Below are 56,927 nucleotides of genomic sequence, written 5' to 3' on the forward strand. Positions count from 1 at the left end.
GCGGAGGAGGGACAGGGTGTCAGAGTCCTCGAGCCAACCCCGGGCAACGGCCTGCACCGCTACCCGCCGAACGTCCTCGTTCTCGTCGTTGACGGCACGGTCGCGGAGGAGGGACAGGGTGTCAGAGTCCTCGAGCCAACCCCGGGCAACGGCCTGCACCGCTACCCGCCGAACGTCCTCGTTCTCGTCGTTGACGGCACGGTCGCGGAGGAGGGACAGGGTGTCAGAGTCCTCGAGCCAACCCCGGGCAACGGCCTGCACCGCTACCCGCCGAACGTCCTCGTTCTCGTCGTTGACGGCACGGTCGCGGAGGAGGGACAGGGTGTCGGAGTCCTCGAGCCAACCCCGGGCAACGGCCTGCACCGCTGCGTACCGGACGTCCTCGTTCTCGTCGTTGACGGCACGGTCGCGGAGGAGGGACAGGGTGTCGGGATTCTCGGGCCAGCCGTGAGCGATAGCCTGCACCGCTGCCTGCCGGACGGCCCCGTCCTCGTCATTGGCGACACGGTCGCGGAGCCACGCGAGGGTGTCAGAGTCCTCGGGCCAACCCCGGGCAACGGCCTCCACCGCTGCCTGCCGAACTGCCCAGTTCTCATCGTTGGCGACACGGTCGCGGAGAGCTGTCCGGTCTCCGGAGTGAGTGAGAACGAACAGCGTTGCAGCATTCTGTGCCGTTTGGGTTGTAAATATGCCGCTCAATGTGCGCTTTGATGCCTGGTACCAAACTTGGTACTGGGGGGTGTCCAGCCATTCTGGGCGTTGAAACGATGCTGGTAGGGCCCGGTCCAGTGCGGTGCTGAGGGCCGAGTCGAAGGAATCCTCACGATTGGCGGCTACGCGAAGGAGGTGAGTGAGAGCCGGGGTGATGGTAGCGGCGTGGGGGGCAAGGGCGGTATGGCGGCGGATCTCGCCTAGAGCACGGAGCGCGAGGAGGCGAGGGAGGGGCAGCCTGGATCTGGCAGCCCAGTGCGGGTCAGTGGTGATGAGACGGCGGATGGCCTCGATGGCGAACTGTTCGGGGATCACGCCGATGAGTAGCAGTAGAACTTCGCTCCAGGCGGGGTCCGGGGCGTGGGTATCGAAGAGGGCGAGCAGGTCGTCTTCACTGAGAGTGCGGTCGGTGAAACGCTGTCGGATGTCATCGGCGGCCAGGTATTCCAGGAAGGCGCGGTGAACGAAGCCGTAGAGGCCAGCGCCGAAGCTGGAGAGAATGAAATTGCGGTGCTGGAACTGGCGGAGCATTGCACGAGCGGCGGGAACGGCTCGGTCCCGGGCGAGGCCGAACCTTTCACTCAGGTAGGCCTCGAACTCCTCGGTGAGTTCTCGGCCCGGGATGTGGTTACCGGCCAAACCTGCGGGAGCATCCTGCATGCGGCGAGCGACGCAGTGCAGCATGAGGAGTTTGTCCTCAGCATCAAGGTACGGAGTACCAGTATCGCTCTGCATTAGGTGCTTGTTGACGTCCCAGTGCTCGATCAGGACAGTGACGGCGTGTCGGTAGACCTCCCGGCGTTCGCGTGGAAGCTCACGGCGGCGAGCGATGATCGCCAGGATCGTCAGCAGCATGGGGTTGCCCGCAAGTTCTGCCACTGCAGCAGAGGAATTGACGGCCTTCAGCAGGCGGCCTAGCAGACGTGCGGCGTGAGCCGCGTCGTCGGGGCAACTGTGCCCGTACCAGGTCTTAGTGAACTCCTCGATCTGGGGCCGGTCTAGATCTTGGATCATGTAGGTGGTGAATCCTGCAGCGTCCAGGACAGCGCGGCTGTAGCCCTTCACGCGGGAAGTGACGATGACTCGAACGCGCGGGTAGCGGGCGGCGAAACCCTCGATCTGCCTGGAGACCTCTTCCCTCAGCCGCGGGTCGAAGATCTCGTCTAGTCCATCGAAGACCACCAGAGCGTGTCCGTCGGTGTGCAGGAACTCCTCCAGCAGGCCCTTGGGCAAGCCGAGATGCTGCTCCTGGCCCATGGTGTCGATCAGGTCCAGGAACGTCTTACCGCGCCAGTGCGGGTCGGCGTAGGTGCGCAACTCCACCAGAAGCGGGAGGCGACCCCGCCAATCGGCCGGCACGGCCTCCACGGCCCAGGAATGGTCGTCCGGAGCGGTCTGGGTGGCTGCCAACGCCAGCATCACATACCGGCTTAGGGTCGACTTCCCTGAGCCCGGATCTCCCAGCACGACAGCTTGACGTGACTGGGCGAGTGCATCCAAGACGGGGCGCGGCGAACGTTCCCGATAGGCACGCCGGGCCCGCTCCAGCCGGGCGCGATCAAGGTCTCCGGGCAACTCGACGGGTTCACCTTCCGCCGAGAGTCTCAACAGCACCTCCCGCGGCAGGTCCAAGAGCTCCATTGGCGGCGGGTCTTCCCGCACCGATTGCGGGATGAACACCTTGCCCAGCAACATCACCGGGTGCTCGCCCTGCTCGGTCAAAGGCGTCAAGATCTCCAGGTCCACCCGCCGGTGACGGACGAGGAGGCGTTCCAGGTACTCCCTGCGTACCTTCATGAAATCGGCCGAGACATCGCCGTCCGGGACAGAAGGAGACACCCGGCGGAGGATCTCGTCCAATCGCTGGGAGATGCCCTCGGTATCCAGGGCCCGGACCAGCTCTGCAACACCGGAACCTGCCGCAGCTCGCCGCAGTGATCGGATCAACGCTCCGTACAGATCGTCTTCCAACCGTTGCGGAGCGACGGTCACCGTGTCGTAGAACGGGCGGGCGTCGCGGTCATTGGACACCATCTGGGTGAGGGGGCTCAGTTGAGCCGCTACGGCAGCACGCAACCCCTCGGCGAACGAGACATGTGAACTGACGAGCCTGGCCGGAGGTTGGTCAAAGCACAGACCAAGCGCCGTCCGCACCTGCTCTCTGTCCCGGTCGGGCAGCCCGTTCAAGACTTCACCAACGGCCTGTGTGACAGCGTCGTGCAGCGCGCGTGCATCCGGGCCACGTCGAACGAGGCCCATAAGCCCGTTTCCAAGGACCCCTGTCATCCAGCCGATCACCGCTTCTACAAGCACCCTGCCCCCACTCTCGTCCGAAACCGCACCAATCCTGTCAAGCACCTCACCGATCTGACTGCCGATTCGAGGCAATGCATGACTTCGGTGACCGCCACATCCGGTCACCTGACACCACACCGACCGTGTCCCGTTGAGGTGTCCACGACGGACCTAGCGGCGCGAGACGGATCCACTGCTGGAGGTTGTGGAGGCGGGTGGTTCCATGGCGTGGAGGGCGAGAATGCCTTAGAACGGGCCAGTGATGTGTCAGATGCTTCGCGTGAGTTGTGACAACTCGGAACGTAGCTGTGCCGCTGTGGGCCTGTCCGATGGGTCCTTCGTGAGCAAGCTCATCAGCAACGGGCCCAGCGGCGACCTTGCGCGCTGCGGACTGAGAGGTGGGTCGGTCAGGACGGCGGCCATTGCCGCTGTCGGGCTCGGCCTGCCGAAAGCGGACAGCCCTTCAACAGCGTAGAAGAGCGTGACACCGAGTCCCCACAAATCGGTGGCAGGCGAGCTATCAAGCCCTCGGATCTGCTCCGGAGCCATGTAGGCCGGGGTACCGATGATTGCGCCCGCTTCGGTAAGTGTCGGATCACCTTCGAACCGCGCAATGCCGAAGTCGGCAAGCTTTATCGATCTATCCTTTTGGACAAGGACATTCGCGGGCTTAACATCGCGATGAATGATTCCGAGTCCATGCGCTTCCGCCAGCACGTCGAGCATGTCAAGGCCTATTGCGGCAACCCGCGCGGGCGGCAGCGGCCCCTCGCACTCCACCGTCTTGTTGAGCGTCACCGCCTTGACCAGTTCCATCACGATGAGAACCGAACCCTGGTCGAGAAGAACGTCGTGGACGGTCACGGCGTTCCTGTGGGCAAGCTGCGCAGCGGCCCGGGCCTCACGCAGCATGCGAGCTCGCATGGTTTCTTGCACGTCGGGAGAGCCCCCAGAGAGCGGAAGGAGCTGTTTGATCGCCACCTGCCGCCCAAGCACGCTGTCCCGGGCCCTCCAGACCACACCCATGCCGCCGCGGCCGAGTTCTTCCAGCAGCGTGAACCGGCCCGTCGACAAGGTGGCGGCACCGAACTCCCGCCTGGTCACGGTCAGTAGCGCTGGCGAGTGAGGCTGCGAAGCAGCCGTGGTGAAGGCTTCTGTCGCCCGCTGTGCTGAGGCGTCCTGCGCTACCTGCCGAAGTCGTCGCCAGCGGCGATGGATCACCAGGAAAATACCGAACAGGGCAAACAGGACGACGAGAACAAAGCCAGCGTAGACGAAAGGGGCAAACCAAGGCGTACCTTCCATTCGAATCCCTTTCTGCCGGGTACAGGCTGGTTGGCTTGTTCAAAGGTCATTGCAGACTCTCATCTATCAATCCCTGGGGCATCAACCTTGCCCACAAGCGAGGAAGCGTCAAGCAGAACAAGCGGCTACCTGCCCCGGCGCGGCGGGACCGGACGGAACAGGCCGCACGCCCGGCGCGCCGGGGCGGGCGGGCTCTGGCGGCGGCGCGAAGCGGCGCCCTGAAACAGTACAGAAAGGTCTCATCTCCGCGTTGGCCGTTGGTTCACTGGCTGGTGTTGCCCGCCATACGATTCACGGCTGGGAGCTCTTGATTGCTGATCTTCCGCTGATCCTGGCTAAGTGGCGTGGCAGCGGGCGGGTGTGTGAGCGCCGCGGGGGCGTATGGCGGGCGGGGTGGCCGTACCAGTGGACATGTAGGACAGGGCGGGTAGTGTTTTCGGGGTGAGCAGCGATGACCGCCCGGAGGAGCTGAGGACGAAGGTCTTCGGCGAACGCACCGTGTACGACAACCCGTGGGTCCGACTGACCATGGTCGACATCGAGCCGCCGGACGGCCAGCGGTTCGAGCATCACGTGGTGCGGCTCCAGCGGGTCGCGATCGCGCTTGTCCTGAACGACGCGGACGAGGTGCTCATGATGTGGCGCCACCGCTTCGTTGACGATTCCTGGGGTTGGGAACTCCCCGGCGGCATCGTCGACAAGGACGAAGAGGGTGCGGCGGCGGCTGCGCGTGAGGTGCTCGAAGAGACCGGCTGGCGTCCTGGGCCGATGGAGCACGCGGTGAGTTTCCAGCCGATGGTCGGCATGGTGGACACGCCGCATGAGGTCTACATGGGTCGCGGGGCTGAACTGGTGGGCGAGCCGACGGACCTGGAAGAGGCCGCGCGCATCGATTGGCTGCCGATGAACACCGTCCTAGAGCTCATCAGCAAGGGCGAGGTACTCGGGTCCGGGTCGTTGGTGGGGCTGCTGTACCTGCTGGCCAAGCGTGGCGAGGCGACCGCTTCCTAGGCCGCCAGCCCGAGGCTCATGATGCGTTTGCGCTGCCGTACCGAGCCGACTTGGTTGGCCAGGAGGCGCGCGTTCCGGAGGTGCTTGCGGGCCTCGTCGAGCTCTCCTCGCGTGGCGAACGCCTGGGCGAGGTCGCACCGTAGGCCGGCCGTGGCCCGGATGAATGTCTTGTCCATCTGGGTGAGTGCGACGGACAGGTAGTCGATCGCCTCGCCGTCGCCGACCCTGGCGAGGCAGTGGCCGCGCCAGCGAGCGTGGTGAGCACGGTTCAACGTGATGAAGGGCAACTCCGGATCGGTGGCATCTGCGGGTAGGAGCTTCGCTGAGCGATCCAGTGCCTGACGGCACCTGTCGTCCGCGGAAGCGGCCTGTACCTCTGCTTCGACGGCATGGAGCCAGCACAGCAACAGCACCGGCGCGCTCTCGCCGGCGAGCTTCTGCGCCTCTTGAACGAGGCCCAAAGCGTCTGTGATCCGGCCGAGGTCGTGCAAGACGTACGCCTGCTCCCCCATGGCATGCGCGAGTAGGACGGGTGCGTCTGCCTCGCGTGCGGCGGTCTTGGCGGTCTCGTAGTGGCCCCACGCCTGTTGGACTGCGCCGACGTCGAGCGCCTGCCACCCGGCGAGAGCACCGGCATCGGACAGGACCGCTGCGAGCGCCTGGCGCACCGACGGATTCAGGCTGTAATGGGCGAGTTCGGTGAGCGTGGTGATCACGGAGCGGGTTTGTTCGAGCAGCGATGAGGCGCCGAGGCGTCGGTCGAGTAGCCGGATCTGGTGGACCTGCTGTTGCATCTGCTGAACCACACGCATGTCGACGCGCTGCGCGGTCGCGAGTTGCTGCCGAAGGTCGTCCGCGGGTCCCGGGGTGTCAGAGGCGCTCACAACGGTCTGAAAGCCGAGCTCGTCGTCTGTCCGGCCGTAGGCGAGACGGTAGAGCTTGCGCCAGTCCGCGTCTGGCTCCACATGGCCGTTCTCATGACGGGAGATCGTGGTCTTCAGGCTCTTGTCGCTGCCGAGCATCACCCCGGTTTGAGAAGCGCGCCGTCTCAAGGTCGCGATGAGCTGGGAGACCTTCCAGCCGAGTTCCGCCCGCGTCCGCCGTAGCGGGGTCGTGTCCGCCCCGTCGTCGCCATCCGAAGTCACGCACCCAGCATGTCCCACAGGTACCGACTCCCCACCGCGTTAACAGGCTGGTGTTAACCGGTGTGGGCTTCCCCGGGGTGCAGAGAACCGATGTCATCGCTCCACGTCAGCAGCACAGTTCGGAGCCTGAGCGGAACGGAGAACCCCGGTGAGCGTCCACGAGTCGGATATCAGCCCCAAAGGAGTCGTCCCTCTTCTCGAAGCGCTCACGGCGGCACTCGTCAAACGCGGTCTCGTGGCCGAGTCGTTCGGAGCACGGATGGTGTTGGCGAAGAACACGGCCGCCGATCCGAGCAAGCACGACCCGCTAGCGGTTGCTCTCAGTCCGGGTCTTCGCCAGATGATGATCTGCCAACCCGATGGCGCCGGACGGCTCGCGTGGTTCTGGGTGTGGTCCGGGCCGACGCGGAAGGCTCCATCGGAGTTCGAGTACCTCTGCCCGGCCGAAGAGATCGACCGGGCGGCCGATCGGATCAGCCGCGTTCTCAGCCTCGACGGCATCGACCCGGAGCCGGCCCGGTGACCGCACCGACGCGGTTCGCCGACCCCACACCACCGCCCGGACGCGGAGTCACGCCTGAAGTGTTCAGGCGGCGCTTCCCCGGCATCGTGGTGTGGTTCGGGCTGTACACCCGCCAGTGGTGGGCCGTGGTGCGCGTCGGCCAACAGTGGCGCCTTGTCGAGGGCCCAGGACTGGACGAGCTCACCGGCGCGATCATGCGCATCACGCGGTGAGCATTCCAGGCAGAGAGCGGAACGCGGCGCACGCTGGCGAGGGGGCAGCGTGCGCCGCGCCCCGTGCTGCTGCCGATCGGAGCGAGCAGCGTGTTGCCAGTTCCCGCACGAATGCATCCGCTCGTCGGTGCCGTCCCGCTCCGGACGGCACCCTCTACGCTGTCATCGCACGCCGGCGGAAGGAACCACGTGGTCAGGCCCAAGAGCAGCGAAGCCGTATATCTCAAGATCGCTGCTGCCCTGCGTGACCGCATCCGCGGGGGCGACCTCAAGCCCGGCGACAAGCTTCCCTCGGAAGCGGCTGTCTCGGCAGAGTTCGGCGTCGCCCGCGGCACCGCCCGCGAGGCGCTCAAGAAGCTCGAAAACGACGGCCTGGTGGACAGCCTTCCCGCCGTGGGACGTGTCGTCCGCAGCGAAGATCAAGCGGACAAGACTCCGCGCTACCGGCGCATCGCTGCCGAGCTCGTCGCGGCCATCGAAGCCGGTGACTATCCCCCGGGTTCGCGGCTTCCCGGCGAAACCCAGCTCGCCGAACAGTTCCAGGCGTCTCGGAACACCATCCGTTCCGCACTCAGCGAGCTCGACGGCCGTCGCCTCGTCAAGGTGGTCCACGGCAAGGGCCGGATCGTCCTGGAACGCGCTGCCGACCGCTGAATCACTCCTGAGCGTGGCGCATGCGGTCGACGAGCAGGTCTATTCGGCGCTTCTGGCGGAGTGATCCGGTTCGGGATGCGAGGACCCGGGCGGCCCGTAGATGTTCATCGGCCGGCCCCCGCTCACCGCGGACGAGCAAAGCAGTGGCGAGGTCGATTCGCACGCCCGCCTCTGCTCGCGCGAAGGTGCCGTCCACCCCGACGAGCCCTGCGCTCAGGTCCTCGATCACGTCGGCGTCACCGAGGCGGGCGAAACAGTTCCCGCGCCAGCGGGCGAGGTGCGATTCGTTGAGCACCAGGTAGGGGAGGTGCTCATCCGGTTCGGTGGGGAGAAGGCCGGCCGCTTCGTCGAGGGTTCTGCGCACGGCGCCCGCGTCGGCGTCATGGAGGGCGGCGGCGGTTTCCGCATGAGCGGCGGCCAGCCAGGTGCTCATGAGGCTCGGCACCTTGCCTGCGGCTTGGCGACGCGCGTGCCCGACGAGTTCCGCCGCCTGCTCGGCGTTTCCGAGGTCCAGGAGAACGTACGCCTGTTCGGCGGTCGCGAACGCCAGCAGCGAGGGGTCTTCGGCCTCTCGCGCCGCCGACTTGGCGCGTTCGAAGTGTCGCCACGATTCGCCGAGCGTGCCGACGTCGAGCGCCTGCCACCCTGCCAGCGCGGAAGTGTCCGCGAGCACCTTGGCGAGCATTCCGCGCACACCGGGCACGACGGCATGCCGGTTCAGCTCTTCGACGTGGGCGATGTGGGCGCGCATCTGGCCGTGGATGAGCTGGGCACCCTGGCGCGCGTCGAGAGCCCGGATGCCGTCCGTCTGCGCCTGGAGGAGCTTGGCGACCTCAGCGTCAACGCTTGAAGCCCGCGCCAGTTCCAGCGTGAACTCGTCCGGCGACTCGTGATCGGGCGCCGCCGGCGGGGAGAGCGACACGAACCCGAGTTCAACCGGGGAGCAGCCGTAGACCTCGCAGAAGAGCTGCTGGTAGAGCTCGCTGACGGCGCCGTGGCCGTTCTCCCAGCGGGCGATCTGCCGAGCGAGGCTCTGGGCCTGTGGAAGCGCCTCGCCGCGTCTCTTCGCGGCGCTCCTCAGCCTGACGTCGAGCTGGGTCTTGCTCCAACCGCGCTGCTCCCGCTGGGCACGCAACGGGGTCACCGGCACTCCTCGCAGAACAGGTCGCACATGTTTACCGGCCTGCCATTCTGCCGGTTTCGCTCGGCGTGACAAGGGGGTGACTGTCATCCACCGTCAGCCGTTGTCATCTGTTGGGCCGCTGCCGTGGCGACGAGTCTTGAACTCGACGGGCCGACAACGCCGAGGCCCTCACCCAGCCGAAGGGACTTGACAGGTGATCCCCCAGCAGCGTTATCTATACATGTCCTACTTGTTCAGCAAACTCCTGACGGAGGTGCGCTGATGTACCCCCAGCCGAAGAAGTGGCCGCGCTACCTGGTCGGCGCGATCGTCGTCCTCTTCGTCTTCAAGAACCCCACGGCGGCGGCGCACCTGGTCAGCAACCTCGGTGCCCTCATCTCGCAGGGCGCCGACGCGCTGTCCGAGTTCGCCTCCGCCCTTCACCTCGACTGATCCGATGCACAGCCACCAAGCACGGCATCGAGTCCGCCGGCCCCAACCGATCACTTCAACGAATGACCCGGAGGTTCGCGTGAACGTCCAGCCGAGCAGCCTTCCGCTGCCCGACCTGCGAGACGAGTGCCTGGAAGACGCCGAGTGCCTGTTCGACCCCGAGTTGCACAACGGACCCGACCCCGCGGCAGGAGACGAACACCCCGACGTCCGTACCGCCCGCGAGGACATCGCCAAGGACATCTGTGCCACGTGTCCGGCACAGGTCGCCTGCCTGGAGTACGCGATCCGGGTCCGGCCCGTTCGAGGCATCTGGGCCGGACTCACCGCCGACGAAATCGCCCAGGTCGCCATGTCGCGGACGGAGCGGGAGTCCACGGAGCGGGAGTCCACGAACACGAACGAGTTCTACGCGGGAGCGGCGTGAACATGGGAAGTACCGCTAGTGATCTGTCCGCGCTGCTGCTGACCGGCGCCCAAGGCAACTACTCGGACGAGGCCGCGGTCGGCCTGCTGGTCGGGCACGGCATGTGGTTGACGCGCTCGGCTTTCGTGCGCGCTTGCGTCACCGTCGAGGACGGCGTTGGCGCCGACAGCGGCCCCATGGCGTTCGTCGACTGGCACGTTGCAATCCGTGCGCTCGACGGCGGTGAGTTGCCCTGCTCCACGTCCGAGGCATCGATCCTCCGCATCGCCGCCGGCATCGGCGGGGTTCCCGTCGATCTCCGCGTGATGCTCGGCGGCCTGGACGCCGAGAACGTCCTGCTCGTCGCCAAGGCCGTCATGCACGCCAACGGAACCCCCATCGCGACGCTTCCCTCTCTGCCCCCGTCTGCCTCCGACGTCGAGAGGCCGGAGATCACATCGGCCTCCTTCCAGACGAGCGCGCTCCCCGAAGGAGGCCACCGTGGCTGACATCCAATCCCTGCCAGGCACGGCCCACCTGACGGCCGTCCAGAACTCCGGGGAGCCGACCGCCGCCGCACGGACTCGACCGCTGAGCGAACACGAGCAGACCGCTATCGCGACGGTCGGCGCCCTGGTGGCCGCGCTCGGGTTGCTCGGATTCGTCAACAGCTTCGCCCGTGTCGCCGACGCTGCCCGCAGTTCGTTCGGATGGTTCGCGTTCACCGTCCCGATCGGGATCGACGTGGGCATTGCAGTGTTCTCCGCGCTGGACATCGTGCTTGCGCGCTTGGACATGCGAATCCGCTGGCTGCGGTTGGTCCCGTGGTCGCTGACCGGCGCCACCGTCTACCTGAACATCGCCGGGGAGCACTCGGCGTTCGGGATCGTCGCCCACGCGATGCTTCCGACGCTGTGGATCGGCGCGGTCGAAGTGGCCGCACACGTCGTCCGCACCCGCGCCGGTCTCGCCGCCGGTACCCGGTTGGACTCCATCCGGCTGTCGCGGTGGCTGCTCTCCCCTGCATCCACCGTCCGCCTCTGGCGCCGGATGGTGTTGTGGGAGACCCGCTCGTACCCGTCCGCCCTCATGCGCGAGCGCGACCGGGTCCTCTCACTTACCGACCTCAAGGACACCTACGGCGCTGTTGCCTGGCGTTGGAGGGCGCCTCGCCGGACCAAAGCCCTCTACAAGCTCGGAGAGCTCGTCCCCGTCGCCGATCTGCCCGCCGCGCCCGGTGTGCTCACGGCAGCGGACGACTCTGCGGACCGTCCGGCGGACCGTCCGGCGGACGAGCCCGCCTCGTCCCACACGGATGAGCGGACGGCGCACCGGACGGCCACCATCGGCGGGCTTGGACGGTCTTCCCAACCCGGATCCGCGCGACGCCGTAGGCGGTCCGGGACCAAGCGCCGGACCGTCCCGGACGTGGACGACCTGATGCCCATCGGACGAGGCATCGCCGCCGAAGCGGACGAGCGTGGCGTACCGCTGACTCGCGACAGCCTCGCCACTGCGCTCCGTGAAGCGGGCCGGCCCGCCGGCAACGAGCGTGTCGGCGCTCTCCTGATCCGCCTGAAGACCATGACCGCCTCGCCGGACGACACGAGCAGCGAGGGAGGGCAGTCGTGACCGGCACCATCACCGACACCTCCGCCATGGGGGCTCTGATCCCACTCCGTCCCGCCAGCAAGGAGCCCAACGACAACACCGTGACAAGCCCTACCGTCACCACCACGGAGCGGACGAAGCCGTCCGCCGGTCCGGGCACCCACTACGAAGTCGTCCTGGACGACGAGCCGTCCGCCGCGGTGACTCCTGTGCTGACCGACACTCCGGACCGTTCGGGACAGTGGCAGCCGATCGTCCCGGCCGCCCTGCGCACCTGGACGAGCGTCAAGGCGTCCGCCCGGCAGGCCATCGGCCGTTGGACGCACCAGCTCGGCTATCACGCCGTGCGCTCTCCCCGGTACGCGCTGCTCGGCGGCTTCTGGGCCGGCATCGGGGTGTTCCGGTTGATCGGTCGCCAGCTGCGTTGGTGGTGGGTCGCCGAGCAGAACTCTCTGAGGCAGCACGCCGCGGACCGCAACGACGCCGAGCTATGGATGAAGCTGCATCGGGAGGCGAAGAACACCCGCACATGGCGAGGGGTGATCCTGCTCGGCGAGGCCGCCGGTACCGCCGTGGGTGTTTCGGTGGTCGCCACCGGTTCGTGGGGCGCACGCGCCATCGCGGTGGCCGTGGCCGTTCCCCTGCTCGCGCGCATCGGGCGTCCGGCAGACCGGCGGATCATCTCTCCCGCTGTCGTGGCGCCCCGCTTCCGCAAGCTGAACCCTGACATCGTGCTGCGCGCCTACTACGCGGCCAAGCTCGGCGACCCGGACAAGCCCGGACAGCAGATCCAGTTCGGCTCGACCATGTCCCGGGACGGCCAGGGATCGCGCGTGCTGGTCGACCTCCCGCACGGCAAGGGCCTCGACGACGCCGTCAAGTCCAAGTCCGCGATCGCCTCCGGGCTGGACGTGGCCCTTGCCCAGGTGTTCATCACCCGTGACCCGACCTCCCACCGGCGTCACGCGCTATGGGTCGCCGACCGCGATCCCCTCGCCATCCCGGCCGGCCGCACGCCGCTGCTGGCGTGCAAGCCCACCGACATCTGGGAGGCCGCCCCGTTCGGAATGGACGAGCGCGGCAACCGCGTGGCCGTGGACATGATGTGGAACTCGATCCTCATCGGTGCCCAACCCCGGCAGGGCAAGACGTTCTCCGCCCGCGTGCTTGCCCTCTACGCCGCCTTGGACCCGTACGTGAAGCTGTCGGTGTTCGACGGGAAGGGTGCGCCGGACTGGCGCAAGTTCAAGCTCGTCGCCGACCGCTGCGCGTTCGGCATGGCGATGACTCGCGATGGCGACCCCGTCGAGCTGTTCATCGACTCCCTGCGCGGGATCGAGGCTGACGTCCAGGACCGATACCAGCGGCTCTCCGAGCTGCCCGTGGACGTGTGCCCCGAAGGAAAGCTGACCCGCGAGATCGCGCGGGACCCGAAGTACCGGATGCCGGTCCGGCTCGTGGTCATCGACGAGTTCCAGGAGTACTTCGACCTTCCCGACACGGACGCCTCGAAGGAGATCGCCAAGCTCCTGGTGTTCCTGGTCAAGGTCGCCCCCGCCGCCGGTGTCATCGTGCTCGGCGCCACGCAGAAGCCCAGCGGCATCGGTTCGGGGCAGGTCGCCCAGCAGTTCAACGCGTTCCGCGACAACCACCAGATCCGGTTCTCGCTCCGGACCGGATCGTGGCAGGTCTCGGACCTCGTGCTCGGCTCGGGCGCGTACTCGGAGGGGTACGACTCGTCCACCCTGCTGCCGACCTACAAGGGAGTCGGCATCCTGCGCGGCGCCGCCGACGCAACGCCGACCGTGCGGACCTATCTCGCCGATGCTGAGGACTCAGAGAAGATCCTCACCGCGGCCCGCGCCCATCGGCAGCGCGCGGGAACCCTGTCCGGGATGGCCGCCGGTGAGGATGTCACCCGCGAGGCACGCGACGCGCTCGCCGATGTGCGTCGCATCTACGGACCCGGTGAACGCGGCCTTCCCTGGCAGCAGATCGCCGCTCGCCTCGCCGAGACGTTCCCCGAGCACTACGCCGACGTGACCGCGGACGCGATCTCCGCCCAGGTCCGCGCGTTCGGAGTCCCGAGCGTGAACGTCAAGCGCGACGGCCGCACCCTCAAGGGCGCCCACGCCGACGCGGTGGACACCGCGATCAACCGCCGCAGCGACGCCGTCGCCGGGTAGCGGCACATCCGCCACCGGTAGCGCCCGCGCTACCCGGGCCGCCACCCCCTCACCTGCGCGAACAAGCACAGGCAGCGGGTAGCGCCCGCCACCTCACACGCCCGAAAACAGCCCTGGGAGGCACGTCATGACCATCCTCGCCGCCGCCGCGACTTCCAACGACCCGTCCGGAAGCCTGCTCCTGCTCGCCCTGGTGGCCAGCGTCGGCTACATCGCCGCCTGCGCCGTCTGGCCGTTTCGCGCCTGCCGTCCCTGCCGTGGCCTCGGTCGGTTCCACTCGCCCACCGGCCGCGCCTGGCACCCCTGCCGACGGTGCAACGGAACCGGCGCCAAGCTCCGCTTCGGACGCCGCATCTACGCCGCTCTCCGGAACACGCGCGACCGCAGCGGGCCGCGTGGCTAGGTCCTTCAACGCAAAAGCGGCCCGGCGCACAGCCACCAAGCACGACGCCGGACCGCCGCCCCAACCGATCACTTAACCGAAGGAGGCCACACCATCATGACCCAGCCGAAGCGCAGCGGCCAGCGGAAGTCCCGACGACGGCCCGTATGGCTGCTCCCCGAAGACGGCATCGTCGACCTCATCGCCATCGACCTGGCCGTTCGAGGCGTGCGCCGCGTCGCCCTCACGCCCTCTGAACGACGGATCGCCGCCGCCTCGATCCTCGCCGTCGGCGGAACGTCCAACACCATCGCCAAACGGCTGCACATGGCTCACACCACGGCCCGCGCCCTCGCCCGGCAGGTCTCGGCCGCCGCCTCCTGACCCACATCCTCAGCACCCGCATCCGCGGGAAGCGCTAAAGATCATGCGGCCTCGGCGCCACAGCCACCAAGCACGAGCGCCGAGGCCGCGCCCCAACCGATCACGAACCGACGGAGGCACCCCCATCATGACGTCCTTGCCGCTCCCGGTCGGGGGAGACCGGGAAAGCCCGGTCGATCTCGCCGAATTCGTCCGACCGCTTCCACACAACATCGAAGCCGAGCAACACGTCTTGGGCGCGATCATGCTGTATGCGCCCACGTTGTCCGCCGTCCGCACGTTGCTGGATAGCGCCGACTATTACCGGCCTGCACATCGCCTCATTTGGGACAGCATCGTGGGCCTGGTGGACCGCGGCGCACCGTGTGAACCTGTCGCCGTTGCCGCCACCATCGACCCGCGGGAACTAGCCAGAATCGGCGGTGCCCCGTACCTCCACACCCTCATCAGTCAGGCGCCCAGTGTCGCTAGCGCCACCTACTACGCACAACTCGTTCACCGCCTCGCATACGCACGTCACGTCGTCCTCACAGGCACTCGCTTGATGCAGCTCGGCTACAGCGCGACCGGTGACGCTGACTCCGACGTGAGGGGAACTGTCGCCTCGGAGATGGCCGCTCTCGCGCTCTCGGACGCGCAGGGATGGCCCGAACCGGCTCCGCTGTCTGCCGCACCCGAGTTGCCCACGTTCCCGGCATGGGCGTTCCCCGATTGGCTCGGCGAATACGTCGCCGGTCTCGCCGAGATCACGCAGACTCCGACCGACCTCGCCGGATCCCTTGCTCTGGCCGTTCTCGGCGTGGCCGGAGGCGGGAAGGTGTGGGTTCGGGGACCGGGCTGGACAGAGCCGACCAACCTCTTCACTCTGGTCGTTCTGCCGCCCGGCAACCGCAAGTCCGAGGTCTACAAGCACATGACGGCCCCGATCCGGACCGCCGAGGCCCTTCTTATCGACCAGGCAAAGCCGCTGATCGCAGAAGCTGTCATCGCCCATCGCATCGCCGAGGCCCACGCGGACAAGACCGAGAAGGCCGCCGCGAACGCGGCGGACGCCACACAGCAGGCCGTGGCCACCGATGAAGCGGCCATCGCCCGACTTGCCCTCGAAGAGGCCACGATCCCGCCGGAACCGTGCCTGTTCTCAGATGACGCCACGGTGGAACGGCTGACGTCACACGTTGCCGAGCAAGGAGGACGATTCGCGATCCTCTCGCCCGAAGGCGAGATCTTCTCTATCGCCGCCGGCCGCTACTCCGGCGCCCCGAACCTCGCAGTCCTCAAGTCCGGGCACGCCGGTGAAGAGATGCGGATCGACCGGATGGGGCGCGCGTCGGAACGGATCCCTGCCGCAACGATCACCCTTGGAATCTGCACCCAACCAGGCGTCCTGGCTCGCCTCGGGGAGACTCCGCAGTTCCTCGAACAGGGGCTACTAGGAAGGCTTCTCTACTCACTTCCCAAGTCCCTGCTCGGCTACCGAAACCCTAATCCCGACCCAATCCCCGATCACGTCCGATCGGACTACAGCGACAACGTCACGTCTCTTGTCTTGTCTCTTCACGCTCTGGCCGACCCCGTGACGCTGAACTTCGCCCCGGACGCAGAATCGGCCGCCCGCGCGCTCCTGGACGAGACCGAACGACGTTTCCGCCCCGAAACCGGCGACCTCGCCCACATGACCGACTGGGGCGGGAAGTACGTGGGTGCCGTACTACGCATCGCCGCCTTGCTGCATATTGCCGAGCATTTTCGCGGCGACTGGGAGCGTCATCCCATCAGTCTGGCCACATTCCAGAACGCGCGGCTGATCGGGGAGTACTTCACCGTTCACGCGCAAGCGGCCTATGACGCAATCGGAGCCGATCCCGCCGTGGCCGATGCCCGCGCTCTCCTCGATTGGATCGATCGGACCGGCACGACACAGTTCAGCGCCCGCGATGTGCTGTCCTCCCTGCGCCGCTTCAAGAAAGTCGCAGACCTGGACCCTGCACTTCATGTTCTGGAGTCACACGGCTGGATCCGGCGCGTCCCCACCGCACCCAGAACCGGCCGGGGCCGCAAGACCGGCCTCGTCTACGAAACCCACCCGGACGCGACCGAGAGCGCCAGATGACCCCCGCGGCGCGATCACACAGCGTCGCCGGACCCCCGACCGCATCCCCCATGACAGCGCCCCAGCGCGTCAGCAGAAACAGCAAAAAGGATTCTGCTGAATTCTGCTGACACGCTTCACCGCTGTCGTCCTCCGCCCGGACCCTGACGAGACTACTCCCCGTGACTGGCGGACAGCCACCAAGCACGACGCCGGCCACCCTGCACAACCGATCACACCAGCGAAACGAGACAGCGACTTGCCGACCCTCACGCGTCCAACCGCCAAGCTCACCGTCGCCGAGGTCTGCGCCGAACTCCAGATCTCCCCTTCCACTTTCTACGACTGGCGCCAAAAGGGCCGTGCACCCAAGTGCCTGACTCTCCCGAACGGCTCTCTTCGGGTCTACCGATCCGAGTTCGAACGCTGGCTCTCGACCTGTGAGGACGCCGCGCGATGAAGGACACCACGTACGACGTTCGCGTTCACACGACCCACGTTCGCGTGGGTGCCACGGTCACCACCTACACGGTTCGTTGGAAAGTCGGCCCGAAACGCTGGTATGAAGGGTTCCGTCGAAGCGCACAGGCAGAGAGCTTCCGATCGTCTCTGATGACCGCAGCAAAGAACGGTGACGCGTTCAGCCTCCGGACCGGGCGCCCCACCTCATGGCAACGCGAAGAGAACAACATCAGTTGGTATGCGTTCTCTCTCGAATATGTTGCCGCCAAATGGCCGTACGTCTCACCCAACCATCGCCGAGGCATCGCGGAAGCCCTCACCGATGCAACGGAAGCTCTTGTATCAACTCAGAAGGGCGCACCATCCCGTGCAAGCATCCGCGAAGCTCTCCGAAGCTGGGCCTACAGTGAGCGTCTCCAGAAGGGCGGAGAACCTCCCGAGCACCTCACCGCGGCCCTGCGATGGCTAGAACGCAACACCATCGACATGGCGGATATGGCGCCAGATCGCAACGGTCCCACGATCGCCCGGACGGTACTCGAGAGACTTAGCCAGAAGCTCGACGGAACCCCGGCAGCAGGTAGCACGGCCACCCGTAAGCGCGTCACGTTCAACAACGCTATGGAATACGCATGCGAACGCCGAATACTTCCCAGCAACCCCCTGAAGGTCGTCAAGTGGACGCGCCCCCGAATGACACAAACGCTTGATCTGCGTGTCGTCGTCAACACCGAACAGGCAGGCCGCATCCTCAACGCTGTCAAGTCGCAGGGAAAGCGCGGCGAACGCATGGTTGCGTTCTTTGCGGTCATGTACTACGCCGCTTTGCGCCCGGAGGAAGCAATAGACCTTCGTCGCGAGAACCTCGTCGACCTTCCCGCAACAGGCTGGGGCGAAATGCGACTCACCCACGCCGAACCGCGAAGCGGAAGCAAGTGGACGAACGGCGGCAAAGCGCGGGACCGGCAACCGCTGAAGCACCGCGCCCCCGGGGAGACCCGCCTCGTCCCTCTGCATCCCGAACTGGTGAAGCTGTTCCGGAAGCACCTTGCCGACTTCAAGGTCCGGCCCGGGGAGCGACTCTTCATAGGTCCGCGTGGCGGGATCATGACCGATCGGACCTACCTCGGAGCGTGGCACAACGCACGTGCCGCCGCGTTCACGCCCGAGGAGGCTGCGTCGCCGCTCGCTGAGACTCCGTACGCGCTCCGGCACGCCGCCGTCTCCACCTGGCTCAGCGCAGGAGTACCGCCCGCACAAGTGGCCGAGTGGGCCGGCCACAGTGTGGCCGTACTCCTACGCGTCTACGCCAAGTGTGTCGTCGGGCAGGCAGAGGAAGCCAAGCGCCGGATCTCCGAAGCAACCCAGGTCCACCAGGCGCCGGAGGATCCCCCACGGAGCACGGGCGACGACGCCTAACGGGGCCGTCAGACTTCAACCCGTATTCCACCCAACCAGCCGTACAGAGCCGCAAACGATCACCGACAGCCGGACATGACGAGAACAGCCCCTGACCGGGTTTTGCCTGGTCAGGGGCTGTTTCTGCTGGTGTGGCGGGTCCAGGATTCGAACCTGGGAAGGCTAAGCCGACGGATTTACAGTCCGCTCCCATTGGCCACTCGGGCAACCCGCCGTGGTGTCGCTCTCGCGACGGCACTGGAAAGAATAGCGGACCGGGTGAGCGGTCGTGACATCGGCGGGTGGTCGTGCGGGGGCGGGCGCGGGTCGGCGGTGCTCGCTACGCTGGCCCGAGTCGCGAGGGTGTGCCGTGGCATGCCCGGTTCTTCGTTTTCCGCAGCTAGAAGGGGTTGTCTGTTGGCCGACTCAAGTTTCGACATCGTGAGCAAGCTCGACCGGCAGGAGGTCGACAACGCGCTGAACCAGGCGGTGAAGGAGGTGGGCAACCGGTTCGACTTCCGGAACGTGGACGCGGGGATCAAGTGGTCCGGGGAGACCATCGAGATCCAGGCCAACTCCGAGGAGCGGGCGAACGCCGTTCTGGACGTGCTCAAGGACAAGCTGGTCAAGCGGAGCATCTCGCTGAAGGCCATCGACGCGGGGGAGCCGCGGCTGTCCGGGAAGGTCTACAAGCTCGGGGTGGCGCTCAAGGAGGGCATCTCCCAGGAGGACGCGAAGAAGATCGGCAAGATCATCCGGGAGGAGGGGCCGAAGGGGGTGAAGGCCCAGATCCAGGGTGAGGAGCTGCGGGTCACCTCCAAGAAGAAGGACGACCTTCAGGGGATCATGGCGCTGCTGAAGGGCAAGAACCTCGACGTGGCGCTCCAGTTCACCAACTACCGGTGACCCTCACCGTCCGAAGAAGAGCGTGATCGGGGTGTCGGGCGGGACCGTGGTGCCGGCCGGCGGCGACTGTCCGGTGGTGAGCCGGCCGGGGGCGGTGTCGCGTTCGTCCAGCCTGTAGAGGCCGGCGTCGCGCATGCGGTGCTGGGCGTCCTGGCGGGTGACGCCGATGACGTCCGGTACGCGCACCCCTGGGCGCGTGGACGCGCCGAGGGCGACCAGGGAGCCGCCGACGCCTCCGGCCACCAGGCAGAGCAGGCCGATCACCGCGCCGGGAGGACCGGTGCGGTGCGGCATTGATGGGGACGGTCTGCTCATGACGGCCTCCGCGCATCGGGACGATGCAATTGAGGATGCGCCACGCTGAGCGACGGTTGTCCCGCGGCGGGTAATCATTCCGCCTCAGATCATAAAGAGCGCGCCGGCCCCTTCCCCCGCAGAAGTGGTCGGCGCGCTCACAGTGGGTATGACGCCGGGTCCCGCGCGATGGTTCGGACGGGTCCCGAAGATTTCCCGGGGGTCAGCAGGCGAGCGGGGGAGGCCGGGGCGTGGCGTTGGCCCTGAGGGCCCTCCCGGTGGGCCCCGGCGCGACATGTCGTCCGCCGCGGGGCGCCGCCCGCGGCCGGATACGGGCTCGCGGACGGGGACGAGAGTCGTGCGGCGCACTTCGAGCACCCGGTGGCCGTCACGGCGGACTCGCCGGGCGGCCTCAGCGGCGGCCCGCCATCCGCTCCAGCCGGGCCACCCGCTCGGCCGTGGGCGGGTGGGTGGAGAACAGCCTGCCGATCCCGGCGCCCTGGAACGGGTTGGAGATCATCAGGGCGCTGGTGGAGGCCAGCTCGGGATCCTGCGGCAGCGGCAGCGCCCGGGTGCCGGCCTCGATCTTGCGCAGCGCGGAGGCGAGCGCGAGCGGGTCGCCGGTCAGCCGGGCGCCGGCGGCGTCGGCGGCGAACTCGCGGGTGCGGCCGATGGCCATCTGCACGACGGCGGCGGCGACGGGGCCGAGGATCAGCATGAGCAGCGCGCCGAGCAGTCCGGGGCCGTCGTCGTCGTCGGACCGTCCGATCGGCAGGAAGATCGCCAGATGGGACAGGTAGGTGATCACGGTGGCGAGCGCGGCGGCGACCGAGGCGATGAGGATGTCGCGGTTGTGGACGTGCGAGAGCTCGTGGCCGAGGACGGCGCGCAGCTCGCGCTCGTCGAGCATCCGCAGGATGCCGCGGGTGCAGCAGACGGCGGCGTTGCGCGGGTTGCGGCCGGTGGCGAACGCGTTGGGCTGCATCGTCTCCGACACGTACAGCCGGGGCATCGGCTGCCGGGACGCGGTGGCCAGCTCGCGGACCAGCCGGTAGAGCACCGGGGCCTCGACCTCGCCGACCGGGTGGGCGCGCATGGAGCGCAGCGCGATCCGGTCGCTGAACAGGAACGCGAAGCCGTTGGTGACCAGCGCGAGGAGCAGCGCGACGGCGAGCCCGGTGGTGCCGCCGAGCAGCCGGCCGGTGGCGAGCATCAATGCCGACAGTGCGGCGATCAGTGCCGCCGTCTTGACGCCGTTGAGCTGCACTTGCGTCCTGCCTCCCCGTCGACTTCCGGCCATCGGGGTCAACGGTTTGACCTGCCCAAACGTTCCCGGTTCGGGGTGGTTCAGGTGGCTGCGGACACCGTCTGGAGGACGATCTGGGGCGCCACCGACAGGACCACCGCGGCGGCGGCGGTGGCGGCGACGGCGGCCCGGACGGCGAGGCCGGGGGCCGCCTCGTCCGGCACCGCGGGGCGGCCGGCGCCGGGCGGGGCGAAGAGCCGCACGGCCCACAGGAGGTAGTAGTACAGGCCGATCACGGTGTTGATCGCCATCACGACCGCGAGCCAGGTCACGTCCCCGGCGACGGCCGCGCGGAACACCACGACCTTGGCGAACAGCCCCATGATGCCCGGGGGCAGCCCGGCGAGGCAGATCAGGAAGAAGGCGAGCGCGGCGGCGACGGCCGGGCTGCGCCGCGCCAGCCCCCGGTAGTCGTCGAGGCGGTCCTGGACGGGGCGGCGGTGGAGGGCGATGACGACGGCGAACGCGCCCAGGTTCATCACCGCGTACAGCGCGACGTAGGCGGTGGTGGCGGCGACCGCCTCGGGCAGCCGCCGGGTGCCGACGGCGAGGGGCGCGAGCATGTAGCCGGACTGCGCGATCGACGACCAGGCCAGCAGCCTGATCACGGTCCGCTGGCGGAGCGCCAGCAGGTTGCCGAGGGTCATCGTGACGGCCGCGAGGATCGCGATCAGCGGCCCCCAGACGTGCCCGTACGCGGGGAACCCCAGCGCCAGCACGATCGCGAGCCCGGCGAACCCGGCCGCCTTCGACACCACCGACAGGAACGCGGCGACCGGGAGCGGGGCGCCCTGGTAGACGTCCGGGGCCCAGAAGTGGAACGGGACGGCCGCGACCTTGAACCCGAACCCGGCCAGGACGAGCACGACGCCGACCGCCGCCACCGGGTCGAGGTCGGCGGGCAGCCGCTCCAGGGCGGGGGCGATCCGGTCGAGGTGCATGGCGCCGGTCGCGCCGTACACCAGGCTGATCCCGAACAGCATGATCGCGGTGGAGACGACCGAGATCAGGAACAGCTTGAGCGCGGCCTCGGAGGCGGCGCCGTCGTAGCGGCGCAGCCCGACCAGCGCGAACACCGGCAGCGACAGCGTCTCCAGGGCCACCACCAGCAGCACCAGGTCGCGGGCGGCGACCAGGGTGAGCGCGCCGATGACCGCGGCGAGCAGCAGGAAGTGGAACTCGCCGGCGGGCAGCCGCGAGTCGGCGATCTCCTGGACCGACAGCAGCACGACGACCGCGGCGGCGGCGAGCACCAGGCCCTGGAACAGCAGGGTGAAGTCGTCGGCGACGTACGAGCAGGACCGGGGGCCGCCGGCGCGCAGGGCGTCCGGCAGGCAGAAGGTGGCGCGCCGGTCGCCGCCGGCCAGCACAGCGACGGCGGCGAGCGCGACGGTGAGGGCGCCGCCGCCGAGCAGCCCGATCACGCGGCGGGGCGCGTCGAAGGCGTCGGCGAGCAGCAGCCCGACCGCGGCCACCGCGAGGATCAGCGGCGGCGCGATCGCGGCGTAGTCGATCCCCTGGATCATCAGCCGCCTCCGAACAGGGCGCGCACGGGGGCGGTTGTCAGGTCCAGCAGCGTCTTCGGCCAGAGGCCGACGAGCAGCGTCAGCGCGATCAGCGGCGTCCAGGCCGCGTACTCGTACCCCGAGATCGCGGCGGACGGGACGGCCGCGGCGGCCCCCGGCTCGGCGGACGGGGCCGGGCGGCCGTGGGTGATCTTGCGGAGCAGGCGCAGGAAGTACGCGGCGGTCAGCACGGCGCCGAGGCCGCCGACCGCCATGAAGGCGACGAACGTCCCGCGCGGCAGGCCGGCGTGCGGACGGTACGCGCCGAGCAGCGCCAGCATCTCGCCCCAGAATCCGGCCAGGCCCGGCAGCCCGAGCGAGGCGACGCACGCGAAGGTCAGCATCGAGGCCAGCCGCGGCGCCGTGGTGAGCATCCCGCCGCCGAGCGCGTCGAGGTCGCCGGTGCCGTACCGGTCCTTGATCGCGCCGGCCAGGAAGAACAGCAGGCCGGTGATCAGGCCGTGCGCGACGTTGCCGAACAGCGCGGCGTTCACCCCGACCGGCGTGAGGGTGGCGATGCCGAGCAGCACGAACCCCATGTGCCCGACCGACGAGTAGGCGATCATCCGCTTCAGGTCGCGCTGGGCCAGGCAGGCGAGCGCGCCGTACACGATGCCGATCACCGCGAGGAGCCCGAGCCACGGCGCCCAGACCCGCGCGCCGTCCGGGGCGAGCGGCAGCGCCACCCGGACCAGGCCGTAGGTGCCCATCTTCAGCAGCACCCCGGCCAGCAGCACCGAGCCGACCGTCGGGGCCTCGGTGTGCGCGCCCGGCAGCCAGGTGTGCAGCGGCCACATCGGCGCCTTGACCGCGAAGCCGAGGCCCATCAGCAGGAACGCGGTGGCCTGCACGCCGTGCCCGAGGCCGGCGCCGTGCCGCCGGGCCAGCTCGGTCATGTCGAGCGAGCCCGCGTTGACCGCGACGAGCAGCATCCCGGCCAGCAGGAGGCCGGAGCCGAGCAGCGTGTAGAGGATGAACTTGTCCGCGGCGGCGCGGCGGCCCGGGCCGCCCCACACCAGGATCACCACGTACATCGGGAGCAGGACGACCTCGAAGAACACGAAGAACAGCACCAGGTCGAGCGCGACGAAGGTGCCGAGCATCCCGACCTCCAGCACCAGCAGCAGCGCGGTGAGGAGGCGGGCCCGGCCGCGGGCGGGCGGGTGCTTGAGCGTGTAGAGGAAGCACAGGAAGGTCAGCAGCGCGGTCAGCGCGACCAGCGGCAGCGAGATCCCGTCGGCGCCGAGGTGGAAGCGGAGCCCGATCGCGGGCGCCCACGGCCGGTCGATCTCGCCCTGCATCCGGGAGGACGCGCCGAAGTCGAACGCGGCGACGGCGTACAGCGCGATCAGCAGCGTCGCGCCGGAGACCGCCGCGCCGAACATCCGCACGGCGGCGGCGCCGGGCAGGAACCGGCGGGCGGGGACGAGCATCGCCAGCGCGCCGAGCAGCGGGACCGCCATCATCACCACGAAGATCACCGGAAGATCACCACCCCGGCCGCGATGACGACCACCCCGGCGATCAGCCCGGTCAGGTAGGTCTGCGCGTTGCCGTTCTGCGGGACGCGCAGCACCCCGCCGAGCCGCCGCGCGCCACGGGCGGTGCCGACGACCGCCGCGTCGACCCGGCGGACGTCGAAGGCGGCGACGTGCCGGGCGAGCGCCCGGACGGGCCGGACGATCACCACCGCGTACGCCTCGTCCACGAGGAAGGCCCGCGCGAGCACCGGACGCAGCGGGCCGAGCACGCGCGCCGGGTCGAGCGCGGGGTCGCGGTTCCAGACCAGGAACGCGGCGCCCGCCCCGGCGGCTGTCGGCAGCAGGCCGAGCAGGGCCGAGGCCACGTGCGGGCGCAGTTCGGGGGCGCCGAGCCCGAAGAACCCGAGGGCCGCGGCGGGCACCGCGAGCGCCGCCACCGTCCACGCCATCAGCCTGGACGGCTCGCGCGCCTCGTAGGTCCCGCGCTGCTCGCCGAAGAACGTCATCAGCCAGGCGCGGGTCGCGTAGGCGGCGGTCAGCGCGGCCGTGACCAGCAGCCCGAGGTAGATCAGCCACGCGACCCCGGCGGGGAGGGCCGCGCCCGTCCGGGCGAGCGGCGCCAGGGCACCGCCGTGCAGAGCGGCGTGCTGCGCGGCCTCGATGATCGAGTCCTTGCTGAACCAGCCGCTGAACGGCGGGACGCCGGCGAGCGCGGCGAACCCGGCGGTCATCGACCAGAACGTGATCGGCATGGTGTGCCGGAGCCCGCCGTAGCGGGCCAGCACGTTGGACCCGGTCACCACGATCACGCATCCGGCGGACAGGAACAGCAGCGCCTTGAACGCCCCGTGGGCGAGCAGGTGGAAGATCGCCGCACCGTCCGCGCCGACCGCGAGCCCGGCGGCCATCACGCCGAGCTGGCTGATCGTGGAGTAGGCCAGGACGCGCTTGAGGTCGTCCTGCGCGAGGGCGGCCAGCGCCGCTCCGGCCATCGAGACCACCGCGAGCACGCCGAGCACGGTGAGCGCCGCGGGCGCGACGAGAAACACCCCGTACAGCCGGGCGACGACGTAGACGCCCGCCGCGACCATCGTGGCCGCGTGGATCAGCGCGCTGATCGGCGTCGGGCCCGCCATCGCGTCCGGCAGCCAGGTGTGCAGCGGGAACTGGGCGCTCTTGCCCGCCACCCCGGCGAGCAGCAGCAGCGCCGCGGCCGTCGCGGTCGCGTGCGGCAGTTCCGGCGCGGCGGCGATGACGCCCTGGACGGAGAACGTCCCGGCGCCGAGGCCCAGTACGAAGACGCCGAACAGGAATCCGACGTCGCCGAGCCGCGTCATCAGGAACGCCTTGACCGCCGCCCGCGAGTTGCCCTCGTCCTCCCAGTGGTGGCCGATCAGGAAGTACGAGCAGATGCCCATGACCTCCCAGCCGGCGTACAGCAGCAGGAGGTCTCCGGAGAACACCACCAGCAGCATCGCGGCGGTGAACAGCGAGATGAACGCCGCGTACGACGAGAACCGCGGGTCGCCGGCCATGTAGGCGACCGAGTAGACCTGCACCGCGAGCGCGACACAGCAGACCATCAGCCCGACCACGACGGACAGCCCGTCCACCTGGAGGCCGATCCTGATCGGCACGGACTCGGTCTCGATCAGCGTGAGCGTGCCGGTCCGCGCGCCCGGATCGCGCCATACGGCGAACGCGGCGACCGCGGCGAGCACCAGCGACACCGCCGCGGACGCGCCCGCGATCAGCGCGGGACCGTCCCGCCACGTCGGGCGCGTGCCCGCGGGGGCGCGCAGCAGGCGCGACAGGCGGGGGCCGAGGAGCATCCCGGCGAACGCGGCGGCGAACGGCAGCAGGATCACCAGCGAGACGAGCACGATCACGGCGCCGCCTCCCCACCCGGCGGGACGGCCTCACGCCCGGCGCCGCGTCCGGCCTCGGCCTCGCCTCCGTCGCGCCCGGCGCTCTGCTCCGGTTCGCCGGCGGCGGCGCCTTCGGGCGTCCGGTCCTCGGCGAGGGTGCGGAGCCGGTCGACGTCGACGACGTCGCGGTTGCGGTACACCAGCAGGACGATCGCCAGCCCGAGCCCGATCTCGGCGGCGGCGATCACGATGGTGAACAGCGTCAGCACCTGCCCGCCGTGCAGCCGGTCGCGCCACCACACGTCGAACGCGACGAGGTTGAGGTTGACGGCGTTGAGCATGAGCTCGACCGCCATCAGCACCAGGATCGCGTTGCGCCGGGCCAGCACGCCGTACACGCCGACCGAGAACAGCAGCGCCGACACGATCGTGGGATAGACGATGTGCATCAGCCCCCGTCCCTCCCGCCGCCGCGCGCGCCCGGACCGATGTCGGACCGCGACAGCACGATCGCGCCGACCAGCGAGGCCAGCAGCAGCACCGACAGCACCTCGAACGGCAGCACCCAGGTGCGGAACACGCTGGAGCCGAGTGCCTCCGCCGATCCGCCGCCCGCGGCGACCGGCTTGTGCGCGCCGCCGAAGCCCAGCACCATCACGGTGACCAGCACGGCGGCGGTGGCGGCGGCGACCGCGAGCGCGAGCAGGCGGTTGCCGGAGTCGACGTCGGCGGCCCGTCCGATCGGCGCCCGGGTCAGCATGATGCCGAACAGCAGCAGGACCACGACGGCGCCCACGTAGATGAGCACCTGCACCCACGCGACGAACTCCGCGGTGAGGACGAGGTAGCCGCCGGCCAGTGCGCCGAACGACACCACCAGCCACAGCGCCGCGTGCACGATCTGCCCGGTGGTGACGCAGAGGATCCCGGCCCCGACGGCAACGGCGCCGAGCAGGATGAGGACGAGGTCGGGTCCCGTCATGGGCGCCCCCCGCCCGGGGAGTCGCTCGGGGATTCACCGGCGGGCGGGCCCGTGGTGGGAGTGCCTGTGGTGGGCGCGCCTGTGGCGGGCGGGCCGTTGCGGGAGGTCCGGGCCGCGCGGGCGGCGGCCTTCTCCGCCGCGGCGATCTCCTTGGGCGGCTCGGCGGCCGGGTCGTGCGCCTGCGGCGGCGGGACGGTCCACATCCACTCGCGCAGCCGCTGCTTCTCGTGGGTCAGCTCGGCGATGTCGTATTCGGCGTACTCGAACTCGGGCGACCAGAACAGCGCGTCGAACGGGCACACCTCGATGCAGATCCCGCAGTACATGCACAGCGCGAAGTCGATCGCGAACCGGTCGAGGACGTTGCGGGTACGGGCCCGTCCACCGCCCTCCGCGGGCAGCGTCTCCTTGTGCGAGTCGATGTAGATGCACCAGTCGGGGCACTCGCGCGCGCACAGCATGCAGACGGTGCAGTTCTCCTCCAGCAGCGCGATGACACCGCGGCTGCGCGGCGGCAGATCGGGCTGCACCTCGGGGTACTGACGCGTGACGGAACGCCGCGTCATCGTCCGCAACGTGACGGCCAGCCCTTTGGCCAGCCCGCCTCCTGGTAGCCGTCCCACAAGGCCCATGATTCCGTACTGAGGGCGTCTGGGGAACGCGGACGGCGCGGCGTTCGTCAACCAGAGGTGAGCCGGCGACAACGGGGTACGCCTCCATGTGCCCCGCGCCTCCACGAGGCAGGCGGCCAGGAGGTCACATGAGCCAGGGAACGGACGGCACCTTCGAGCCCGATCACGGCCGCCCCGTCGGGCGTCCTCCGCGAGCGTCCCGCCCCCGCCACCACCCACCGGGGAATCCGCCGCAGGCGCAGCCGCCCCACTTGTACGAGCCGCGGCCGATGCCCCCGCCCATGCCGCATCGGCCGTTCGGGCCCCCGCCGATGCCGCCGCCCCCGGCGAGCGAGCCGCAGGGCATCCTGTGGGCGTTCGTCCCCTTCCTGACCTTGGGGTTCGGGACGCCGTTCTCGTTCCTGTACGCGGCGATGCGGCGCAACTCGTGGAACCTCGGCATGACCGCGCTCGGCTACGGCGTCGGCACCGGCGCGGTACTGATGCTGATGGGGACCGGCGAGCCCCTGACGGCCCTGCTCGGCAGCGTCATGATGATGATGCTGTGGATCGCCGGGTCCGCGCACTCCTTCGCCGTCCGCGGCTCGGTGTTCCCCCGCGCGAACCCGCACAGCCGGCACAACGCGCACGCCATCGAGGTCGCCCGGTACCGCCGCATGCTGCGCGCGGACGCCCGCGGGCTCGCCGCCGAGGACCCCGGGCTCGCGCACGAGCTGAGGATCGGCCGGCCCGACCTCCCGCGGGCCTACGACGACGGCGGGCTGATCGATGTCAACCACGCGCCGCCGCCGGTACTGGCCACCCTGCCCGGCCTGTCCCCCGAGCTCGTCGAGCGCGTCGTGAGCCGCCGCGGCGAGCAGGGCGGGTTCGTGTCCGCCGAGGAGCTGTCGGTCGACGCCGACCTGCCGCCCGAGGTGCTGCCCAAACTCGCCGAGTACGCCATCTTCCTGCCCTGACCGGCGGCGCGCGGGGCCGCGTGGACGGCGCGCGGGCGCCGTCTGTCGGACGCGGTTGATAGGACTGGCCGAGCCCGTCCCCCACCGCCCGGGAGCACCGAACCATGGTCGATACCGCCGACATCGCCCGCCCGTACAGCTGCCACCTGCTGGAGTTCTCGGTACTGCCCGGCGGAGCGCGCCTCGGCAACATCTACGTCGCGGGCGACGCCGACGAGCTCCGCGAATGCGTCGACGGCGACTGGGAGGAGGGCGCCGACGGGTACCTGATCCTCTGGTACGGGGCGCTGCTGCACCTGTGGACCGTCCAGCACGGCGCGATCGTCGCCGGCCTCGACCTGCACCCGTACCTGCGCACCGGCGACGCGCACTGCGACCTGGCCGTCGCCCGCGTGCTCGACGGGTCGGACGACGAGGAACGGCGCGAGACCGTCCAGGAGGTGCTGGAGGCGTACGCGGAGGCCGAGCGCCCCACCGCGTCCGGCCTGCCGGTGGTGGCCCGCATGTTCGACCTCTTCGACCGGATCGACGCCGACCCCGCCGACTCCGACGCGCTCGCCGAACTCGACCGCATCCTCGACCTGGTCGAGCGCGGCGACCCGCCCGCGTCCTATGACGGTGTCAGCGTCGAGGGCCTGCACATCGACTGGGACGCGCTCCCCGTCCCGGCCCTGCAAGAACCCGTCCTACGGGAAGGCAGGGTGAGCGTCCGCTGGGGCGACGCGTCGCTGCGTCACCGAGACAGCCATCTGCACATAACGGTGTCCACGTCCGAGGGCATGGACTTCGGGCACGGCTTCACCGAGGGAGGCGGCTGACCGCCCCTACAGCGCGACCTTCAGCACACCCGTCAGCGCGAGCTGCACCAGCGACAGCGGCACCAGGTACTTCCAGGCGAGCTTCTGAAGCTGGTCCTCGCGCATCCGCGGATAGCTGACCCGCAGCCAGATCACCACGAAGGACAGCCCGAACACCTTGACCAGCGTCCACAGCCAGCCGAGCCCGGTGTCCAGGAACGGGCCCTTCCACCCGCCAAGGAACAGCACCGCCGTCAGCGCGCACAGCACCACGATGCCCGCGTACTCGGCCAGGATGAACAGCGCGAACCGCAGGCCCCCGTACTCGGTGTACGGACCGAAGATGATCTCGGAGTCGGCGACCGGCATGTCGAACGGCGGCCGGCGCAGCTCGGCGAGCCCCGCCACGAAGAACACCACCGCGCCGATCGCCTGCCACGGCAGCCACCACCAGCGCCACTCCTCGATGATGCCGCCCAGCGACAGCGTCCCCGCCGCCATCGCCACCGACGCCGCCGCGAACACCATCGGCAGCTCGTACGACATCAGCTGCGCCGCGACCCGCATCCCGCCGAGCAGCGCGTACTTGTTGGCGCTGGCCCAGCCCGCCATGATCGCGCCGATCACGCCGACGCCCATCACCGCCAGCGCGAAGAACAGCCCCGGCCCGAGATCGAGCGCGACCTGCCCGCCCGGCCCGACCGGCACCACCACCAGCACCAGCAGGTACGGGACGATCGCCACGCCCGGCGCCAGCTTGAACACCCGCCGGTCGGCCGCGGCCGGGACCACGTCCTCCTTCTGGGCGAACTTCACCCCATCGGCGACGAGCTGCGCCCACCCGTGGAACCCGCCCGCGTACATCGGGCCGAGCCGCCCCTGCATGTGCGCCATCACCTTGTGCTCGGCCTGCCCGACCAGCAGCGGCAGCACCGCGAACGCCGCGGCGACCAGCACCAGCTTCAGGACGATCACCAGCAGCTCAGGCATGCGGCCCCCAGTCGTCGGGCACCCCGGGCGGCCGGACCCGCCGCCGGCTCGGCGCGCCGTGCCCCGACTCGCCCGGCTCCTTCGCCCCCGGCCACGGCTTGGCGACCCGCGCAGCCAGCACGAAGTCCTTGCGCAGCGGACGCCCCTCGAACCCGTCCGGCAGCAGCAGCGGGATCAGGTTCGGATGCCCCTCGAAGACCACCCCGAACATCTCGAACGTCTCCCGCTCATGCCAGCCCGCCCCCCGATACACCCCCGTCACCGTCGGCAGCCGCGGATCCTCGCGCGGCACCCGCGTCCGGACGAGCAGATGGTGCCGCCGCTCCAGCGAGTAGAGGTGCGCGACGACCGCGAACCCCATCTCCAGCTCGTCCACCCCGGTCAGCCAGTCGAAGAACCCGCACGCCAGCTCGTCCCGCGCGAACGTGACCGCCTCCACCCACAGCTCGGGCGGCACCCCGACCGCCAGCCCCCCATGGGTCTCCTCGGTCGACACCTCGTCCCCGAACCGCTCCACCCAGGCGGGCTTCATGAGGAGGACCGGCCGATCTGGTCGTCGTCCTCGTCGTCGACCAAGCCCGGGATGATCGAGGGATCGTGATCGCCGCGCGTGGTCGACCGCCCGGAGGCGTCGGTGCCGGGGACGGGCTGCGTCGCGGCGTTCGGCGAGGCCTGCGGGGCGTCGCCGGCGGGGGGCATGGGCTGCGTCGAGGCCCCCGGGGCGGCGTCCAGGACGAGGGGGGTCGCGGCCTCGGTGCTGAGCGGCTCCGCCTCGGGCGGGGGCTGGATGGGGCGCCTGAGGACGGTGGCCGAAAGCGGTCGCGGCGGGGGCGGCGGGGCGACCGGCTCGCCGGTTCCCGTGTAGCGGTCGCCGAGCGACTCGGCGGCGATCTTCTCCTGGAGGTGGACGATGCCGTGCAGCAGGGCCTCGGGGCGCGGGGGGCAGCCGGGCACGTAGACGTCCACCGGGATGATCTGGTCGACGCCCTTGGTGACGCAGTACGAGTCCCAGTAGGGGCCGCCGCAGTTGGAGCAGGCGCCGAACGAGATGACGTACTTGGGCTCGGGCATCTGCTCGTACAGCCGGCGGACGGCGGGCGCCATCTTGTCGCTGACCGTCCCGGACACCACCATCAGGTCGGCCTGGCGCGGGCCGGGCGCGAACGGGATGACGCCGAGACGGATGAAGTCGTGCCTGCTCATCGAGGTGGCGATGAACTCGATGGCGCAGCAGGCCAGGCCGAAGTTGAAGACCCACAGGGAGTACCGGCGGCCCCAGTTCAGCACGAACTTGATCGGCTTGGGCGCCAGCCGCGACAGCGGCCCGATGCCGGGCGGGGGCAGGTCCACGGTGCTCACAGGAGCATTCTTACAGCCCGCCGGACGGCCGCCAGGGGGTCAGACCCACGAGAGGACGCCCTTCTTGCCCGCGTAGACCAGACCGACGGCCAAGAAGGCCAGAAATACGAACATTTCGCCCAATGTCGTCATCCCATAACCAGGGGCGGCGAAAACGGTCGCCCACGGGAAGAGGAAGACGGCGTCCACGGCGAACACGACGTACAGGTAGGCGAACACGTAGTAGCGAACGTACGACTGGGCCCAGTCGCCCTCGACGGGATCGACGCCGCACTCGTAGGTGGCCAGCTTCTCGGCGGTCGGACGGCTCGGGCGCAGCATCCGGTTGGCGGCCAGGCCCCCGCCGACGATCCCCGCGCCGACCAGGAGCAGCGCCGCGACGAGCGCGTACCCGTCGAAATAGTCGTTCACCGCAACCTCCCGGAAGGCGTCCCGTCAAGTATCGCCGAGATACCGATTGAGCGACGCGAGCGCTCAGCGGGTAGGCAAGGATCACATTGCCGGCTCTTTGCTGCACACTAGAGATGCATTTGGGGCCAGATGACCTGGAAGGACGTGACCGGATGAGCAACCCTCCGCCTCCCCCGGGCTGGGATCCCCCGGCCGGTCCCTCTTGGCCGCCGCCCCCGCCGCCCGCGGGACCCGGCGGCCAGCAGGGACCGGGTGGGCCGGGCGGCCCGGGCGGCCCGGGCGGACCCGGCATGCCCGGAGGCGCACCCCCGCCGCCGGGCCCCGGCGGCTACGGCGGGCCTGGAACCCCGCCGCCGTTCTACCCGCCGCCCCCCGGCGGCATGGGCCTGCCCGGCATGCCGCCACCGCCGCCGAAGCGCGGCAACACCGGACTGATCATCGGGCTGATCGGCGGCGGGCTGGTCGTCGTGATCGCGATCGCGGTCGTGGTGTTCGTGGTCGTGTCGGCCGGGGGCAAGAAGCCCGAGGAGAAGCTCAAGGCGGCGGCCGTCTCGCTGGGCGGGTCGCGTGCCCTGGCGCTGAAGGGCGACTTCGGTGGCGGCGCGGACACCCTCCAGGGTGAGCTGACCGTCACCAAGGGCGGCCGGACGACCGGTGAGGTGACCTGGAACAGCGACCAGGTGACCCTGATCTCGGCCGACGGCAAGCTGTACGTCAAGGCCGACGCCGCCTACTGGAAGCGCCAGATCTCCGGGACCGAGCCCCCCTACTACCTCGGCAGCGGCGCGCAGTGGGGCCGGCTCAGCGCCGACAAGCTCGACCTGGACTTCAAGGCCGAGCTGACCCCGGAGGCGCTCGCGACCAAGCTGCGGCAGGCCGCGCTGGCCAAGGTCAAGCCGGTCGAGACCACGCTCCAGGGCACGAAGGTGCTGAAGTTCACCACGATCTCGGCGACGCTGTACATCAGCGACTCCGACGACGCCAAGCTGCTGCGGTACGAGAGCGGGTCGCCGAAGGTCACCGTCGACGTCACGGCCAAGAGCACGAGCGAGGCGTCGGCGTCCATCTCCGACCTGCGCGGCCGGATCGGCGAGCTGAAGGACTCCTTCGACGGATCGGCCCGCCCCACCACCGTCGACTGGAAGAAGGGCGGCTGCAACGGCGACTCCGGCTGCACCGTGGAGGCCAAGATCCGGCCCCCGTTCGGGGCGGAGACGCCGCTCACGATCGACGTGCGGTTCAGCCTCACCGCGGGCACGATGACCGGCCGCGACCTGGGCAACTGCACCACCAGGATCACGGTCAGCAGCTCCACCCCGGTGTGGGCGAGCTGCCGGGTCACCAGCAGCGCGTGGTCGAGCTGGGCCAAGGCCACCGGCGGCACCTACTACAAGCACGTCGACTACAAGGTCATCGGTGCGACCGACAGCGACGTCCAGGGTCTGCTGAGCGGTCTCGACAGTGAGTGAGCGGCCCGGCGGGGCGGTCGCCGCCGGCTGAGGCGGGGCGCCCCGAAGCTCACCGGGTGCCGGACGATGCGCGGTCCTGCTGCGCTTGCGCGCATCGTCCGGCACTCTTGACATGTGTCATGGGATGTCCGGCATGAGCCGGTGGTGAGCAGAGTGGACGCCGAGTGAACGTTGATCAGGAAGGATCGCCGTTTCCGGGGGTCCCGGTCGCGGGCGCGGCCGTCTCCGGCGGTCCGAACCCGCCGGACGGAACGGTCCCCGGCCAGACCGGAGGACCGGCGCCCGGCGGGGCGGGCGCACCTCTCCCCGGCGGCGCCGGAGCGCCCATGCCGGGCGGGCCCGGAGCTTCGGTGCCGGGCGGGCCCGGAGCGCCCATGCCTCAGGGGCCGGAGCCTGGCGGGGCGCGCGCCGCGATGATGCGGCGCCGGCGGATCGTCGCCGGTGCCGGGGCGGCGGTCGTGGTCGTGGCCGCCGCCGTGACGGCCGGGGTCGTCATGACCGGCGACGACCCGAGCGGCAAGCCGGACAAGAAGGCCGGGCCCGCGCCGTCCTCCTGGGTGCAGCAGGCCGCACGGCAGCTCACGGCGAGGCCGGGCCTGCAGTACGCGGGGACGCTGCCCGCGGACGGCCGGCCCGTCCAGGCGCGGCTGCGCGTCACCCGCGCGGGCTCGGCCACCGGGACCCTGACGGCGGCGGGCGGGATGCGCGCCGACGTCGTCACGGCCGACGGCGTCACCTACCTCAAGGCGGGCCCGGCGTTCTGGCGCACCTACGGCGGCGAGGGCGCCCGGCCGGACGTCTACGCGGGCCGCTGGACCAAGGCGCCCGCCTCCATGCCGGGACTGGACGTCGCGGACGTGCTCGGCCCCGAGAAGATCGCCGAGCGGCTGGCCAAGGCGCCGGCCCGGCCGCGCACCGAGAACGTCGCGGGCGTCCCGGCGTACCGGGTCAAGACCCAGGACGCCGACTACTTCCTGACCACCGCCGCGCCGTACCGGCTGGTGAGCGTCCAGGCGGCGGGGCAGGGCGACCCGCGGTTCGCCGTCGCGCCGGTGACCGCCGCCGCGCCGCTGTTCGCCGAGCTGCGCCCGCGGGTCGCGGCGCTCGGCGGCGCCGCCGATCCGGCACTGCGCTTCGCCCCGGGCAAGCTGACGTTCGTCAACTGCGACGAGAACATGAACGGCTGCACGGTGAGCGTGCCCGCCAAGATGACCGCGCCCGACGGGACGGTGCCGTCGGGCGCCCGCGCCGCGCTGCGGGCGACGGTCACGTCCAAGGGCAAGGCGCTCGGGACCTGCACGGGGACGGGCGCGGTGCCGTCCAACCGGGAACTGGTGCTGCGCTGCACGGTGACCGGCCGCACCTGGCGGAACTGGATGCGGCAGGCCCTGGACTCCCCTGGCGCGCACCCGTACGAGGCGCAGGCGCGGGTCGTCGGCGAGGCGGTGTCGGCGGCGGACGTCTCCGGCCTGCTCGCCGGGATCGACCGTGAGCGCGGCGTCGCCAAGGGGGCCGGCGGCAAGAACGCGCCCGGCGCGCCGAAGCCGTGAGGGCGCACCGCGGACGGCTCGCCGCGGCGGCCGTGCGGAGCCTCCGCCCGGCCCCCGGGGGCCGGTTGGGCCGGACGGATTTCGGGCTGTCTATAGTCAAAGCCGTGAACTCCGTGCCACCGGGGAGCTTGGGCTCCCCACCGATCCCCTCGCGGCTCGTGCGGCGGATCCACGTGGATCTGTGCCGCCTGGCGAGCTGCCTGTGTTCGGGATGAACCCGAGAGCCGAGTAGGTCGTACCGGCGGATGGGACCTGCCCGAATCCGCCGGAGTCGCGTGATCTTCCGCCCGGAGTGGTACCTCTTGGACTACAGGGCCACGACCTCCCGAACGCGGGATGTCACATGACGGGCGGAGTGGCGGCCCCGGGAGAGCACGTGCTTCCCGGACATACCATGAAGGTAAGCCTAAGTAGCATCACGATCCTGGGTGCCTCCCCCAGGACGGGTGCTGCGCGTCGAGGAGGTCTTCCTCTGTGACCAAAAAGGTCCAGCAACTCGACCGCGTCATCATCCGTTTCGCCGGTGACTCCGGTGACGGTATGCAGCTGACCGGCGATCGCTTCACCCAGGAGACGGCGGCGTTCGGCAATGACCTGTCGACGTTGCCGAACTTCCCGGCCGAGATCCGCGCCCCGGCCGGGACCCTTCCCGGCGTGTCCAGCTTCCAGCTGCACTTCGCCGACCACGACATCCTGACCCCCGGGGACGCGCCCAACGTCCTGGTGGCGATGAACCCGGCCGCGCTCAAGGCCAACCTCGGGGACCTGCCCCGCGGCGCCGACCTGATCGTCAACACCGACGAGTTCACCAAGCGCAACCTGGCCAAGGTCGGCTACACCGCCAACCCGGTCGAGGACGCCTCGCTCGGCGAGTACCGGGTGCACGCGCTGCCGCTCACCTCGATGACGGTGACCGCGCTCGCCGCCTTCGAGCTGTCCAAGAAGGACGCCGAGCGGGCCAAGAACATGTTCGCGCTCGGGCTGCTGTCGTGGATGTACGACCGTCCGACCGAGGGCACCGTCGGCTTCCTCGAGCGCAAGTTCGCCAAGAAGCCCGAGATCATGAAGGCGAACATCGCCGCGTTCCAGGCGGGCTGGAGCTACGGCGAGACCACCGAGGCGTTCTCGGTGCAGTACGAGATCAAGCCGGCCGAGCACGACCCGGGCCTCTACCGCAACATCACCGGGAACGTCGCGCTGGCATACGGGCTGGTCGCGGCGGGGGTGCAGAGCGGCCTTCCGCTCTACCTGGGCTCCTACCCGATCACCCCGGCGTCCGACATCCTGCACGAGCTGTCCAAGCACAAGCGGTTCGGGGTGCGCACCTTCCAGGCCGAGGACGAGATCGCCGCGGTCGGCGCGGCGCTCGGCGCCTCGTTCGGCGGGTCGCTCGGCATCACCACCACGTCCGGTCCGGGCCTCGCGCTCAAGAGCGAGACGATCGGCCTGGCGGTCGCCACCGAGCTACCGCTCCTGGTCATCGACGTGCAGCGGGCCGGGCCGTCCACCGGGCTGCCCACCAAGACCGAGCAGGCCGACCTGCTCCAGGCCATGCACGGCCGCAACGGCGAGGCGCCGGTCCCGGTGATCGCGCCGCGGTCGCCGTCCGACTGCTTCGACGCGGCGCTGGAGGCGGCCCGGATCGCGGTCACCTACCGCACCCCCGTCATCCTGCTGTCGGACGGCTACCTGGCCAACGGGTCCGAGCCGTGGAAGCTGCCGGACGTGGCCGACCTGCCGACGATCGAGCCCGGCTTCGCCGAGGCCGGCCAGGAGGACTTCCAGCCGTTCAAGCGCGACCCCGAGACGCTCGCCCGGCCGTGGGCGATCCCGGGCACGCCGGGGCTGGAGCACCGGATCGGCGGCCTGGAGAAGGCCGACGGATCGGGCAACATCTCCTACGACCCGGCCAACCACGACCTGATGACCCGGCTCCGCCAGGCCAAGGTCGACGGGATCGCCGCCGACATCGCGCCGCTGGAAGTGGACGACCCGTCCGGCGAGGCGAAGGTGCTGGTCCTCGGCTGGGGCGGCACGTTCGGGGCGATCTCGGCGGGCGTCCGCCGGGTCCGCCGCGAGGGGGGCCAGGTCGCGCAGGCGCACCTGCGGCACCTCAACCCGTTCCCGGCCAACCTCGCCGAGGTGCTCCGGTCCTACGACAAGGTCGTGGTCCCGGAGATCAACCTGGGCCAGCTCGCGCTGCTGCTGCGCGGCCGGTTCCTGGTCGACGTCATCGGCTACAACCAGGTCCGCGGTCTGCCGTTCAAGGCCGAAGAGCTCCAGAACGTGATCCAGGATGTGATCGACAGTGAGTGACGAGGCGATCAACGGAGTGAACGGGCTGAACGGGAACGGGGGGCGCTCCGCGCTCTCGCTGGTGCCCAAGACCGACCAGAAGCAGACCATGAAGGACTTCAAGACCGACCAGGAGGTGCGCTGGTGCCCCGGGTGCGGCGACTACGCCGTCCTGGCCGCGGTCCAGTCCTTCCTGCCCGAGCTCGGCCTGCGCCGCGAGAACATCACGTTCGTCTCGGGCATCGGCTGCTCGTCGCGGTTCCCGTACTACATGAACACCTACGGGTTCCACTCGATCCACGGCCGCGCGCCCGCGATCGCGACCGGGCTGGCCACCTCCCGCCCGGACCTGTCGGTGTGGGTGGTCACCGGTGACGGCGACGCGCTGTCGATCGGCGGCAACCACCTGATCCACGCGCTGCGCCGCAACGTCAACCTGAAGATCCTGCTGTTCAACAACCGGATCTACGGGCTGACCAAGGGGCAGTACTCGCCCACCTCCGAGGTCGGGAAGATCACCAAGTCGACCCCGATGGGCTCGCTGGACTCCCCGTTCAACCCGCTGTCGCTGGCGATCGGGGCCGAGGGCACGTTCGTGGCCCGCACCATCGACTCCGACCGCAAGCACCTCCAGTCGGTGCTGCGGGAGGCCGCCCAGCACGAGGGCACGGCGCTGGTGGAGATCTACCAGAACTGCAACATCTTCAACGACAACGCGTTCGAGCCGCTGAAGGACCCCTCGGTCCGCGACGACGTGACGATCCGGCTGGAGCACGGCGAGCCGATCGTGTTCGGCGCCGAGCGGCAGAAGGCGCTGGTCCGCAACCCGGCCGGGTCGTTCGAGGTGGCGAACGTGGCCGATGTCGACCCGTCCCGGATCGCGGTGCACGACGCGAGCAACCCGGACCCGTCGCAGGCGTTCGCGCTGTCGCGGCTCGACTCGCCGGCGTTCGAGCACACCCCGATCGGCATCTTCCGCAACGTCGACCGGCCGTCCTACGACGAGCTGCTGCGCGGCCAGGTGGACGAGGCGGTCGGGGCGCAGGGCCAGGGCGACCTGGCGGCGCTGCTCGCCAGCGGCGACACCTGGCGCATCGACTGACCCTCGGTTCCGCTCGCGAAGGCCCGGTCCCGTCCGCGGGGTCCGGGCCTTCGCGCGTCACGGGCCGATCACGGCCTGGCGTGGCGCGGGCCCGGCCCGCGGGCCGGGCCTGTCGCGGGCCGAGCACCGGACTATCACGGGGTGAGCACGGCGGGAATCGGGAACGAACCGATGGCCGGGTTCGGTCGGTCACACGCTGCGTGAGCCGGGCGCGTCCTGGAAGACTGGGGAGATCATGCACCCGGGGAGGTGACGATGCGGGTCGTTCCACGCCGCAGCAAGGGTCGTCAAGGCGCGCCCGGCGCCGAGCCCGTCCGCCCCGACGAGCCCACGGTCCCCTCCCCCTCCTCGCCCGTCCAGGTGCGGGCCCCGGTGACCGTCGAGGAGCCGCTGCCGCCGACGCAGCCGCTGGGGCCGTCCGACCTGCCCGGCGCGTCCGACCTGCCCGGCGGGTCCGGCCCGGTGGGACGGCGGGCCGCGAAGAAGGCCGCGCGGGCCGAGGCCAAGGCGGTCAAGCGCGGGCGCCGGAAGGCCGGACGCCGCAAGGGCGGGGACGCCGCCGCGCCCGCCCCTCCGGTGGAGCCCCCGGCGATGCCCGATCCCGACCAGCGGCGCCGGGCCCGTTCGGCCGAACGGCACCGCGCGGCGGCCGAGGCCAAGCGCAGCCGGGCGGCGCAGCGGCAGGGCCTGGCCCGGAAGGGCGGCACCCCCGAGGCCAAGGCGCTGCGGCAGCACCGGTCCGCGCTGCTGGTCATGGTCATCACGCTCGGGCTGCTGATCGCGGCGGTCGCGGTGACCGGCGGGATGATCGCCGGTCAGATGCGGACCCGCCCGGTCGCGCTGGCCGCGCCGCTGCACGTCTACCCGGTGACGCAGACGGCGCCGGGGCAGTGCCCGAACGGGACGCAGGGGGTCAGCGCGCAGGCCGTCGGCGGGATGACCTGCTATCAGATGACGCAGGGCATCGCGATCCGCGAGGTCGCCGACCTGCGGGTGCAGAAGTCGCGGACGGCGGGGAGCGACTACGAGGTCGCGGTCACCCTGCGCAAGGCCGACCGGCGCGCGTTCGCCGCGCTGACCCGCGCGACGGTCGGCCACGACCTGGCGTTCGTGGTGCGCAACACCATCGTCACGCTGCCCCGGGTCGACATGCCGATCCTCGACGGCAAGGTCGTGGTCACCGGCCAGCCGAGCCGCAAGGACGCCGCCCGGCTGATCCGCGCGCTGAAAGGCGGGTAGCCCCCACCGCCGCGGAAGGCGATGGGGGCCGGGGACACGGGATGCCGAGGGCCGCGAAATGCGGGGGCCGCGAAATGCGGGGTCAGATCTCCGGGAGGCTCTCCCCCTGGGCGGCCTGGATCTCCAGCTCGACCTTGAGGCTCTCGCCGACGGCGGAGATTCCCGCCTCCAGGATCTGGTTGAACTTGATCCCGAAATCGGCGCGGCGCAGCTCGGCGGTCGCGCGGAACGCGGCCCGCACCCCGCCCCACGGGTCGGGCCCGGTGCCGAGGTAGGTCAGGTCCAGGTCGACCGGCTGCGTGATCCCGTTGAGGGTGAGGTGGCCGTGCACGGTCCAGTGGTCGGGGCCGAGCGCGGTCAGCCCGAGGCCCTGGTAGTCGATCGCCGGGTGCGCGTCGGCGTGCAGGAAGTCGGCCGAGCGCAGGTGCGCGTCGCGCGTCCCGTTGCCGGTGTCGATGGACGCGGCCTCGATCCGCGCCACCACCCGCGATCCCTCGACCGGCTCGGCGATCTCGATGCGGCCCTCGAACGCGGCGAACCGGCCGCGCACACTGGACAGCCCGAGGTGCTGGGCGACGGCGGCGACGCTGGAGTGCGCCGGGTCGATCGTCCACGGGCCGGGCGGCGGCAGCTCGGTGCCGCCGGCGCGCGCCAGCACCAGTGTGCCGAGGTCGGCGGTGCCGGAGCTGCTCACGATCAGGGTGGACGCGGCGGGCTGGTACCCCATCGCGGTCACGATCACCGTGTAGGTCCCGGCGGGCAGCGGCCCGGCGGTCAGGACGCCGTCCTCCCCGGCCTGCGCGCGCGCCACCTGGCGGCCCATCAGGTCGGTCACCGTGACGATGGCGTGCCGCACCGCCCAGCCGTCCTTGGTCCGCACCGCTCCGCGCAGACCGCGACTCTCATCCATGAACGCCCGTACTCCTGACTTCGCCACTGTGGTCCCTGCCGTCCCGGTGTTCCGGCGTCCGGCGTCCGGTGTTCTGTCGTCCCGCGTCCCGCCGCCTTCGCCCTGCACGCGGCGTGCGGCGTGCGGTGCTGTCCCCGGGGCCGGCGATGGGCGCCGGTCCCGGGATCGCGCCGGTCACTCGTCCGGGTAGCCGAGCTTGAGGTCGTGCCCCTCCTGGCCGCTGCCCGACAGCGACAGCGCGGTGGCCACCGGCGGATAGCCGGAGGCGATCACCGTGTACTGGCCGCCGGTCAGGTCGGTGAAGGCGTACTCGCCGTCCGAACCGGTGATCATCATCGCGACCACGTTGCCGGCCGCGTCGACCAGGGTGACCCGGGCGTCGCCGATCGCCGCGCCGGCCTCGTCGCGGACGGTGCCGCGCACCCGGGCGCCGGGCGGCAGCTCCACGTCGTGCCGGCTCTGCCCGTTGCCGACGATCTCGACCGGCAGCGCGATCGGGCGGTGCGCGGCGGCGCTGACCGCCAGCGTGTAGGTGCCGCTCACCACGTCCTTGAAGGCGTAGTCGCCGTCGGCGCCGGTGCGGCCGGTGCCGACGACCTCGCCGCGGACGTCGGTGACCACGACCATGGCGCCCGCGATCGGGGTGCCGTCGGCGCTGCGGACCGTCCCGGCGAGGCCGCCGTTGCCGGCCAGCAGCAGGTCGAAGTCGACCGGCCGGTCGCCGACGACCAGGGTGGCCGCCTGCGGCTCGTGCTCGCCGGTCGCGGCGATCAGCACGTAGGTGCCGGGGCCGGGCGTCGGCAGCGCGTAGCGGCCGTCGGACTGGGTGATGGCGCGGCCGAGCTGGTGCCCGCCCACGTCGATCAGGGTGAGCGCGGCGGACGGGACGGGGGTGCCGTCGGCGCCGCGGACCAGGCCGCGGATCGGCACGCCCTCCTGGGCGGGCTGCCCGTTCCCGGCCGAGGCCAGGGTGGCCTGCTGGGCGAGCGGCCGGGCCGGCGCCAGATCGGCGGCGCCCGGGGCCGTCCCGTTGGACATGGTCATGTCGCCGGGTACTCCGTTCGCGTTCGAGCCGACGGACACGAGCTCGCCGGCCTCCTGCGCGGTGCCGCGCGCGTGCCCGCCTCCGAGGGCGGCCAGGGGGTCCGCGCCGTGGCCGGGCACGGCGGTGGTCTTGGATGCGGCCGGGACGTCGTCCTGCGGCGGCGCGGGGACGGTCTTGGTCGACGCCGACCCCTTGAGCGGGATCTCCTTGAACGCAAGGACCACGATGAAGCCGAGGACCGCGATGGGGATGCCGACCATGAAGACGGTCTCGAGCGCCTTGGTGAACGATTCGAGCACCAGGTGCTTGAACGGTTCGGGCAGCGCGTGGATCGCGTCCGGCGAGCCGAGCGCGGTGCCGCTGCCCGCGGGCGGGCTGACGTGCGCCGAGGTCAGCGCGTCCGTCAGCTCGGCGGTGAGCCGGTTGCTGAGGATCGCGCCGAACGCGGCGACGCCCATCGCGCCGCCGAGGTTGCGGAAGAACGAGACGCCCGAGGTGGTCGCGGCGAGGTCGGCGGGGGCCGCGGCGTTCTGCGCGGCGAGGATCAGGATCTGGAGGGTCAGGCCGAGCCCGACGCCGAGCACCGCGACGTCCGCGCCGATCACCAGCTTGCTGGAGTCGGTGTGCAGTTGCGAGAGCAGGAACATCGCGGCGGCCACGAAGACCAGCCCGATCACCGGGAAGATCTTCCAGCGGCCGGTGCGGGTGACGATCTGCCCGGACCCGGTCGAGGTGACGAACATGCCGAGCACCAGCGGCAGGGTCATCAGGCCGGACGCGGTGGGGCTCATCCCCTTGACGATCTGGAGGTACTGCGGCAGGTAGATCATGCCGCCGAACATCGCGATGCCGACGCACACCGAGGCGATGCCGGCCAGCACGAAGGTGCGGTTGCGGAACAGCCGCGGCGGGAGGATCGGCTCCTTGGCCGCCCGCTCGGCGAAGACCGCGCCGATCAGCAGCACCGCCGAGGCCCCGCCGAGCGCGTAGCTCCAGGCGGAGTTCCACGCGAACTCCTGGCCGCCGAGCGACAGCAGCAGCATCAGCGTGGTGGCGCTGGCGGTGATGGTGAGCGCGCCGAGCACGTCGATGCTGGTGTTGCGCTTGACCTTCGGCAGCTTGAGCACCCGCTGGATCACCAGGTAGGCGACGATCGCGAGCGGGATGCACACGTAGAAGCACCAGCGCCAGCCGAGGCCGTCGGCGTCCACGATGAAGCCGCCGAGGAGCGGGCCGGCGACGGTGGCGACGCCGAAGACGGCGCCCATGTAGCCGGCGTACCGGCCGCGCTGGCGGGGCTCGACCACGTCGCCGAGGATCACCTGGGCGAGCGCGGACAGGCCGCCGACGCCGAGGCCCTGGAAGGCGCGGGCGGCGATGAGCTGGCCGATGCCCTGCGACAGGCCGGCGCCCACCGAGGCCACCACGAACAGGATCAGCGCGGTCTGGAACATCAGCTTGCGGCCGAAGATGTCCGACAGCTTGCCCCACAGAGGGGTGGAGGCGGTCATGGTGAGCAGCGACGCGCTGGCCACCCAGGAGAGCTGGTCCTGTCCCCCGAGGTCCCCCACGATCGTCGGAAGCGCCGTGCTGACCACCGAGGTGGAGATCATCGCGGTCAGCATCGCCATCATCAGACCGGAGAGGATCCCCAGGATCTGGCGGTGTGTGTAGTGCGGTCGCACTGGCTCCGGCGCCGCCGGACCAAGCGACGCCGTGCTCGGTTGAGCCACCCTGCTGCCCCCAAGGAGAAGTCAATTACCTGTGTTTTGCATATATCCTATGTACACGCATGTTTACTTGCAACTCACTGGATACTGGTACAGGTCTGGGCACACCGGGAGCAAGGACTGACGATGCAGGTCGAGGCAGGGGTCAAGGCACGTCCGAAACGCGACCGGGAGGCCACCCGGCAGCGCCTGCTGGACGCCGCACGCGACCTCTTCGGCGAGCACGGGTACGACGGCGTCACGGTCCGGATGATCGCCGCCTCCGCCGGCGCCAACGTGGCCCTGGTGAACCGCTACTTCGGCTCGAAGGCCGCCCTGTTCGGCGAGGTCCTGGAGGGCGAGTCCGACCTGCGCGCCGTCATCGCCGGACGGGTCCTGAGCCGGGACGGGGTGCCGCTGGCCCGGCGGCTCGCCGAGCACTTCGTCCGGCAGGTCTACCGGGGGCCGGCCACCACCCTGTCGCGGATCATGGACCGGTCGGTGGGCAACCCCGAGGTCAAGGAGATCGTCCGGGAGCACATGAACCGGGTGCTGGTCGAGCCGCTGGTCGAGCAGCTCGACGGCCCGTCCCCCCGGCCGCGGGCGCTCCTCGCCGCGACGATCATCATGGGCGGCGGCCCGGTGCGCCGCATGTGGGGTCTGGACGACCTGCGCGACACCGACCCGGCCGAACTGGCCGACCGGCTGACGGGGATGTTCGAGTACGCCCTCGCCCCGCGCGGCTGACCCGAGCGGCTGACCCGCGCCTGCGTCGCGGTGCGTGGCCGGTTCAGGGAGCCCGAAAGGCCACGGAACGCGACCCCACGGTTACCCAGGGCTGGCGTGTACGTCCTCGGGTGTAACAGCGGGGACAGCCGTACGGCGGCGGGCGCAGCCAAGATCGACTGAGCGGCGGAGCGGCCGTCCGCCCCGTGCCGCATAGGCTTCTCGGCATGAGGCTGGAGGGAGCCGCGCGGCTCCGGGAGCGGTGGGACGGGTCGGGCCGGGGCACGCGCCTGGCCGCGGCCGGCGCCGCGGTGGCGGTACTGGCGGGCGGCGGCGCGGTCTGGGGCCTGGCGGCGGGCGGCGAGCCGGCCGTGCGGACGCTCGACCAGCGGATCCAGGTCGTCGACGGCCCCAAGGACGACCAGCGGGTGTCGCTCGACACCACCTTCTACCGTCCGGTGGGACGCGCCCAGGGCCCCGCGATCATGCTCGGGCACGGCTTCGGCGGCTCCAAGGACGACGTCCGCGGCGAGGCCGAGGACCTGGCCCGCGCCGGATACGCGGTGCTGGCCTGGTCGGCGCGCGGGTTCGGGCGCTCCACCGGCGAGATCGCGCTGAACTCGCCCGACTACGAGGTCAAGGACGTCCGGCGGCTCATCGACTGGCTCGCCGGGCGTCCCGACGTGCGGCTCGACGGCCCCGGCGACCCGCGGCTCGGCATGGCCGGCGAGTCGTACGGCGGCGCCATCGCGCTGATGGCCGCCGCCTACGACCGGCGGGTCGACGCCATCGCCCCGCAGATCACCTGGAACAGCCTCCCCGACGCACTGTTCCCCGACGCCACCGGCGCGGGCGCGGACGCCGGCGTCTTCAAGAAGCTGTGGGCCGGGATCTTCTTCACCAGCGGATCCGACGGCTCCGGCGCGGGCGGCGGCACCGGGAACGGGTCCGCGTGCGGGCGGTTCCTGCCCTCGCTGTGCTCGATGTACCAGGAGATCGCCGAGAAGGGGCGGGCCACGCCCGAGGCGATCGAGACGCTGCGGCGCTCCAGCCCGGCGTCGGTCGCCGACCGGATCAAGGTGCCGGCGCTGCTGGTGCAGGGGCAGGCCGACTCGCTGTTCCCGCTCGACCAGGCCGACGCCAACGCCCGCGCCATCGCCCGCAACGGCGCCCCGGTGTCGGTGGTCTGGTTCCAGGGCGGGCACGACGGCGGCGACGCCGAGACCGCCCGGATCCGCGGGATGGTGCGCGGCTGGTTCGACGAGCGGCTCGGGACCGGCGGCGGCGGCTCCGGCACACCGTCCCCGCACGGCTTCACCGTGACGCGCGCGGGCGGGATCGACTCGTCCACCCAGAAGGTGATCGTGGAGGCGGCGACGGCCCGCGCGTACCCGGGCCTCGGCGCCGCCCCGCGGACGCTCGCGCTCGGCGGGCGGGAGCAGACGATCCACAATCCGGCGGGCGGCTCGCCCGCCTCGGTCTCCGCGCTGCCCGGCCTGGGCGCGCTCGGCGGACTCGGCGACCTCGGCGGCGCGGGCGCGCTCGGCGGGCGGTTCGGTGACATGCCGGGGCAGGCCGCCACGTTCGACACCGCGCCGCTCGGCCGTCCGCTCCGGCTCACCGGCGCCGCGACCGTCCGGGTGAAGGTGACCGGGCCCGGCGACGTCCCGCTGTTCGCCAAGCTGTACGACGTCGCGCCGGGCGGCGGCGCGTCGCCCGCGCGCCGCATCGCCGCGCCGCTCCGGGTCGCGGACGCCGGCGGCGGGCGCGAGGTCACGGTGACGCTCCCGGCGATGGACTACCGGTTCGACCGCGGGCACCGGCTGCGGCTCGTCCTCGCGACGACCGACATGGGCTTCGCGACGCCGCCGCGGCCCGCCACATACAAGGTGCGGGCGGTGTCCGGGCTGACGGTGCCCGCCGTCCCGGCGCTGCGCGCCCCGGCCGCGCCGGTGCCCGGCTGGGTGTGGGTGCTGCCGCTGGCCGGCCTCGCCGTCGCGGCCGGGATCCTGGCGACCGGACGGCGCGGACGCCGCGACCGGACGCCCGCCGGGCACGACCCCGGGCTCGGCGGCGTGCCGTTGCAGATCACCGGGCTGACCAAGGCGTACGGCAACGGGCACCTCGCCGTGTCCGACCTGTCGTTCCGGGTCGAGAAGGGGCAGGTGCTCGGCCTGCTCGGGCCGAACGGGGCGGGCAAGACCACCACGCTGCGGATGCTGATGGGCCTGATCCATCCCGCGTCCGGCGAGATCCGCATCTTCGGGCACCGGGTGACGCCCGGCGCGCCGGTGCTGTCGCGGCTGGGGTCGTTCGTCGAGGGTCCGGGGTTCCTGCCGCACCTGTCCGGCCGCGACAACCTCGACCTGTACTGGCGGGCCACCGGCCGCCCGGCGGGCGAGGCGCGGCTGGAGGAGGCGCTGGAGATCGCCGATCTCGGCAGCGCGCTCGACCGGGCCGTCCGCACGTACTCGCAGGGCATGCGGCAGCGGCTGGCCATCGCGCAGGCGATGCTGGGGCTGCCCGACCTGCTGGTGCTCGACGAGCCCACCAACGGCCTGGACCCGCCGCAGATCCGCGAGATGCGCGAGGTGCTGGTGCGGTACGCCGCGGCCGGCCGCACCGTGATCGTCTCCAGCCACCTGCTCGCCGAGGTCGAGCAGACCTGCACGCACGCGGTGGTGATGTCGCGCGGACGGCGCGTCGCGGCCGGGCCGGTCGCCGAGATCGTCGGCACCTCGGGCCGCCGCCTGGAGGACGCGTTCCTGGAGATCATCGGCGATCGGGGAGGACCGGCGTGAGCGGCGCGAACGGCATGAGCACGACCGCGGCGCCCGGCGGCGCCGAGACCGTGCCCGCCCCTGCGGGCGACGGCGGCGGGCACCGCGGCGGGGCGGGCGGGTACGGGGTGCGGCGGACGCTGCCGCTGCGGGTGGAGGCCGTCCGGCAGTTCCGGCGGCGGCGCACGCTGTTCGCGTTCGGCATCCTGCTGGTGCTGCCGTGGGTGCTGGTCGCCGCGTTCCAGCTCGGCGGCGACCCCGGCGGGCCGGACGGGATGCCGAGCCTGGTCGACGTGGCGACGTCGAGCGCGCTCAACTTCACGCTGTTCGCGCTGTTCGTGTCGACCGGGTTCCTGCTGGTGGTGGCGGTGGCGCTGTTCTGCGGCGACACCGTGGCGAGCGAGGCGGGCTGGTCGTCGCTGCGGTACCTGCTGGCCTCGCCGGTGCCGCGGGCGCGGCTGCTGCGGCAGAAGCTGGCCGTCGCGCTCGGGTACTCGGTCGTCGCGGTGCTCTGCCTGCCGCTGATGTCGCTGGTCGCGGGCACGGCCGCGTTCGGCTGGGGTCCGGTCGAGCTGCCCACCGGCGGCGCCGTCCCGGCCGGCACCGCTCTCGGCCGGATGGCGGTCATCGTCGGGTACGCGCTGGTCGCGCAGCTCGTCGTCGCCGCGCTGGCGTTCCTGCTGTCGGTCACCACCGACTCGCCGCTCGGCGCGGTCGGCGGCGCGGTCGGGCTGGTCATCGTGAGCAACATCCTGGACGCGGTCACCGCGCTCGGCTCCTGGCGCGACTTCCTGCCGACCCACTGGATGTACGCCTGGATGGACGCGCTCCAGCCGCAGATCCAGTGGACCGGGATGGTCAAGGGGACGGCGGTCTCGGTGACCTACGCCGTCGTCCTGTTCGCGCTCGCGTTCCGCCGCTTCCGCACCCGCGACGTGGTGTCCTGACGATCACCGTTTCTGCCTGCGGACCGGATGCGGCCACCCCGCCGCCGATCACCTTCCGTGGCCGTCACACCACCGCACGCACGCGTTCGCGTCCAGAAAATCGGTCGAAGTGGTCGAGGATGTCGCATAAGCTCGTCGAACTTCACACCCGGCGACCGCGTCGTAGGAAGTGACAGCGACATCGGCTCGATCGGCGGGTTAGCACCCGGCCCGACGGGGGAGATGATCACCATGGCACGGCAGCAGCTCGTCAAGCGCCCCAAGCCCCCACGTCAACCGAGCCCGCTCGACCTCCGGACCCCGTCGGGACGTCTCCTGCCGTACTGATCTCCAGAACCTCCCGTCTCCCGCGGGGTCGTGCAGGACCGGGGCCTCCCGCGCCACCCGGCACGGGAGGCCCCGCGTCGTTGCCCGCACCTTCCCCGCGCCCCCGGCGAGGCCCGCGTTTCAGCCGCCGGCCCGGTCCGCGGGTCAGGCCGGCAGGCGGGCCAGGAACCGCTCGCGGTCGACCGACAGCCGCTCGATGCGGCCCAGGGCGACGACGGTGCCGTGCTCGTCCAGCGCGCAGAAGTCGAAGATCAGCCGATCTCCGTCCACCTCGGTGAGCTCGGCGGCGATCGTGACCCGCATGCCGACCGGGCTGGCCGCGCGGTGCTCCAGCTCGATCCGGGTGCCGACCGACGTCCGCCCCTCCTCCAGGTGCGGGCCGACGGCCTGGACCGTCGCCGCCTCGGCGAAGGCGAGCAGCCGCGGCGTGCCGAGGACCGGCACGTCGCCGCTGCCCACCCGCTGGGCGGTGTCCTCACGTTCGACCATGATGAGCGTCTCGGCGCGCAGCCCCGGTACCGGTGTCATGCCCCCATCCTGCTGCCGCGCGCGGAGTCCTCGCGCCCGCGAACCGCCGGTCAGGGCACCAGGACGGTCTTGCCGCTGGTGCCCCCCTCCTCGAACGCCCGGTGCGCGGCGGCGACCTCCGACAGCGGCAGCACCGACCCGACGACCGCGGCCAGCTCGCCCGCGGCGGCCAGTTCGAAGGCCAGCTCGCGGAACGGGGCGATGCGTTCGGGCGGCATGAGCGCGGTGGCGAAGGCGAGGACCGACAGCGCCCGCTGGTAGACGAGCGCCGTGTCGATCTGGTGCGGCTCGCCGCTGATGTTGCCGTACAGCACCATCCGCCCGACGGTCGGCTCCAGGTGCTCCAGCGCCCGCGCCGTCACCGCGCCGCCGACCGACTCCAGCACGACCTGGACGGTCCCGGGATCCCAGTCCGGACGGGAGAGGTCGACGAACTCGTCCGCGCCGAGCCGCCGCGCGACCGCGGCGTCCCGCTCGCCCCGGCCGCCCGCGACGACCCGGGCGCCGGCCCGCTTGGCGAGCTGGACGGCCATGCTGCCGACGCCGCCGGCCGCCGCCTCGACCAGCACGGTCTCGCCCGGCGCGATGCGGGCCTTGTCGATCAGCCCGGCGGCGACCGTCCCCTGAGTGAGCAGGGCGAGCGCCTCGTGGTCGCCGACCTTCTCGGGCAGCGGCAGCAGCGCGGCCTCGGGCACCGCGACCAGCTCGGCGTACCCGCCGCCGGCGGGGAGCTGGGCCAGCACCCGCCGGTCCGTCCCGGCCACGGTCCCGACGACCTCGTGGCCGGGCGCGAACGGGAGCGGCAGGTCCGGCATCCACGCCTTCAGCCCGCCGGCCCGCATCTGGACGTCGCTGAAGTTGATCCCGGCCGCCGCGACCCGGACCAGCACCTCGCCCTCCCCCGGCGACGGGTCGGCGACCTCCTCGTACCGCAGGACCTCGGGCGGACCGTATTCGTGAAAGCGCACAGCGCGCATGACGCACCCCTTCAAATTAGCGGACCGACGGTCCGTTTCTATCGGGATAGAATACGGACCGCTGGTCCGGATATGTCAAGGGAGGGGCGCCATGAGAGCGGACGCCGTCCGCAACGAGCGTGCGATCCTGCTCGCCGCACACCGGCTGATCTGCGAGAACGGTGTCGACCAGGTCTCGATGAACGACATCGCCGCCGAGGCCGGTGTCGGCAAGGGCACGCTGTTCCGCCGCTTCGGCGACCGCGCCGGCCTGGTCGGCGCGCTGTTCGAGCAGCTCACCGTCGACTGGGAGACGGGCGCCCTCGACCGGCTGGCCGACCCCGCCGTCCCGCCACTGCACCGGGTACTGGCCTTCGTCACCGAACTGTTCGACCGGATGGTCGTCCCGGGCCGTCCCCTCCTGCGCGCCATGGACGGCCACCACGGGGAGGAGCGCATCCGGCACTACCGGCTCTGGCAGGAACACCTCGCCACGGTGATCGGCGAGTTCCGGCCGGACGGCGACTTCCTCGCGCACGCCGTCCTCGCCACCCCGCGCGGCCAGTTCGTCGACCTCCTGATCGACGGCGGGATGACCCTCGACGAGGTGCGGACCGGTGTCGTCGCGTTCACCCACACCACCCTCACCGGCGCCCTGCTCCCACCCGACCTGCACCCCCCGCCCAGCGCCTGCACGGGCTAGCGTCCGACCGGTGGGCGGCGCCGCCCACCGGCGCCGCCTACTGGCCGAGTTGGTGCCGGATCGCGTCCGAGTCGCGCACAGCCCAGTGCTCGACCACCCGGCCGTCCCTGACCCGGACCATGTCCATGCCGAGGACCTCATAGCTCCGGCCGGACGCGCTATGGGTACCCCTGCTGGCGTAGCGGTTGACCGAGATGTCACCCGCCTCCACGTTCTGCTCGATGGTCACCGAGACATCGCGGAAGCCCGTCTCATCTCGGGCCGCCATCCCATCCCACTTCTCCTTCCACGCCGCCTTCCCCACATGGTCGCCCTGCACCCCGCCCCGGTGGTCGACGATGTCCGGGTCGATCAGGGCCAGCAGTTCCTCCGTCTCGCCCTTGAGGATCAGGGGGTAGCCCTCGGCGAGACGCCGATGGATCTCGGCCGCACGCTGCATGGGACACGCTCCTAACCGGGGAACTCCCCGTTTCGATGTGGCCGCTAAACTAAACGGGGAACTCCCCACTTAGCAAGGAGGACGGATGCCGGCATCGAGGCGCCCGCGCCGGGCCGACGCCCAGCGCAACCACGACCTGCTGGTGGCCGCCGCCCGACGGCTGTTCGCCGAGCGCGGCCCCGAGGCGCCCCTGGACGACGTCGCCCGCGACGCCGGAGTCGGCAACGCCACCCTCTACCGGCACTTCCCGACCCGCCGCGAGCTCCTCATCGCCGTCTACGCCGACGAGGTCTCCGGCCTCACCGCCGAGGGCGAGGCCCTACTCGCCGGCGCCGCATCCGCCGACGCGCTCTTTGCCTGGCTCCGCACCTTCATCACCCACGTGGCCACCAAACGCGACCTGGCCCAGGCGATCACCGACGAGCGCCGGCGCACCGTCCTCTTCGACGAATGGCACACCGCGATGCACGCCACCGCCGGCGCCCTCCTGGCCAGGGCGCAGGACTCGGGTGCCGTCCGTCCCGGAGTGCGCACGGCCGACCTGATGGCGCTGGCGAACGGAATCGCCCTGGCCACCACCGGCCCCCCGCAGACCGACCGCCTGCTCGACCTCCTCCGCCAGGGCGTGAATGAGGTGGAGCCCGCGCAACTCCGGCCATGAGGCCCGGTCAGAACCAGCAGGGACCGATTCGGAGCCCATCACCATTCCTCCCACCAGGGCTTCTTCACGTTCCAGGGCCCGCCACACCGCCCGCGATCATGCTGTGATCACCCATCCCACGAATGCTGGTGAAAAACGCTCAGTGGCTCGATCTGGGCGTTTTAGGCGCCCGCCCGGCGGAATGCCGGAAGGGTCGCCTCCAGTTGGATCCGGCTGCTCCCGCATTTGATCCAAATGGGCAAAAGATTCATTACATATGTTCGTTATTCAATGGCCGGGGTAAGTGGCGATCGTGATCAAGAGACAGACAACCCGTTCGAACGGGTTGAGACCCTCGATCGTGTTGGGATGGGGCGGATTCTCGGATAGGTGCCGAGAGCGGCTGTCATCCAGCCTCAGGTACATACCCGGCCTGGCAATCGTCACCATTGCCACGTCGGGCCTCGCCATGACGGCGCTCTTCGCTGTGCAGGCGTTCGGCAATCACACGGCGGCCACCACCGCCCCGCAGCCCGGCCCCGCCGCGTCCAACCCGGAGTCGGCTCATCTGACGGTGGCCATGCCGCGTTCGACCCCGGTGCGGTTGACGGTGCCGCGAATCCGCCTCCGTACGTCCCTGGTGCCACTGGGGCTGACGGACGACCACAGGGTCGAGGTTCCGGTCAACGCCGACCAGGCCGGCTGGTATCGGCTCGGGTCCCGGCCCGGAAGCATCGGCGCGGCAGTGCTCATCGGCCACGTCGACTCATCGCGCGGGCCGGGCGTCTTTTTCCGAATCGGGGAGTTGCGCCCAGGCGACAAAGCCGGCGTGCAACGAGCCGACGGGAGCACCGCCTTGTTCCAAATCGACTCGGTCGAACGCGTCAAGAAGACGGGATTCCCCACGCGCCGGGTCTACATGGATCCCGGCTATGCAGCGATCCGGCTGGTCACCTGCGGCGGCGGTTTCGACACCGACACCGGCCACTACACCGACAACGTGATCGCCTACGGGCACCTGCTCCGGCCCGGTGCGCACCGGAGCGAGGAGCACTCAATGCGTCCGCTGGCGGGGCCCTGAGATGAGTTCAACCTCTACCATCCCGCCTGCCCCCGGCCGTTCAATTGATCATGCATTGACCGGCCCCGACAGCGGGGAGACGCCCCGGCGAGGGCGGCCGGGCCGGCGCACCCTACCACCGGTGGATCCGGCCGGTCTGTGGGTGACGGTGCTGATCCCGGCACACAATGAGGCAGAGAATATCACCGATACGCTCGCATCGCTAAAGGGGCAGGAACAGCCGCCGGACCAGATCATTGTCATCGCCGATGATTGCACAGACGGCACCGTTGAAATCGCCAGGCGGTGCGGAGTTGAAATATTCATCACACGCGACAATCGGCATAAGAAGGCTGGTGCGCTGAATCAGGTACTCGACCGGTTGCTGCCCTCTGCCGGCCCCAATGACGCGATCATGGTCATGGACGCAGATTCGGCACTGGACCCGGGCTTCATCCGTCATGGAGTGGCTTACCTCTCCGACGGCCGCTACGCCGCCGTCGGTGGCACCTTCACCGGCCAGGACGGCGGGGGCATGGTCGGCATGCTCCAACGCAACGAGTACGTCCGCTACGCACGGGACGTGCGGCGACTGCAAGGCAAAGCGCTGGTGCTGACCGGAACGGCGACCATCTTCCGCGCCACCACTCTCCAGGAAGTGGCTGCCGCGCGCAGGGAGCGCCGACTGCCTGGCGACCCCCGCGTCTACGACGTTTGCGTGCTCACCGAGGATAACGAACTGACCCTGGCGATCCTGCATCTCGGTTTCGAAATCATATGCCCACCCGGATGTACGCTCACTACAGAGGTGATGCCAACCTGGCGGGAATTGTCCCGGCAGCGACTGCGCTGGAAGCGCGGCGCCCTGGAGAATCTCATCGAATACGGTTGGACATCCGTGACACGCCCCTACTGGGGCCGGCAACTGCTTACATTGATCAGCATCATCGCCATCGTGGCCTATCTGATCTCGCTAGGCTACTGCTTGGCCTTCACCAGCGGACTCCATTTCCGCCCCATTTGGATCAGCGTAACAGCGATCTTCATGATTGAGCGCGTGGTGACCGTACGCCGGCGCGGGGCAGTTCAAATGGCCATAGCCGCCACCATCGTCGTCGAGTTCCTCTTCGACGGCTTTCTTCAGATCGTCCAGGTCCGGGCTTACTGGGAAGCCGCCTGGCGCAACGAAAGGAAATGGTAAACCATGTACAATACTCCGCCCATAGGCGGTGTCAGCGCCGGTCTCGGCGGCGCCGCCATCACCGCCCCATGGCTCGGCGTCCAGGCCATCTGGTTGGGGTTGGCCGTCTTCACCCTGCTGTCCACTGCCCTCGCCGTTAAGCGCATCCTGCCCACACGGAAGAGCATCGGGATCCCATCGGCCGCCCCCTTGTCCGAGGGGTAGACCGGGGCTTCGACGCAAGGCGTCAACCAAGACGGGGGCCCCGGGGTCGCCTTCCAGCGCTCCCGGGGCCCCCGCGCCACCGTGAGGACACCGTTAGCGACATCGCTTCCCCCCGCTGCCGCGTTCCGCAGAGTCGGCGTCCGGGGCAGACGAGCTATGCAGTGGATCGAGGCAAAGGAGTCCGAGGTGGTCACGCACGCGGAACTGGGGTCGGCATTTCGGCTCCGAGTGGGTCGAGACCATACCGCCGGAGGTCGCTGAGCGACACTTCAGCAATCCGGAGGACCGGCGGGTCCTGACCGAGGTGGGCTGCCCGAAACACTCATAGGTCTGCTGGTCTTCGGCGGCATCGGGACAGATCGGCCTCGCACCATCGCCCAGGTCCTCGACATCGGAGAGCCGGATACCGATCCGCTGGACATCAAGGGCGACATCGTGATCGTCAACGGCATCGGCGGCCTGGCTTGTCTGTCCCGTGCGGAACACCGCGTCTACTGGTACGCGCCGGGGGACGAGAAGCGGAACCGCGCACTCATCAATAGTTCCCTGGAGCTGTTCGTCGAGACCCTTGCTGCCAGGCATCGGTTCTAGCTGGGATGACGCTTGGGTGGAAGGTGCCCACGGTGGCCAGCTGACTCACCCGGTCGCACGCTGCGGGTCGTCGCGTTCGATGTGGGTGACGCCGAGGAAGTGGAAGGCGCTCGCCGTGACCCTCGGGTGAGCCGGCTCCGCGGTCCCTGCCTACGCGGTGAAGAAGGCCCGGGCTGAGCACCTGTACGCGATCGCCGACGGCGAGGTGATACCCGAGCCGGGCGAGCCGACCGTCGTGATCTGCCTGGACGAGTTCGGGCCGCTGAACCTGATGCCGCACCCCGGCCGGTAGTGGGCCGCGATCACCGGCCGCGGTGCGGATCGCCATCATCTGTGACAACTACTCACCGCACCTGACCACCGAGCGCTGCCGACGGGTGACGGACTGGGCCGAGGCAAACAACGCCGAAGTCGCCTACACCCCGACCACAGTTCGTGGCTCAACCACGTTGAGGCCCAGTTCACCGCGCTGTGCTGCTTCGCTCTGGACGGCACCGACCAACGCAGCCACAAAGAGCAAGGCAGCATGATCCGCCGCTACATCATCTGGCGGAACCGCCACGCCGACGACACCCGGCTACGCCAGATCGTCGCCCGCGCCAACGCGGCCTGACCCGGGATCAGTCGCCGATGAACAGGATGTAGTGATGCGGCCTGCGCAAGGCCACTTCGCACAGGGCCTGGACTTCAGCGACCCAAACGCCACCGCGTTCAACGGGGAGCCGGTCCAACTCCCCGAGCAGTGCCGGGATCTGCCGGTGGTTGAAGACCGCATCACCATACGGATCGAGCGCACCGAGCATGGGAAACGCCGCTTGGTCGAGACCGCCAAGTGTGGTTTCCCACGACAGCCCGCACCCCGCCCTCGCCACGACCTCGCCTTGCAGCTCCCGGTTCACTCTCAGAGATCACCACGAGATGCTACTTGCGCGGCGCAGCCTCGGGACCGGGGGAACGTTACCTGCTACGGCACTAGACGGCGTCAACCCTCCCCGCCGGGTGCGGGCATCTGGTGGGAGTGCATGGCCCCTGCGCGCCGCTTGCCCAACGGTGGTCAGTCTCCAGCAGGCGCGATGCCCGTCTGGCAGGAGCCGCCGGACTGGTCACCCAGGGGTAGACCGGTGCCGGCGATGCCGCAGTAGCCGTTGGGGTTCTTGTTGTCGGACAGGTACTGCTGGTGGTAGTCCTCGGCGAAGTAGAAGTCGGTGGCCGGGGCGATCTCGGTGCTGATGGGACCGTGGCCGCCGCCGGTCAGGACCTGCTGGTAGGCGTCGCGGGACGCCTCGGCGGTCTTCCGCTGGAGCTCGCTGCGGTAGAAGACCGCCGAGCGGTACTGGGTGCCGACATCGTTGCCCTGGCGCATGCCCTGGGTCGGGTCGTGGGACTCCCAGAACACGCGCAGGAGCCGCTCGTAGGACGTCTCGGACGGGTCGTAGACGACCCGGACGCTCTCGGTGTGGCCGGTCTGGCCGCTGCACACCTCTTCGTAGGTGGGGTTCGGCGTGTGGCCGCCCTCGTAGCCGACCGAGGTGGAGACGACGCCTGGGGTCCGCCAGAAGATGCGTTCGGCGCCCCAGAAGCAGCCGAGCGCGAACTCGGCGATCTCGGTGCCGTCGGGGTACGGCGGCGCGAGGGGCGACCCGAGGACCTCGTGGCGGGGCGGCACCGGCATCGGCTCGTCCCTGCCGGGCAGGGCCTTCTCCGGTGCGACCATCTGGGTCTTCGCAAAGCCGAACATGACTCCAGGGTATTCGCCCTGGCAAGGTCATGCCGGCCGGTGGGCGCGGGGCGCGCCGGGCTTGCCGGGACGGCCCGCGCTCGGCCTGGGCGGCAGGGGTGCCGCCATGGCCGTGCCGCGTGTTCGGCCTGTCCTCCCGGAGTCAGTAGCGTGCCAGTTTTGGCTGATTACGCACTGATATCGTGCTGCTTGTGGTGAATCGTCGCGGAATGGCATTCGGCTTCGCCGCCTACGCGCTCTGGGGGCTGTTCCCCCTGTACTGGCCCCTGCTGAAGCCCGCCGGCGCGGTGGAGATCCTCGCGCACCGGATCATGTGGTCGCTGGTCGCGGTGCTGGCGATGCTCGCCGTCCGCCGGCACTGGGCCTGGGTCAGGTCGCTGACCGTGCGGCAGGTGGGGCTGCTGGCGCTGGCCGCCGCGCTGGTCACGGTCAACTGGGGCGTCTACATCTACGCGGTCAACTCCGGACACACCATCGAGGCCGCGCTCGGCTACTTCATCAACCCGCTGATCAGTGTGGTCTTCGGCGTGGTGATCTTCCGGGAGCGGCTGCGCCGCTGGCAGTGGACGGCGGTCGGGCTGGGCACGGCGGCCGTGTTGGTGCTGACCGTCGACTACGGCCGGCCGCCGTGGATCGCGCTGGTGCTGGCGTTCTCGTTCGGCACGTACGGGCTGGTCAAGAAGTTCGCCGCGATGCCGTCCGCGGAGAGCCTGTCGGTGGAGACCGCGATCCTGCTGGTCCCGGCGATCGGGTTCGTGCTGACCCTGGAGGCCCGCGGGGACGCGACGTTCGGGCATCACGGCGCGGGGCAGGTGGGGCTGCTGATCGGCGCCGGGGTGGTGACGGCGATCCCGCTGCTGCTGTTCAA

The 56,927-nt window shown here is 70.5% G+C and carries 55 protein-coding genes, 1 tRNA gene and 1 pseudogene (1 of these 57 running past the window's edge); 33 read left to right on the forward strand and 24 right to left on the reverse strand.

What is annotated here, in order from left to right; translation table 11 throughout:
• Nucleotides 1-2,898: NACHT domain-containing protein (locus QP090_RS35960; RefSeq protein ID WP_285944227.1), on the reverse strand; the 2,898-nt coding region annotated here is incomplete at its 3' end.
• A gap of 375 nt (nucleotides 2,899-3,273) precedes the next feature.
• Nucleotides 3,274-4,311 carry a serine/threonine-protein kinase gene (locus QP090_RS35965; protein ID WP_285944228.1) on the reverse strand — a complete coding sequence of 346 codons (1,038 nt, stop codon included), beginning with the start codon at nucleotides 4,309-4,311 and terminating at the stop codon, nucleotides 3,274-3,276.
• A 441-nt stretch (nucleotides 4,312-4,752) separates the two neighbouring features.
• On the opposite strand from QP090_RS35965, the gene QP090_RS35970 reads away from it, so the two are divergent.
• Complete coding sequence (locus tag QP090_RS35970) at nucleotides 4,753-5,322, forward strand: NUDIX hydrolase (protein WP_285944229.1); 570 nt, start codon at nucleotides 4,753-4,755, stop codon at nucleotides 5,320-5,322.
• Here QP090_RS35970 and QP090_RS35975 read toward each other — a convergent pair.
• Nucleotides 5,319-6,467 carry an NsdA family TPR-like regulatory protein gene (locus QP090_RS35975; protein ID WP_285944230.1) on the reverse strand — a complete coding sequence of 383 codons (1,149 nt, stop codon included), beginning with the start codon at nucleotides 6,465-6,467 and terminating at the stop codon, nucleotides 5,319-5,321. The genes QP090_RS35970 and QP090_RS35975 overlap by 4 nt on opposite strands.
• 148 nt (nucleotides 6,468-6,615) lie before the next feature.
• Here QP090_RS35975 and QP090_RS35980 point away from each other — a divergent pair, with 148 nt between their 5' ends.
• The 3 genes from QP090_RS35980 (at nucleotide 6,616) to QP090_RS35990 (ending at nucleotide 7,856) form a co-directional block, all read left to right on the forward strand.
• The gene (locus tag QP090_RS35980; protein WP_285944231.1) at nucleotides 6,616-6,990 is read left to right on the forward strand and encodes a hypothetical protein; all 375 of its coding nucleotides are present in this window, start codon (nucleotides 6,616-6,618) and stop codon (nucleotides 6,988-6,990) included.
• Nucleotides 6,987-7,202, forward strand: coding sequence for a hypothetical protein (locus QP090_RS35985; RefSeq protein ID WP_285944232.1), 216 nt, complete (start codon nucleotides 6,987-6,989; stop codon nucleotides 7,200-7,202). Before QP090_RS35980 ends, QP090_RS35985 begins: the two co-directional genes overlap by 4 nt.
• Before the next feature lie 189 nt (nucleotides 7,203-7,391).
• On the forward strand, nucleotides 7,392-7,856 hold the full coding sequence (locus QP090_RS35990) for a GntR family transcriptional regulator (RefSeq protein WP_285944233.1): 465 nt from the start codon (nucleotides 7,392-7,394) through the stop codon (nucleotides 7,854-7,856).
• Nucleotide 7,857: 1 nt separating this feature from the next.
• Here QP090_RS35990 and QP090_RS35995 read toward each other — a convergent pair whose 3' ends face one another.
• The gene (locus QP090_RS35995; RefSeq protein ID WP_285944234.1) at nucleotides 7,858-9,000 is read right to left on the reverse strand and encodes a helix-turn-helix domain-containing protein; all 1,143 of its coding nucleotides are present in this window, start codon (nucleotides 8,998-9,000) and stop codon (nucleotides 7,858-7,860) included.
• A 261-nt stretch (nucleotides 9,001-9,261) separates the two neighbouring features.
• On the opposite strand from QP090_RS35995, the gene QP090_RS36000 reads away from it, so the two are divergent.
• The 10 genes from QP090_RS36000 (at nucleotide 9,262) to QP090_RS36045 (ending at nucleotide 18,374) form a co-directional block, all read left to right on the forward strand.
• The gene (locus tag QP090_RS36000) at nucleotides 9,262-9,432 is read left to right on the forward strand and encodes a hypothetical protein (RefSeq protein WP_285944235.1); all 171 of its coding nucleotides are present in this window, start codon (nucleotides 9,262-9,264) and stop codon (nucleotides 9,430-9,432) included.
• Nucleotides 9,433-9,511: 79 nt separating this feature from the next.
• Complete coding sequence (locus QP090_RS36005; RefSeq protein WP_285944236.1) at nucleotides 9,512-9,859, forward strand: WhiB family transcriptional regulator; 348 nt, start codon at nucleotides 9,512-9,514, stop codon at nucleotides 9,857-9,859.
• Nucleotides 9,856-10,347 (forward strand): hypothetical protein, encoded by a 492-nt coding sequence (locus QP090_RS36010; protein ID WP_285944237.1) that lies wholly within the window; start codon nucleotides 9,856-9,858, stop codon nucleotides 10,345-10,347. The genes QP090_RS36005 and QP090_RS36010 overlap by 4 nt, the downstream gene beginning before the upstream one ends.
• 127 nt (nucleotides 10,348-10,474) lie before the next feature.
• A complete protein-coding gene (locus QP090_RS36015; RefSeq protein ID WP_285944238.1) occupies nucleotides 10,475-11,470 on the forward strand; it encodes a DUF2637 domain-containing protein in 996 nt (331 codons plus the stop codon).
• Entirely contained in the window at nucleotides 11,467-13,635 is a 2,169-nt protein-coding gene (locus QP090_RS36020; protein ID WP_285944239.1) for a hypothetical protein, read from the forward strand. Before QP090_RS36015 ends, QP090_RS36020 begins: the two co-directional genes overlap by 4 nt.
• A 127-nt stretch (nucleotides 13,636-13,762) precedes the next feature.
• Entirely contained in the window at nucleotides 13,763-14,038 is a 276-nt protein-coding gene (locus tag QP090_RS36025; RefSeq protein ID WP_285944240.1) for a hypothetical protein, read from the forward strand.
• 96 nt (nucleotides 14,039-14,134) lie between these two features.
• Nucleotides 14,135-14,401, forward strand: a complete 267-nt coding sequence (locus QP090_RS36030; RefSeq protein ID WP_285944241.1) for a hypothetical protein — start codon at nucleotides 14,135-14,137, stop codon at nucleotides 14,399-14,401.
• A 127-nt stretch (nucleotides 14,402-14,528) separates the two neighbouring features.
• Nucleotides 14,529-16,514 (forward strand): DUF3987 domain-containing protein, encoded by a 1,986-nt coding sequence (locus QP090_RS36035; RefSeq protein WP_285944242.1) that lies wholly within the window; start codon nucleotides 14,529-14,531, stop codon nucleotides 16,512-16,514.
• Nucleotides 16,515-16,752: 238 nt separating this feature from the next.
• Nucleotides 16,753-16,953, forward strand: a complete 201-nt coding sequence (locus tag QP090_RS36040; RefSeq protein WP_285944243.1) for a helix-turn-helix transcriptional regulator — start codon at nucleotides 16,753-16,755, stop codon at nucleotides 16,951-16,953.
• Nucleotides 16,950-18,374, forward strand: coding sequence for a tyrosine-type recombinase/integrase (locus QP090_RS36045; protein WP_285944244.1), 1,425 nt, complete (start codon nucleotides 16,950-16,952; stop codon nucleotides 18,372-18,374). The genes QP090_RS36040 and QP090_RS36045 overlap by 4 nt, the downstream gene beginning before the upstream one ends.
• A gap of 132 nt (nucleotides 18,375-18,506) precedes the next feature.
• Here QP090_RS36045 and QP090_RS36050 read toward each other — a convergent pair.
• Nucleotides 18,507-18,588: transfer RNA gene (locus tag QP090_RS36050), tRNA-Tyr, on the reverse strand.
• Between the two features lie 179 nt (nucleotides 18,589-18,767).
• On the opposite strand from QP090_RS36050, the gene QP090_RS36055 reads away from it, so the two are divergent.
• Nucleotides 18,768-19,259, forward strand: coding sequence for a YajQ family cyclic di-GMP-binding protein (locus tag QP090_RS36055; RefSeq protein WP_285944348.1), 492 nt, complete (start codon nucleotides 18,768-18,770; stop codon nucleotides 19,257-19,259).
• A 3-nt stretch (nucleotides 19,260-19,262) separates the two neighbouring features.
• Here the strand turns inward: QP090_RS36055 and QP090_RS36060 are convergent, their stop codons facing one another.
• The 8 genes from QP090_RS36060 to QP090_RS36095 form a co-directional block, all read right to left on the reverse strand.
• Entirely contained in the window at nucleotides 19,263-19,574 is a 312-nt protein-coding gene (locus QP090_RS36060) for a PASTA domain-containing protein (RefSeq protein WP_285944245.1), read from the reverse strand.
• A gap of 391 nt (nucleotides 19,575-19,965) precedes the next feature.
• A complete protein-coding gene (gene htpX, locus QP090_RS36065) occupies nucleotides 19,966-20,820 on the reverse strand; it encodes a zinc metalloprotease HtpX (RefSeq protein WP_285944246.1) in 855 nt (284 codons plus the stop codon).
• 80 nt (nucleotides 20,821-20,900) lie between these two features.
• Nucleotides 20,901-22,385: an NADH-quinone oxidoreductase subunit N gene (locus QP090_RS36070; protein WP_285944247.1), complete on the reverse strand. Its 1,485-nt coding sequence runs from the start codon at nucleotides 22,383-22,385 to the stop codon at nucleotides 20,901-20,903.
• Nucleotides 22,385-23,905 (reverse strand): complex I subunit 4 family protein, encoded by a 1,521-nt coding sequence (locus QP090_RS36075; protein ID WP_285944248.1) that lies wholly within the window; start codon nucleotides 23,903-23,905, stop codon nucleotides 22,385-22,387. The genes QP090_RS36070 and QP090_RS36075 overlap by 1 nt, the downstream gene beginning before the upstream one ends.
• Nucleotides 23,902-25,794 (reverse strand): NADH-quinone oxidoreductase subunit 5 family protein, encoded by a 1,893-nt coding sequence (locus QP090_RS36080; RefSeq protein WP_285944249.1) that lies wholly within the window; start codon nucleotides 25,792-25,794, stop codon nucleotides 23,902-23,904. Before QP090_RS36080 ends, QP090_RS36075 begins: the two co-directional genes overlap by 4 nt.
• Entirely contained in the window at nucleotides 25,791-26,222 is a 432-nt protein-coding gene (gene nuoK, locus QP090_RS36085; RefSeq protein ID WP_285944250.1) for an NADH-quinone oxidoreductase subunit NuoK, read from the reverse strand. The genes QP090_RS36080 and nuoK overlap by 4 nt, the downstream gene beginning before the upstream one ends.
• Complete coding sequence (locus QP090_RS36090) at nucleotides 26,222-26,755, reverse strand: NADH-quinone oxidoreductase subunit J family protein (protein ID WP_285944251.1); 534 nt, start codon at nucleotides 26,753-26,755, stop codon at nucleotides 26,222-26,224. The genes nuoK and QP090_RS36090 overlap by 1 nt, the downstream gene beginning before the upstream one ends.
• Nucleotides 26,752-27,321 carry a NuoI/complex I 23 kDa subunit family protein gene (locus QP090_RS36095; RefSeq protein ID WP_285944252.1) on the reverse strand — a complete coding sequence of 190 codons (570 nt, stop codon included), beginning with the start codon at nucleotides 27,319-27,321 and terminating at the stop codon, nucleotides 26,752-26,754. Before QP090_RS36095 ends, QP090_RS36090 begins: the two co-directional genes overlap by 4 nt.
• Before the next feature lie 347 nt (nucleotides 27,322-27,668).
• Between QP090_RS36095 and QP090_RS36100 the strand changes: the two genes are divergently transcribed.
• Both QP090_RS36100 and QP090_RS36105 read left to right on the forward strand, forming a co-directional pair.
• The gene (locus QP090_RS36100; RefSeq protein ID WP_285944253.1) at nucleotides 27,669-28,343 is read left to right on the forward strand and encodes a ComEA family DNA-binding protein; all 675 of its coding nucleotides are present in this window, start codon (nucleotides 27,669-27,671) and stop codon (nucleotides 28,341-28,343) included.
• A gap of 104 nt (nucleotides 28,344-28,447) precedes the next feature.
• Nucleotides 28,448-29,161 (forward strand): hypothetical protein, encoded by a 714-nt coding sequence (locus tag QP090_RS36105; RefSeq protein ID WP_285944254.1) that lies wholly within the window; start codon nucleotides 28,448-28,450, stop codon nucleotides 29,159-29,161.
• 6 nt (nucleotides 29,162-29,167) lie between these two features.
• Here QP090_RS36105 and QP090_RS36110 read toward each other — a convergent pair whose 3' ends face one another.
• From QP090_RS36110 to QP090_RS36125, 4 genes are read right to left on the reverse strand one after another with little or no spacing between them, the layout of a single operon-like run.
• On the reverse strand, nucleotides 29,168-30,130 hold the full coding sequence (locus QP090_RS36110; RefSeq protein WP_285944255.1) for a complex I subunit 1/NuoH family protein: 963 nt from the start codon (nucleotides 30,128-30,130) through the stop codon (nucleotides 29,168-29,170).
• On the reverse strand, nucleotides 30,123-30,662 hold the full coding sequence (locus QP090_RS36115; RefSeq protein ID WP_285944256.1) for an NADH-quinone oxidoreductase subunit C: 540 nt from the start codon (nucleotides 30,660-30,662) through the stop codon (nucleotides 30,123-30,125). Before QP090_RS36115 ends, QP090_RS36110 begins: the two co-directional genes overlap by 8 nt.
• Nucleotides 30,659-31,489 carry an NADH-quinone oxidoreductase subunit B gene (locus tag QP090_RS37805; RefSeq protein WP_285944257.1) on the reverse strand — a complete coding sequence of 277 codons (831 nt, stop codon included), beginning with the start codon at nucleotides 31,487-31,489 and terminating at the stop codon, nucleotides 30,659-30,661. Before QP090_RS37805 ends, QP090_RS36115 begins: the two co-directional genes overlap by 4 nt.
• Nucleotides 31,490-31,528: 39 nt before the next feature.
• Nucleotides 31,529-31,900 carry an NADH-quinone oxidoreductase subunit A gene (locus tag QP090_RS36125; protein ID WP_285944258.1) on the reverse strand — a complete coding sequence of 124 codons (372 nt, stop codon included), beginning with the start codon at nucleotides 31,898-31,900 and terminating at the stop codon, nucleotides 31,529-31,531.
• A 290-nt stretch (nucleotides 31,901-32,190) separates the two neighbouring features.
• On the opposite strand from QP090_RS36125, the gene QP090_RS36130 reads away from it, so the two are divergent.
• From QP090_RS36130 to QP090_RS36150, 6 genes are all read left to right on the forward strand, one after another.
• Nucleotides 32,191-33,369, forward strand: coding sequence for a hypothetical protein (locus tag QP090_RS36130; RefSeq protein ID WP_285944259.1), 1,179 nt, complete (start codon nucleotides 32,191-32,193; stop codon nucleotides 33,367-33,369).
• Nucleotides 33,370-33,743: 374 nt separating this feature from the next.
• Nucleotides 33,744-34,919: a LolA-like protein gene (locus QP090_RS36135; RefSeq protein ID WP_285944260.1), complete on the forward strand. Its 1,176-nt coding sequence runs from the start codon at nucleotides 33,744-33,746 to the stop codon at nucleotides 34,917-34,919.
• A gap of 113 nt (nucleotides 34,920-35,032) precedes the next feature.
• Nucleotides 35,033-35,134 carry a putative leader peptide gene (locus tag QP090_RS37810; protein WP_432763117.1) on the forward strand — a complete coding sequence of 34 codons (102 nt, stop codon included), beginning with the start codon at nucleotides 35,033-35,035 and terminating at the stop codon, nucleotides 35,132-35,134.
• Between the two features lie 259 nt (nucleotides 35,135-35,393).
• A complete protein-coding gene (locus tag QP090_RS36140) occupies nucleotides 35,394-37,235 on the forward strand; it encodes a 2-oxoacid:acceptor oxidoreductase subunit alpha (protein ID WP_285944261.1) in 1,842 nt (613 codons plus the stop codon).
• Nucleotides 37,228-38,316: a 2-oxoacid:ferredoxin oxidoreductase subunit beta gene (locus QP090_RS36145; protein WP_285944262.1), complete on the forward strand. Its 1,089-nt coding sequence runs from the start codon at nucleotides 37,228-37,230 to the stop codon at nucleotides 38,314-38,316. The genes QP090_RS36140 and QP090_RS36145 overlap by 8 nt, the downstream gene beginning before the upstream one ends.
• A 255-nt stretch (nucleotides 38,317-38,571) precedes the next feature.
• Nucleotides 38,572-39,555, forward strand: a complete 984-nt coding sequence (locus QP090_RS36150) for a SecDF P1 head subdomain-containing protein (RefSeq protein ID WP_285944263.1) — start codon at nucleotides 38,572-38,574, stop codon at nucleotides 39,553-39,555.
• Nucleotides 39,556-39,637: 82 nt separating this feature from the next.
• Here QP090_RS36150 and QP090_RS36155 read toward each other — a convergent pair whose 3' ends face one another.
• Entirely contained in the window at nucleotides 39,638-40,465 is an 828-nt protein-coding gene (locus tag QP090_RS36155) for a YceI family protein (RefSeq protein WP_285944264.1), read from the reverse strand.
• A gap of 174 nt (nucleotides 40,466-40,639) precedes the next feature.
• A complete protein-coding gene (locus tag QP090_RS37590) occupies nucleotides 40,640-43,243 on the reverse strand; it encodes an MFS transporter (protein ID WP_349666536.1) in 2,604 nt (867 codons plus the stop codon).
• A gap of 123 nt (nucleotides 43,244-43,366) precedes the next feature.
• Here QP090_RS37590 and QP090_RS36170 point away from each other — a divergent pair, with 123 nt between their 5' ends.
• From QP090_RS36170 to QP090_RS36180, 3 genes are all read left to right on the forward strand, one after another.
• Entirely contained in the window at nucleotides 43,367-43,966 is a 600-nt protein-coding gene (locus QP090_RS36170; RefSeq protein ID WP_285944265.1) for a TetR/AcrR family transcriptional regulator, read from the forward strand.
• Nucleotides 43,967-44,172: 206 nt separating this feature from the next.
• Nucleotides 44,173-46,746: an alpha/beta fold hydrolase gene (locus QP090_RS36175; RefSeq protein ID WP_285944266.1), complete on the forward strand. Its 2,574-nt coding sequence runs from the start codon at nucleotides 44,173-44,175 to the stop codon at nucleotides 46,744-46,746.
• Nucleotides 46,743-47,672, forward strand: coding sequence for an ABC transporter permease (locus QP090_RS36180; protein ID WP_285944267.1), 930 nt, complete (start codon nucleotides 46,743-46,745; stop codon nucleotides 47,670-47,672). The genes QP090_RS36175 and QP090_RS36180 overlap by 4 nt, the downstream gene beginning before the upstream one ends.
• 471 nt (nucleotides 47,673-48,143) lie before the next feature.
• On the opposite strand, the gene QP090_RS36185 is transcribed toward QP090_RS36180, so the two are convergent.
• Nucleotides 48,144-48,527 (reverse strand): thioesterase family protein, encoded by a 384-nt coding sequence (locus tag QP090_RS36185; RefSeq protein WP_285944268.1) that lies wholly within the window; start codon nucleotides 48,525-48,527, stop codon nucleotides 48,144-48,146.
• A 50-nt stretch (nucleotides 48,528-48,577) separates the two neighbouring features.
• Nucleotides 48,578-49,504: a quinone oxidoreductase family protein gene (locus QP090_RS36190; RefSeq protein ID WP_285944269.1), complete on the reverse strand. Its 927-nt coding sequence runs from the start codon at nucleotides 49,502-49,504 to the stop codon at nucleotides 48,578-48,580.
• Between the two features lie 91 nt (nucleotides 49,505-49,595).
• On the opposite strand from QP090_RS36190, the gene QP090_RS36195 reads away from it, so the two are divergent.
• Nucleotides 49,596-50,186, forward strand: a complete 591-nt coding sequence (locus tag QP090_RS36195) for a TetR/AcrR family transcriptional regulator (protein ID WP_285944270.1) — start codon at nucleotides 49,596-49,598, stop codon at nucleotides 50,184-50,186.
• Between the two features lie 37 nt (nucleotides 50,187-50,223).
• Here the strand turns inward: QP090_RS36195 and QP090_RS36200 are convergent, their stop codons facing one another.
• Nucleotides 50,224-50,625: an ester cyclase gene (locus tag QP090_RS36200; protein ID WP_285944271.1), complete on the reverse strand. Its 402-nt coding sequence runs from the start codon at nucleotides 50,623-50,625 to the stop codon at nucleotides 50,224-50,226.
• An 85-nt stretch (nucleotides 50,626-50,710) separates the two neighbouring features.
• On the opposite strand from QP090_RS36200, the gene QP090_RS36205 reads away from it, so the two are divergent.
• The 5 genes and pseudogenes from QP090_RS36205 to QP090_RS36225 all read left to right on the forward strand — a co-directional run bounded on the left by QP090_RS36205 (nucleotide 50,711) and on the right by QP090_RS36225 (nucleotide 54,613).
• On the forward strand, nucleotides 50,711-51,286 hold the full coding sequence (locus tag QP090_RS36205) for a TetR/AcrR family transcriptional regulator (RefSeq protein ID WP_285944272.1): 576 nt from the start codon (nucleotides 50,711-50,713) through the stop codon (nucleotides 51,284-51,286).
• 283 nt (nucleotides 51,287-51,569) lie between these two features.
• Nucleotides 51,570-52,346 (forward strand): class F sortase, encoded by a 777-nt coding sequence (locus QP090_RS36210; RefSeq protein ID WP_285944273.1) that lies wholly within the window; start codon nucleotides 51,570-51,572, stop codon nucleotides 52,344-52,346.
• 121 nt (nucleotides 52,347-52,467) lie between these two features.
• Nucleotides 52,468-53,526 (forward strand): glycosyltransferase family 2 protein, encoded by a 1,059-nt coding sequence (locus tag QP090_RS36215; protein ID WP_285944274.1) that lies wholly within the window; start codon nucleotides 52,468-52,470, stop codon nucleotides 53,524-53,526.
• A gap of 445 nt (nucleotides 53,527-53,971) precedes the next feature.
• Nucleotides 53,972-54,321 (forward strand): annotated as a pseudogene (locus QP090_RS36220) (SUKH-4 family immunity protein).
• Between the two features lie 157 nt (nucleotides 54,322-54,478).
• Nucleotides 54,479-54,613 (forward strand): hypothetical protein, encoded by a 135-nt coding sequence (locus QP090_RS36225; protein ID WP_285944275.1) that lies wholly within the window; start codon nucleotides 54,479-54,481, stop codon nucleotides 54,611-54,613.
• Nucleotides 54,614-54,941: 328 nt separating this feature from the next.
• On the opposite strand, the gene QP090_RS36230 is transcribed toward QP090_RS36225, so the two are convergent.
• Together QP090_RS36230 and msrA are read right to left on the reverse strand one after the other, a co-directional pair.
• Entirely contained in the window at nucleotides 54,942-55,220 is a 279-nt protein-coding gene (locus QP090_RS36230; RefSeq protein WP_285944276.1) for a hypothetical protein, read from the reverse strand.
• Between the two features lie 155 nt (nucleotides 55,221-55,375).
• Nucleotides 55,376-56,059: a peptide-methionine (S)-S-oxide reductase MsrA gene (gene msrA / locus QP090_RS36235; protein ID WP_285944277.1), complete on the reverse strand. Its 684-nt coding sequence runs from the start codon at nucleotides 56,057-56,059 to the stop codon at nucleotides 55,376-55,378.
• Nucleotides 56,060-56,268: 209 nt separating this feature from the next.
• On the opposite strand from msrA, the gene rarD reads away from it, so the two are divergent.
• On the forward strand, nucleotides 56,269-56,927 hold the 5' portion of the coding sequence (rarD, locus tag QP090_RS36240; RefSeq protein ID WP_285944278.1) for an EamA family transporter RarD. Its footprint extends 238 nt past the window's final position; 659 of the gene's 897 nt are visible here — the first part of the coding sequence; its start codon is at nucleotides 56,269-56,271; its stop codon lies off the right edge, out of view.

It is taken from the genome of Actinomadura xylanilytica, from assembly GCF_030283145.1.
In the GTDB taxonomy this organism is placed as follows: Bacteria; Actinomycetota; Actinomycetes; order Streptosporangiales; family Streptosporangiaceae; genus Spirillospora; species Spirillospora xylanilytica.

Coding starts and splice junctions, on each gene's coding strand:
- QP090_RS36045 (WP_285944244.1), top strand. CDS start 16,950: ATGAAGGACACCACGTACGACGTTCGCGTTCACACGACCCACGTTCGC.
- QP090_RS35965 (WP_285944228.1), bottom strand. CDS start 4,311: ATGGAAGGTACGCCTTGGTTTGCCCCTTTCGTCTACGCTGGCTTTGTT.
- QP090_RS36070 (WP_285944247.1), bottom strand. CDS start 22,385: ATGATCCAGGGGATCGACTACGCCGCGATCGCGCCGCCGCTGATCCTC.
- msrA (WP_285944277.1), bottom strand. CDS start 56,059: ATGTTCGGCTTTGCGAAGACCCAGATGGTCGCACCGGAGAAGGCCCTG.
- QP090_RS36060 (WP_285944245.1), bottom strand. CDS start 19,574: ATGAGCAGACCGTCCCCATCAATGCCGCACCGCACCGGTCCTCCCGGC.
- QP090_RS36200 (WP_285944271.1), bottom strand. CDS start 50,625: ATGCAGCGTGCGGCCGAGATCCATCGGCGTCTCGCCGAGGGCTACCCC.
- QP090_RS36110 (WP_285944255.1), bottom strand. CDS start 30,130: ATGCCTGAGCTGCTGGTGATCGTCCTGAAGCTGGTGCTGGTCGCCGCG.
- QP090_RS36205 (WP_285944272.1), top strand. CDS start 50,711: ATGCCGGCATCGAGGCGCCCGCGCCGGGCCGACGCCCAGCGCAACCAC.
- QP090_RS36130 (WP_285944259.1), top strand. CDS start 32,191: ATGCCCGGAGGCGCACCCCCGCCGCCGGGCCCCGGCGGCTACGGCGGG.
- QP090_RS36095 (WP_285944252.1), bottom strand. CDS start 27,321: ATGACGCGGCGTTCCGTCACGCGTCAGTACCCCGAGGTGCAGCCCGAT.
- QP090_RS36195 (WP_285944270.1), top strand. CDS start 49,596: ATGAGAGCGGACGCCGTCCGCAACGAGCGTGCGATCCTGCTCGCCGCA.
- QP090_RS36150 (WP_285944263.1), top strand. CDS start 38,572: ATGCGGGTCGTTCCACGCCGCAGCAAGGGTCGTCAAGGCGCGCCCGGC.
- QP090_RS36155 (WP_285944264.1), bottom strand. CDS start 40,465: ATGGATGAGAGTCGCGGTCTGCGCGGAGCGGTGCGGACCAAGGACGGC.
- QP090_RS36190 (WP_285944269.1), bottom strand. CDS start 49,504: ATGCGCGCTGTGCGCTTTCACGAATACGGTCCGCCCGAGGTCCTGCGG.
- QP090_RS36100 (WP_285944253.1), top strand. CDS start 27,669: ATGCCGCATCGGCCGTTCGGGCCCCCGCCGATGCCGCCGCCCCCGGCG.
- QP090_RS36030 (WP_285944241.1), top strand. CDS start 14,135: ATGACCCAGCCGAAGCGCAGCGGCCAGCGGAAGTCCCGACGACGGCCC.
- QP090_RS36000 (WP_285944235.1), top strand. CDS start 9,262: ATGTACCCCCAGCCGAAGAAGTGGCCGCGCTACCTGGTCGGCGCGATC.
- QP090_RS36025 (WP_285944240.1), top strand. CDS start 13,763: ATGACCATCCTCGCCGCCGCCGCGACTTCCAACGACCCGTCCGGAAGC.
- QP090_RS36135 (WP_285944260.1), top strand. CDS start 33,744: ATGCCTCAGGGGCCGGAGCCTGGCGGGGCGCGCGCCGCGATGATGCGG.
- QP090_RS36035 (WP_285944242.1), top strand. CDS start 14,529: ATGACGTCCTTGCCGCTCCCGGTCGGGGGAGACCGGGAAAGCCCGGTC.
- nuoK (WP_285944250.1), bottom strand. CDS start 26,222: ATGCACATCGTCTATCCCACGATCGTGTCGGCGCTGCTGTTCTCGGTC.
- QP090_RS36090 (WP_285944251.1), bottom strand. CDS start 26,755: ATGACGGGACCCGACCTCGTCCTCATCCTGCTCGGCGCCGTTGCCGTC.
- QP090_RS36170 (WP_285944265.1), top strand. CDS start 43,367: ATGCAGGTCGAGGCAGGGGTCAAGGCACGTCCGAAACGCGACCGGGAG.
- QP090_RS36185 (WP_285944268.1), bottom strand. CDS start 48,527: ATGACACCGGTACCGGGGCTGCGCGCCGAGACGCTCATCATGGTCGAA.
- QP090_RS36115 (WP_285944256.1), bottom strand. CDS start 30,662: ATGAAGCCCGCCTGGGTGGAGCGGTTCGGGGACGAGGTGTCGACCGAG.
- QP090_RS36105 (WP_285944254.1), top strand. CDS start 28,448: ATGGTCGATACCGCCGACATCGCCCGCCCGTACAGCTGCCACCTGCTG.
- QP090_RS36175 (WP_285944266.1), top strand. CDS start 44,173: ATGAGGCTGGAGGGAGCCGCGCGGCTCCGGGAGCGGTGGGACGGGTCG.